At 68.8% G+C, this 57067-nt stretch carries 52 protein-coding genes (1 of these 52 cut by a window edge); 30 read left to right on the forward strand and 22 right to left on the reverse strand.

Features of this window, described 5'->3' with window-relative positions; all coding sequences use genetic code 11:
- Nucleotides 1–199: 199 nt before the first annotated feature.
- The 3 genes from AB0C35_RS23340 to AB0C35_RS23350 form a co-directional block, all read right to left on the reverse strand.
- Nucleotides 200–550: a DUF1801 domain-containing protein gene (locus AB0C35_RS23340; RefSeq protein ID WP_358459183.1), complete on the reverse strand. Its 351-nt coding sequence runs from the start codon at nucleotides 548–550 to the stop codon at nucleotides 200–202.
- A gap of 216 nt (nucleotides 551–766) precedes the next feature.
- Entirely contained in the window at nucleotides 767–946 is a 180-nt protein-coding gene (locus tag AB0C35_RS23345) for a DUF397 domain-containing protein (RefSeq protein ID WP_358459185.1), read from the reverse strand.
- Nucleotides 943–1722: a helix-turn-helix transcriptional regulator gene (locus AB0C35_RS23350; RefSeq protein WP_358459187.1), complete on the reverse strand. Its 780-nt coding sequence runs from the start codon at nucleotides 1720–1722 to the stop codon at nucleotides 943–945. Before AB0C35_RS23350 ends, AB0C35_RS23345 begins: the two co-directional genes overlap by 4 nt.
- 221 nt (nucleotides 1723–1943) lie before the next feature.
- On the opposite strand from AB0C35_RS23350, the gene AB0C35_RS23355 reads away from it, so the two are divergent.
- Nucleotides 1944–2660, forward strand: a complete 717-nt coding sequence (locus AB0C35_RS23355; RefSeq protein ID WP_358459189.1) for an ATP-binding protein — start codon at nucleotides 1944–1946, stop codon at nucleotides 2658–2660.
- Nucleotides 2661–3381: 721 nt separating this feature from the next.
- Here the strand turns inward: AB0C35_RS23355 and AB0C35_RS23360 are convergent.
- Both AB0C35_RS23360 and dcm read right to left on the reverse strand, forming a co-directional pair.
- Nucleotides 3382–3810 carry a very short patch repair endonuclease gene (locus tag AB0C35_RS23360; RefSeq protein ID WP_358459191.1) on the reverse strand — a complete coding sequence of 143 codons (429 nt, stop codon included), beginning with the start codon at nucleotides 3808–3810 and terminating at the stop codon, nucleotides 3382–3384.
- Between the two features lie 48 nt (nucleotides 3811–3858).
- Complete coding sequence (gene dcm, locus AB0C35_RS23365) at nucleotides 3859–4920, reverse strand: DNA (cytosine-5-)-methyltransferase (protein WP_358459193.1); 1062 nt, start codon at nucleotides 4918–4920, stop codon at nucleotides 3859–3861.
- 870 nt (nucleotides 4921–5790) lie between these two features.
- Between dcm and AB0C35_RS23370 the strand changes: the two genes are divergently transcribed.
- Genes AB0C35_RS23370 through AB0C35_RS23385 form a run of 4 tightly spaced genes read left to right on the forward strand, consistent with a single transcriptional unit; the run spans nucleotide 5791 to nucleotide 16748 of the window.
- Nucleotides 5791–10266 (forward strand): DEAD/DEAH box helicase, encoded by a 4476-nt coding sequence (locus AB0C35_RS23370; RefSeq protein ID WP_358459195.1) that lies wholly within the window; start codon nucleotides 5791–5793, stop codon nucleotides 10264–10266.
- A complete protein-coding gene (locus AB0C35_RS23375) occupies nucleotides 10263–11780 on the forward strand; it encodes an NERD domain-containing protein (RefSeq protein ID WP_358459197.1) in 1518 nt (505 codons plus the stop codon). Before AB0C35_RS23370 ends, AB0C35_RS23375 begins: the two co-directional genes overlap by 4 nt.
- Entirely contained in the window at nucleotides 11777–14956 is a 3180-nt protein-coding gene (locus AB0C35_RS23380; RefSeq protein ID WP_358459199.1) for a helicase-related protein, read from the forward strand. Before AB0C35_RS23375 ends, AB0C35_RS23380 begins: the two co-directional genes overlap by 4 nt.
- A complete protein-coding gene (locus AB0C35_RS23385; RefSeq protein ID WP_358459201.1) occupies nucleotides 14937–16748 on the forward strand; it encodes a DUF1998 domain-containing protein in 1812 nt (603 codons plus the stop codon). Before AB0C35_RS23380 ends, AB0C35_RS23385 begins: the two co-directional genes overlap by 20 nt.
- A gap of 307 nt (nucleotides 16749–17055) precedes the next feature.
- Here AB0C35_RS23385 and AB0C35_RS23390 read toward each other — a convergent pair whose 3' ends face one another.
- Complete coding sequence (locus AB0C35_RS23390; protein WP_358459203.1) at nucleotides 17056–17331, reverse strand: hypothetical protein; 276 nt, start codon at nucleotides 17329–17331, stop codon at nucleotides 17056–17058.
- A gap of 38 nt (nucleotides 17332–17369) precedes the next feature.
- Nucleotides 17370–18563: a helix-turn-helix transcriptional regulator gene (locus AB0C35_RS23395; protein ID WP_358459205.1), complete on the reverse strand. Its 1194-nt coding sequence runs from the start codon at nucleotides 18561–18563 to the stop codon at nucleotides 17370–17372.
- Nucleotides 18564–18656: 93 nt separating this feature from the next.
- Here AB0C35_RS23395 and AB0C35_RS23400 point away from each other — a divergent pair, with 93 nt between their 5' ends.
- The 5 genes from AB0C35_RS23400 (at nucleotide 18657) to AB0C35_RS23420 (ending at nucleotide 21198) form a co-directional block, all read left to right on the forward strand.
- On the forward strand, nucleotides 18657–18881 hold the full coding sequence (locus AB0C35_RS23400) for a hypothetical protein (RefSeq protein WP_358459207.1): 225 nt from the start codon (nucleotides 18657–18659) through the stop codon (nucleotides 18879–18881).
- Complete coding sequence (locus AB0C35_RS23405) at nucleotides 18878–19123, forward strand: hypothetical protein (RefSeq protein WP_358459209.1); 246 nt, start codon at nucleotides 18878–18880, stop codon at nucleotides 19121–19123. Before AB0C35_RS23400 ends, AB0C35_RS23405 begins: the two co-directional genes overlap by 4 nt.
- Nucleotides 19124–19426: 303 nt before the next feature.
- A complete protein-coding gene (locus AB0C35_RS23410; RefSeq protein ID WP_358459211.1) occupies nucleotides 19427–19900 on the forward strand; it encodes a hypothetical protein in 474 nt (157 codons plus the stop codon).
- Complete coding sequence (locus AB0C35_RS23415) at nucleotides 19900–20130, forward strand: hypothetical protein (protein WP_358459213.1); 231 nt, start codon at nucleotides 19900–19902, stop codon at nucleotides 20128–20130. The genes AB0C35_RS23410 and AB0C35_RS23415 overlap by 1 nt, the downstream gene beginning before the upstream one ends.
- A 501-nt stretch (nucleotides 20131–20631) precedes the next feature.
- A complete protein-coding gene (locus tag AB0C35_RS23420; protein ID WP_358459215.1) occupies nucleotides 20632–21198 on the forward strand; it encodes a hypothetical protein in 567 nt (188 codons plus the stop codon).
- Nucleotides 21199–21201: 3 nt separating this feature from the next.
- Here the strand turns inward: AB0C35_RS23420 and AB0C35_RS23425 are convergent, their stop codons facing one another.
- Nucleotides 21202–21804, reverse strand: a complete 603-nt coding sequence (locus AB0C35_RS23425; protein WP_358459217.1) for a TetR/AcrR family transcriptional regulator — start codon at nucleotides 21802–21804, stop codon at nucleotides 21202–21204.
- 80 nt (nucleotides 21805–21884) lie between these two features.
- Here AB0C35_RS23425 and AB0C35_RS23430 point away from each other — a divergent pair, with 80 nt between their 5' ends.
- Nucleotides 21885–22658, forward strand: coding sequence for an SDR family oxidoreductase (locus AB0C35_RS23430; RefSeq protein WP_358459219.1), 774 nt, complete (start codon nucleotides 21885–21887; stop codon nucleotides 22656–22658).
- A gap of 5 nt (nucleotides 22659–22663) precedes the next feature.
- Here AB0C35_RS23430 and AB0C35_RS23435 read toward each other — a convergent pair whose 3' ends face one another.
- A complete protein-coding gene (locus AB0C35_RS23435; RefSeq protein WP_358459221.1) occupies nucleotides 22664–23503 on the reverse strand; it encodes an SUKH-4 family immunity protein in 840 nt (279 codons plus the stop codon).
- Between the two features lie 73 nt (nucleotides 23504–23576).
- Between AB0C35_RS23435 and AB0C35_RS23440 the strand changes: the two genes are divergently transcribed.
- Nucleotides 23577–23999: a YbaB/EbfC family nucleoid-associated protein gene (locus AB0C35_RS23440; RefSeq protein ID WP_358459223.1), complete on the forward strand. Its 423-nt coding sequence runs from the start codon at nucleotides 23577–23579 to the stop codon at nucleotides 23997–23999.
- Here the strand turns inward: AB0C35_RS23440 and AB0C35_RS23445 are convergent.
- From AB0C35_RS23445 to AB0C35_RS23475, 7 genes are read right to left on the reverse strand one after another with little or no spacing between them, the layout of a single operon-like run.
- Nucleotides 23977–26058 (reverse strand): hypothetical protein, encoded by a 2082-nt coding sequence (locus AB0C35_RS23445; protein WP_358459225.1) that lies wholly within the window; start codon nucleotides 26056–26058, stop codon nucleotides 23977–23979. The two genes, AB0C35_RS23440 and AB0C35_RS23445, sit on opposite strands and share 23 nt — an antisense overlap.
- Before the next feature lie 32 nt (nucleotides 26059–26090).
- Nucleotides 26091–26936: a nucleic acid/nucleotide deaminase domain-containing protein gene (locus AB0C35_RS23450; protein WP_358459227.1), complete on the reverse strand. Its 846-nt coding sequence runs from the start codon at nucleotides 26934–26936 to the stop codon at nucleotides 26091–26093.
- The gene (locus AB0C35_RS23455) at nucleotides 26933–28855 is read right to left on the reverse strand and encodes a hypothetical protein (protein ID WP_358459229.1); all 1923 of its coding nucleotides are present in this window, start codon (nucleotides 28853–28855) and stop codon (nucleotides 26933–26935) included. The genes AB0C35_RS23450 and AB0C35_RS23455 overlap by 4 nt, the downstream gene beginning before the upstream one ends.
- Nucleotides 28856–28873: 18 nt before the next feature.
- Nucleotides 28874–29494: a nucleic acid/nucleotide deaminase domain-containing protein gene (locus tag AB0C35_RS23460; protein ID WP_358459231.1), complete on the reverse strand. Its 621-nt coding sequence runs from the start codon at nucleotides 29492–29494 to the stop codon at nucleotides 28874–28876.
- The gene (locus AB0C35_RS23465; RefSeq protein ID WP_358459233.1) at nucleotides 29487–29981 is read right to left on the reverse strand and encodes a hypothetical protein; all 495 of its coding nucleotides are present in this window, start codon (nucleotides 29979–29981) and stop codon (nucleotides 29487–29489) included. The genes AB0C35_RS23460 and AB0C35_RS23465 overlap by 8 nt, the downstream gene beginning before the upstream one ends.
- A gap of 3 nt (nucleotides 29982–29984) precedes the next feature.
- Entirely contained in the window at nucleotides 29985–30311 is a 327-nt protein-coding gene (locus AB0C35_RS23470) for a hypothetical protein (RefSeq protein ID WP_358459234.1), read from the reverse strand.
- A complete protein-coding gene (locus tag AB0C35_RS23475; RefSeq protein ID WP_358459237.1) occupies nucleotides 30308–30751 on the reverse strand; it encodes a YbaB/EbfC family nucleoid-associated protein in 444 nt (147 codons plus the stop codon). The genes AB0C35_RS23470 and AB0C35_RS23475 overlap by 4 nt, the downstream gene beginning before the upstream one ends.
- 336 nt (nucleotides 30752–31087) lie before the next feature.
- On the opposite strand from AB0C35_RS23475, the gene AB0C35_RS23480 reads away from it, so the two are divergent.
- From AB0C35_RS23480 to AB0C35_RS23510, 7 genes are all read left to right on the forward strand, one after another.
- Nucleotides 31088–31561, forward strand: coding sequence for a nuclear transport factor 2 family protein (locus tag AB0C35_RS23480; RefSeq protein ID WP_358459240.1), 474 nt, complete (start codon nucleotides 31088–31090; stop codon nucleotides 31559–31561).
- 138 nt (nucleotides 31562–31699) lie between these two features.
- Complete coding sequence (locus tag AB0C35_RS23485) at nucleotides 31700–32926, forward strand: hypothetical protein (RefSeq protein ID WP_358459243.1); 1227 nt, start codon at nucleotides 31700–31702, stop codon at nucleotides 32924–32926.
- Nucleotides 32926–33711, forward strand: a complete 786-nt coding sequence (locus tag AB0C35_RS23490; protein WP_358459246.1) for an SDR family oxidoreductase — start codon at nucleotides 32926–32928, stop codon at nucleotides 33709–33711. The genes AB0C35_RS23485 and AB0C35_RS23490 overlap by 1 nt, the downstream gene beginning before the upstream one ends.
- Before the next feature lie 22 nt (nucleotides 33712–33733).
- A complete protein-coding gene (locus AB0C35_RS23495) occupies nucleotides 33734–34879 on the forward strand; it encodes a sulfotransferase (RefSeq protein WP_358459249.1) in 1146 nt (381 codons plus the stop codon).
- A gap of 191 nt (nucleotides 34880–35070) precedes the next feature.
- Nucleotides 35071–35853, forward strand: a complete 783-nt coding sequence (locus AB0C35_RS23500) for a class I SAM-dependent methyltransferase (protein WP_358459252.1) — start codon at nucleotides 35071–35073, stop codon at nucleotides 35851–35853.
- 45 nt (nucleotides 35854–35898) lie between these two features.
- Nucleotides 35899–36774, forward strand: a complete 876-nt coding sequence (locus tag AB0C35_RS23505; RefSeq protein ID WP_358459255.1) for a hypothetical protein — start codon at nucleotides 35899–35901, stop codon at nucleotides 36772–36774.
- 131 nt (nucleotides 36775–36905) lie between these two features.
- Nucleotides 36906–38210, forward strand: coding sequence for an alpha/beta fold hydrolase (locus AB0C35_RS23510; protein ID WP_358459258.1), 1305 nt, complete (start codon nucleotides 36906–36908; stop codon nucleotides 38208–38210).
- Nucleotides 38211–38236: 26 nt separating this feature from the next.
- Here the strand turns inward: AB0C35_RS23510 and AB0C35_RS23515 are convergent, their stop codons facing one another.
- From AB0C35_RS23515 to AB0C35_RS23535, 5 genes are all read right to left on the reverse strand, one after another.
- Nucleotides 38237–39064 (reverse strand): hypothetical protein, encoded by an 828-nt coding sequence (locus AB0C35_RS23515; RefSeq protein ID WP_358459261.1) that lies wholly within the window; start codon nucleotides 39062–39064, stop codon nucleotides 38237–38239.
- Nucleotides 39061–39987: an ATP-binding cassette domain-containing protein gene (locus tag AB0C35_RS23520; RefSeq protein ID WP_358459264.1), complete on the reverse strand. Its 927-nt coding sequence runs from the start codon at nucleotides 39985–39987 to the stop codon at nucleotides 39061–39063. The genes AB0C35_RS23515 and AB0C35_RS23520 overlap by 4 nt, the downstream gene beginning before the upstream one ends.
- Before the next feature lie 117 nt (nucleotides 39988–40104).
- The gene (locus AB0C35_RS23525; protein WP_358459582.1) at nucleotides 40105–40461 is read right to left on the reverse strand and encodes a tetratricopeptide repeat protein; all 357 of its coding nucleotides are present in this window, start codon (nucleotides 40459–40461) and stop codon (nucleotides 40105–40107) included.
- A 91-nt stretch (nucleotides 40462–40552) separates the two neighbouring features.
- The gene (locus AB0C35_RS23530) at nucleotides 40553–41212 is read right to left on the reverse strand and encodes a response regulator transcription factor (RefSeq protein WP_358459266.1); all 660 of its coding nucleotides are present in this window, start codon (nucleotides 41210–41212) and stop codon (nucleotides 40553–40555) included.
- Nucleotides 41209–42375, reverse strand: coding sequence for a histidine kinase (locus AB0C35_RS23535; protein WP_358459268.1), 1167 nt, complete (start codon nucleotides 42373–42375; stop codon nucleotides 41209–41211). The genes AB0C35_RS23530 and AB0C35_RS23535 overlap by 4 nt, the downstream gene beginning before the upstream one ends.
- A 215-nt stretch (nucleotides 42376–42590) precedes the next feature.
- Here AB0C35_RS23535 and AB0C35_RS23540 point away from each other — a divergent pair, with 215 nt between their 5' ends.
- Both AB0C35_RS23540 and AB0C35_RS23545 read left to right on the forward strand, forming a co-directional pair.
- The gene (locus AB0C35_RS23540; RefSeq protein WP_358459269.1) at nucleotides 42591–45194 is read left to right on the forward strand and encodes an MFS transporter; all 2604 of its coding nucleotides are present in this window, start codon (nucleotides 42591–42593) and stop codon (nucleotides 45192–45194) included.
- Nucleotides 45195–45212: 18 nt separating this feature from the next.
- Nucleotides 45213–45443, forward strand: coding sequence for a hypothetical protein (locus tag AB0C35_RS23545; RefSeq protein WP_358459271.1), 231 nt, complete (start codon nucleotides 45213–45215; stop codon nucleotides 45441–45443).
- A 27-nt stretch (nucleotides 45444–45470) separates the two neighbouring features.
- On the opposite strand, the gene AB0C35_RS23550 is transcribed toward AB0C35_RS23545, so the two are convergent.
- Nucleotides 45471–46151: a helix-turn-helix domain-containing protein gene (locus tag AB0C35_RS23550; protein ID WP_358459273.1), complete on the reverse strand. Its 681-nt coding sequence runs from the start codon at nucleotides 46149–46151 to the stop codon at nucleotides 45471–45473.
- A 126-nt stretch (nucleotides 46152–46277) separates the two neighbouring features.
- On the opposite strand from AB0C35_RS23550, the gene AB0C35_RS23555 reads away from it, so the two are divergent.
- The 9 genes from AB0C35_RS23555 to AB0C35_RS23595 all read left to right on the forward strand — a co-directional run.
- The gene (locus AB0C35_RS23555) at nucleotides 46278–48101 is read left to right on the forward strand and encodes an ABC transporter ATP-binding protein (RefSeq protein ID WP_358459275.1); all 1824 of its coding nucleotides are present in this window, start codon (nucleotides 46278–46280) and stop codon (nucleotides 48099–48101) included.
- 2 nt (nucleotides 48102–48103) lie between these two features.
- Nucleotides 48104–49834: an ABC transporter ATP-binding protein gene (locus AB0C35_RS23560; protein ID WP_358459278.1), complete on the forward strand. Its 1731-nt coding sequence runs from the start codon at nucleotides 48104–48106 to the stop codon at nucleotides 49832–49834.
- A gap of 14 nt (nucleotides 49835–49848) precedes the next feature.
- Nucleotides 49849–50058 (forward strand): hypothetical protein, encoded by a 210-nt coding sequence (locus tag AB0C35_RS23565; protein ID WP_358459281.1) that lies wholly within the window; start codon nucleotides 49849–49851, stop codon nucleotides 50056–50058.
- Nucleotides 50059–50069: 11 nt separating this feature from the next.
- Nucleotides 50070–50729, forward strand: coding sequence for an MFS transporter (locus AB0C35_RS23570; protein WP_358459585.1), 660 nt, complete (start codon nucleotides 50070–50072; stop codon nucleotides 50727–50729).
- 69 nt (nucleotides 50730–50798) lie between these two features.
- On the forward strand, nucleotides 50799–52109 hold the full coding sequence (locus AB0C35_RS23575; protein WP_358459284.1) for a hypothetical protein: 1311 nt from the start codon (nucleotides 50799–50801) through the stop codon (nucleotides 52107–52109).
- The gene (locus AB0C35_RS23580) at nucleotides 52106–53290 is read left to right on the forward strand and encodes a hypothetical protein (protein ID WP_358459287.1); all 1185 of its coding nucleotides are present in this window, start codon (nucleotides 52106–52108) and stop codon (nucleotides 53288–53290) included. The genes AB0C35_RS23575 and AB0C35_RS23580 overlap by 4 nt, the downstream gene beginning before the upstream one ends.
- 82 nt (nucleotides 53291–53372) lie before the next feature.
- Nucleotides 53373–53753, forward strand: coding sequence for a DoxX family protein (locus AB0C35_RS23585; protein WP_358459290.1), 381 nt, complete (start codon nucleotides 53373–53375; stop codon nucleotides 53751–53753).
- A 221-nt stretch (nucleotides 53754–53974) separates the two neighbouring features.
- Nucleotides 53975–55396, forward strand: coding sequence for an amidase family protein (locus tag AB0C35_RS23590; protein ID WP_358459293.1), 1422 nt, complete (start codon nucleotides 53975–53977; stop codon nucleotides 55394–55396).
- A gap of 132 nt (nucleotides 55397–55528) precedes the next feature.
- Nucleotides 55529–57067 carry the 5' portion of a serine/threonine-protein kinase gene (locus AB0C35_RS23595; protein ID WP_358459296.1) on the forward strand. It continues 174 nt past the right edge of the window, so only the first 1539 of its 1713 coding nucleotides appear in the window; its start codon is at nucleotides 55529–55531; the stop codon falls past the right edge of the window.

Below are 57067 nucleotides of genomic sequence, written 5' to 3' on the forward strand. Positions count from 1 at the left end.
AGGACCGACTCGAAGGCGTTCGGGTCGCCGCGGGACTCACCGTGCAGCATCGCGATCCGCTCCGGCGGGGCGATCTCGGTCCAGGAGATCCACTCGGTGTAGTCGGTCGGCGCGCTGCATGTTCCCCAATGCCTGACGTAGCGGCCCCGGCACCCTCGGGCCGGCGGGACCCAGGGCGCGGCCGGAGGGTGCGGGGGCTTCAGGCGTGGAGGCTCACCAGCTGGCGGATGACGTCTTCCAGTGCCGTGCGGCCGGCCGTGACTTCACTCATGTCGGCGAAGTAGGTCATGCGCCTGCCGGGCATACTGCCCTCCAGAAGCGCGCTGCTGATGTTCACGACCTCGGGGTCGTGGAAGACGAGGTGGACGCGGTCGGTGGCGCGGAGGTTGAAGGTCACGAGGTAGCCGCCGTCGAAACTGAAGGTCGGCGCATTCCACTTGATCTGCTCGGTGATGCCCGGGTTAACGCCCTTGATGATGTCGCGGGTCTCCTGCACCTCGGACTTGAGCGGATGGTCCAGCTCGGCCATGAAGTCATCGACTGCCGTCATGAGCTGATCGTAAGGGGACGGTGCACACGTACGGCGGCCCTGGAGACGAGTCTTCGCGTCCGCCCCAGAACGGGGCATTCACCAGCGGAAGTTCGCTGTGGCGGACGTCGTCATGGTCGACTCGCTCCCGGCGTGGCAGCGCCCGCAGCTTGCCAGCGGGCAGCAGCGCGGACGGCTGTTCCGGGAGTCGACATCATCGCCACTCTGCGCTGCTTCTCAGGCCAGATTTCTGATCCGCTGGACGAGGGTCGCGAAGTTCTCGCGCGAGAGGGAGAGGTGGCCTCCCTGGGGGTTCTTGCTGTCCCTCACGCCGATGACGTTCGAGAGCGCGGCAACCTCGACACACTCGCCACCCTGGGTGGTGCTCTTTCTGCTCTTACGCCATACGGGGTTCATTGCATGGCCTCCATGATCTTCCTGATCAAGTCTCGGGATAGCATCTCGGGCAGCGCATGCTGTCCGATCTGGTCATAACGTAGTGCATATGATGCTACTTCGGCGGCACTCGAAGCCAGCCGACCTCCGCCCGGGGCTTCGACATATGCGACCTCCATGTGCGGTTCGGCCAGCGTCATCAGCATGAAGGGTCCATCCAGACCAGGATGAGCGCCGACAGATTTAGGGACCACTCGCACGCCCACATTTGGACGGTGTGAAAGCTCAAGAATATGGGCGAGTTGCGCCCTCATGACCTCCGGTCCACCACACGGCAGTTCAAGCAGAGTCTCCGAGATCAGGAACCACAGCATCGGGGCGTCTGCCTCGTCCAGAATCGCCTGACGGGATAGACGCTTGTCAAGCGCCTCCTCTACGTCCTTGACGTTGCCCGCAGTGAGGCAAGTCCTGGCGTAGTCCGGGGTCTGAAGCAGTCCGGGGACGAGGTCGACCTGCCAGGTCTTGATGACGGACGCCCGGCACTCGAGATCGACGTATTGCCTAAACCAGTCCGGATCGTGGCCAAGAGTGGCATACCAGACGAGAAAGCCGAAGATTCCGCCCGTGTCCCAAGCGCGATCAAGAATCGCGGCCTGCTCCGGGGTCAGCTGCAAGGCGCCGGTCTCCAGTCGGGAAACTGTGGACTTCGAGCACCCCAGGATCTCGCCCATCAGGTCACCCGTGAGCTTGCGCTGCAATCGGCAGAAGCGCAGGTAGTAGGCGATGAGCGCCCACATCGAAGACTTCGGGTCCGGTGATGGGCGATGCGACATCATGCACCTCCGAATTTCCCGCAGTTGCAGGAGTTGCGAACAACTCTGACAAGCCTAGGTCGAAAGGCGCACCCTGTGGCCGGAAGAAGGAACTTCTGTCCTGCAAGGAGGGTTTCGAAATGCCACAGAAAGTGCAGTCCGGACATATTTCCGTCGGTCATGCCCGCGACATAGCATTGGGAGGGATGTGCGCGTGGCGCCTCCCCACCGACGCAAGCTGCGCCTCGGTCGCCCGCTCCCTCCTGAGCATCGCCATGACGACCCTCGGTCTGGACCGTGACACAGCCGACGACGCGATCCTGGCGGCCAGCGAGTTGGCCACCAACGCCCTCCACCACGGCCTCAACGCTGGCCCCGAAACCCTGACCGCCCCACCCGAACTATGGGTGTGGGCCCGAGCGACTCCAACGCCGCAACTGGTGCTGACGGTCTTCGACACCTGCCGTACGTCCTGGCCGGACACCACGCCCCGCGACCTCCTGGACGACCACGGCAGGGGCATCGGAATCGTCGGCATGCTCGCCGAGGCATGGGGCGCTCACCCAACACGCTCGATATGCACCCAAGGCGTGCCAGGCAAAGCAGTCTGGAGCGCCTTCCCACTCTCCGGCCCATGGCCCAACGCCCGCACGACCGCCCCACCCATGCTCGCGGCCCGCCACCTGGCCGCAATACTCACCGCACGCGGAGTCACAAACGTCACCCACCGCCACGGCCGAGGCGTCTCCCTTGTCACCATCCCCCTGGGCCGCAACGAGGAGACGAACATCTGGATCGAGCCCGGCCACCTCAGCTACACCACCCCCACCGGCACCCGCCACCGCCGCCCCATGATCGACCTACACGACGCCACCGAAACCCTCATCCACCACCTCGAAGAGAGTCAGTGGGCTAATCGATAGCGACCCATCGCGAAGGCCATTGGAAAGTCCCCGTTCCGCGGCATGAAAGGAACTTCACCTGCTCCCGTGTGGCGGCAAGTGTGCTGTTCTTAAACGGCCACGACCACGTCATCTCGGTCGAGCTTCTCCACGAGGGACTACCTTGACGTCCCCGGCCGCTACGTCGAGCACGAAGAGACGTCCTACCAGGTCGCTGTACGGGGAGATCGCCGAGGATCTGGGCATCCAACCCAAGATGGGGCCCACTCTAGTCACGGGCCCCCAACGAAGCTGAAGACGACTGGGTTCTATTGTTCGATGGCGCCACTCGCCCTTCCGATCACGGCCATCCGCCTCGACACCGCGAGCTTGTGCGCTACCACATCCACAACATCGCCCAGATCCACGATCAGGCCATCGCCCGCCTGGCCCGCTGGCTCCTCCACGCTAACGCTGGCCAACGTGACGCCACCACCTACCTGGAACACGGTGAGCTGGTCCGCCTAGACGATTGATTACGTCCGGACCCACGAGTCGCACGAGCGTAGCCGGCGGCTTCGCGGCCTTCCCTCTGGCTCTTGGCCCTGACCCGACTGGGACATGCATAGCCAGACTCCGGCCGGGGCCCGACAGACGAGCTAATCCTGGGTATCGACGAACGCATCACCAGTTGGTCGACGAACCCGCCTGCCGAAGCGCTCCAACAGCCCGGAGGATCTTGCGCCCTTGAGCCGCCCGACGATCAGGGCCTACGAGCCCGTACGGTCTTCGCGATGTGCTCCGCAGCAAGGAGCGGGTCCTCGTGTTCCCACACACGGATGACGAGCCATCCCTCTTCAGCGAGACGGCGATCGGTCTCCCTGTCCCGTTCGCGGTTGCGCCGTACCTTCTCGGCCCAGTACTCCGCGTTGGTCACGGACTTGGTGTGATGGGCGGGGCAACCATGCCAGAAGCAGCCGTCGAGAAAGATCGCTACCTTCGAACGAGTGAAGACCATGTCCGCCGTTCTCCTGAACGACGGCAGTGGTCGAACTGACACTCGATAACGTAGCCCGAGCGCGTGTACAGCCCGGCGGAGCTTCAACTCGGGCTTCGTGTCGCGGCTCTTGTTGGACCGCATGCTTTGCCGTACGCCCGGGCTGGACGCTCGGCTCGGTCGCTCGACGGTCACATCCCTATGTTAGGGGAAAACGGATGCCTCCGGCGGGTTAAAGCATTCTCAGGTGCTCCGGAGACACGCAGCGATGTGCCGTGCCAGAGCTGCGGCTAGCTCGACGGGCACTGCATTGCCAATCTGACGCGCGATCTCAAGCTTGGTCCCACACCACTTGAAGTTATCTGGAAACCCTTGTAGGCGGGCGGCTTCCAGATGAGATAGGGCACGGTTTTCGTCGGGGTGCAGATAGCGCCCCTTCTCCGGCTTGAAGAACTCGGTCCGGATCGTCACGGAGGGCTTACTCCAGACCAGTCTGCCCATAACGTCCCCGGACCCGGTTGTGTGCTTTTTCCAGCACGGAGCCTTGAGTTGCTCGGGCAGGTCGAACCGATTTCCACCAGTTGGTATGGCGCTGAACCGTTGCTGGGACAACTCGGTATAGTTCCTGGTGATGTGCAGATCGGCGGCTGTGTACACGCCGGGAACGGTCCTGCCGAAGACGGAGTACTCGCGCTCCTTCGGAAGATCGACGCGGCCCTGTGGGATCCTGGGCTCGAGGTCGCCCAGGGCGTGTTTTACGGTTTTCCACGCTGCCACAGAGACCTCAGTCGACGGAATAGGGATCTTATCAAAATCTTTACGAGTGCCGATGACGATCGCTCGCCTACGTAGTTGAGGCGACCCCAAATCGGTGGCCTTGAGAACTTTTACGTCATAGTTATAGTCGGCCAGCTCGCCGTTATTCTCGAACTGTGAAACGAGCTCTCGGAACTGGCGAGTCCTCAGAAATCTGTCGACGTTCTCCAGTAGAAAGGCTTTTGGTCGCACCTTTACCAGAGTGTCGACGTATCGCTCCCAGAGTTCGTTGCGCTCATCGTCCTCGCGTTTGGCGCCGAGGTTCGAAAAGCCCTGGCAGGGCGGTCCGCCCACCACCACGTCAGCGTCGGGCAGATCCCCCTTCACCCAGTCCGCGATGTCTCCGTAGTGAACGTGGTCCTCCCCAAAATTCGCCGCGTAGGTCGCTGCGGCGAAGAGGTCCACCTCGACGGCAGCCATCGGTCGGTACAGGTTCGTTGAGCGAAATCCCTCGGAGAGGCCGCCGCACCCGGCGAACAGATCGATCACGCCCAAAGGGGAGGCCGTCGACTCATCAGGCTGATCGGACACCTTCTGCCTAACCCCCGCTCGTCACATCGAACCCACGTTCGCAGGCTACTGCTCGCATCAGTCAAGATCCACTCTGATGCCCGAGCGGGGTCAGATCATACCCATGACGCCTCGACAGCGTGGCCGTCTGGACTGAAGACGAGTTGTCGCGACGTTCACTGCACCACCAGCCTCGGAGGCTCTCCGAACCGAGTGAGGGATGACGGTGGTGAATCCGACGCTGGTGGCCGGTGGCGACTCGCTCGCCACCCTGTGCCCGTGCGTCCTGGGACTCTGGTCGGATTGAAGACAGGACGATGAACCCATGGCGCTGTGAACCGACTTGACCGACAATCGGTCGTACGTGGCGGATCCCAAATCGTTGGCGTGCGCAGGTAAACCTCAGGCGGCTCATCACCGTCCCGCCATGAGGGGCGTCGATGACCGACATGACGAGTCCGCCGTCCGAGGCGGATAGGGGAGGCAAGGTGGGACACGACACCGACCGCGAAGTCTGCGCGCGATGAGGCGTACTGCGGCTGTGATGTTGACCAGGGTCCCCGGATGTTGGCAAGCGGCGGCCTTCGGGACGAGACACGAAAGCATGGGGTCGTAATGGCGGCGCGGCAAGAATGGACACCGGATCACGGACTTACGCAAGAGGTCGAGGAACAGTTCCATCGAGCGATCGCGTCATACCAGGCGAATCCCAATCTCATCACCGAACATGCGAACCATGAAGAGTCGATCCGGGTAGGCGGGTACGCGAATCGGACGCTTCTGGAGTTGGTACAGAACGCGGCAGATGCACTGTCCGGCGGGGGTCCGGACCATCTTGGTACCGGCCAAGTGGAGATCGTTCTCGACATGCGGTCCGCGACTTTGTACTGCGCCAATGCCGGACGCCCGTTCTCGAAAAGCGGCTTGACGGCGATCACTCATGCTCACCTTAGCGGCAAGCGTGGCGACGAGATCGGACGCTTCGGCCTGGGCTTCAAGTCGGTTCTTGCGGTGACCGATACTCCCCAAGTATTCAGCCGTTCGGTCTCCTTCGAGTTCAATTCGGACCATTCGAAGACTGCGATCGCAGCTGTCGGAGCGCCCGTGAAGAGGCTTCCTGTACTGCGGACCGCCACGTTGATCGATGCCGAACCAGCTTTTGAAGAAGATCCGGTGCTGTCTGGTTTGGCCGAATGGGCGGTGACCGTCGTAAGGCTGCCTCGAGCCTCCAATCTGGCCCGCCTGAAACAGGAAATCCATGACTTTAGGTCGGAGTTGCTCCTGTTCGTCACCGACGTGCGTGAGGTTCGGCTCCGGGTGATCGATGCCGAGGAGGAGTTCAGCACGAGTCACATCTCACGGGACCTCGGCGGTGGTCGCTTCCGGATCGAGCGCCCGGACGGGACCGGCGACGAGTGGGCCGTGGAGAACCGGATGCATTCTCCGACCGACGAAGCTCGAGCCGAGGTTGGAGAAGCGGTCTCCCGTGACCAGGTTAAGGTCACCGTAGCGATGCCGGCTCGCAACACAAGGCTAAGAATCGGTGAATTCTGGTCCTACTTCCCGCTCCAGGACAAGACCTCTGCTTCGGCCCTGTTCAACGCTCCGTGGAGCGTCAATGACGACCGAACGACTCTGCTCGAGAACAATTACAACCGAGAGATTCTGACGACTCTCTCCGAGATGTTCGTAGGGATGCTGCCCCAGGTCGCATCAGCTGATGACCCTGGTGCTCATCTCGAGTACATGCCCGCCCGAGGCCGTGAGGTGCTCTCGTTCGGAGATGACATCCTCTGCTCACACGTGCCAAAGACCGCAGCGAAGCTCGAGATCGTTCCCGACGCGAGGGGCAGGCTCAAGACCGCAGGAGACCTTCGCCCGCTCGACTTCATGATCAGCGGCGTGTCGGAGGAGGACCACAAGGACTGGATCAGCTCCTCCAACACAGGGAACAACGTCCCGCACTGGCGCTGCTATGCGAACCAGCAGAGAGTTGCTCGCCTGCGGCAACTCTGTGTCTTCAGTGTCGAATCTGACAGCCTGGAGGTCAGTACCCGGGACGAGAAGCGAGCGCTTGAGATGATGCCCAGGCGCGGCCTCCTAACCTGGTTGCGCGAGTGGGCCGAGGGCACGGATCCTACGTCAGCTGCAAGGGCGTTCGTTTTCGTCCTCCAACACCGCGGGCTCAAAGACATCGAGACCGCGAGGGTAATCCCGACCATGCGTGGAATGCGCTCCCTGAAGGATTGGAGCGATGTCTTCCTGAGGCGGTTCGACGACGTCGACATCGAGGGTGCTAACTTCGTGGCCGCGGACTTCCTCGCAATCTCGGGAATCGAGAAGAATCTGCGCGCTCAGGGGTTCAGCGACATGAACCCTCTCGCCATCTTCCGCGCACGTCTGAACAAGCTCTCATCCGCCTCAGAAAACGAGGATCTTGCGAAGTTCTGGGATTCGGTCATCAAAGTCCCGATCCCAGAAGCAGTAAGGGAAGTGTCGAACGACAATGATAGATACGTAAAGGTCCCTACGCGTGATGGCGGATGGTCGTGGCCCAGGCAGGTCCTGGATATCGACGGACTCGGGGACGAGTTTGGTGGGCGACTCCTGGACCGGCAACGGTGTGTTCCACAAGTGGCTCACGCCGCCGGTGTGGTCCATGGCCCTGTGAAGGAATACTCGATCGAAGACGAGATCTTTTTCGACGACTATCGTCAGTGGGCGATGAGTTCTCTCAATGCCCTGCGACGAGGGCCGGTCGAGCGGATCGAGTTCGTCGAGAACACCGGTCCTGGCCCCTTCTCGGTACTTATTTTGCTGCAGAATGCGGGCGCGCCGGAACAGACACGGGAGATGTGGACGACGCAACTACTGGGCCTCGGCGATCGGTCCTGGACCGTGGAGGAACTCGATTCGGGTCAAACCTACGGGATCGACTCCCCGCTCCGATGGGCGGTAAAACGTGCGGGTGTGCTGAACTCCACTATGGGGCGCCGGTCGCCGCGTAAGGTCGTGTCGGCGACGCTCGTCAAGTTCGAAGACCTACTCCCTCTCTACAGAGGGCCCCGGCAAGTAGAGGACGCGCTGAACCTGCCCGCCGAGCTTGCCAAAGTGCCGCATGACGTGCTAAGGGAAGCCCTTGAGGCAGAGCTCTTCCCGTCTCGTGTCAAGGACCGCACTTTGACGGCGTTTGTTCATGAGGCAAGCAGAATCGCGTTCCCGCAGGGACGTCCGTCGCGGATCCCGGCTCGAGTAGGGCGGGGGGTCGAGTCAAGGTCGCCGGATTCGGTCTACCTCGCGACCACAGACGAAGAGCTGCGCTTCCTATCAGCCCGGCAGAAGCCCTACCTCTGGGCAGAAGGCGACGAAGTTTCCACCCTGGTCGAGACTGTCGGATGTCGCAGGTTCGAGGACAGCTTCTCCTTCTCAATGCTGATCGATGGACAGCAGCACGCTGAACCAATATCTGACCTGTACCCCGGGCTTCGCTCGACCTACGCCGTGCACAAGGTGGTGAACGCCACTGTCGCGAGAGCGGTGCATCTTGTTAAACGTGTGACGACCGAGGACGGTGTGGAGGATCAGTCGCTTGACTGGCACCTCAAAGGATTTGCGCTCGTCGTACGGGCGGATCTTGAAGAACGAAGAGCCCTGGAGATCGTCAACGAGGCGTTCGACCTGAACTTGTCCAACGCTGAGCTCAGTGACGTACTGAAGGCGGGGTTGGACCAGCGCCTTGAGGAGCTACGCCAGGCTGCTAGAGCAGCCATGACCGATGCGGATCGCCTGGAAGTGTTCTTCGGGCCGGACACGCTTCGGGAAGCGCTGCCCAAAGGCCTCTGGTCGGCACTCAAAGCACAGAAACTGGTAGACGGTACGACCTCTGTCGCAGAGCTCTTCCTCACCGTTTACGGGAGCGATTCCATTCGATGGCTCGCAGACCAGTTTCGTGATGAGGGGTATACGGACGTTCCCACGAACTGGGCTGGTGGGGAATCAACTATCACCTGGCTTCGAAAGATGGGCTTCGGCGCCAAATATGCTGGCCGACGTAATCAGCGTCAAGAAGATGAGTTCGTCGTCCCTGGAGCCATCAAGTTGAACCCTCTGCATGCCTTCCAAGAAGATATCAGAGGTCGACTAAAGGATGTTCTGACCCTTAAGGAGGCGAACGGCAACTCACTTAAGGCCATGGTCGAGCTCCCCACCGGGGCAGGAAAGACGCGGGTGGCCACAGAGACGATCCTGCGGCTGTTCATCAACGACACCCTGCGTGGACCAGTGCTGTGGATCGCGCAGTCCGCCGAGCTCTGCGAACAGGCGGTGCAGACCTGGAGCATGGTGTGGCGCGGACTCAGTGACGAGCGCCCGCTGACCATCGGGAGGCTTTGGGATACAAAGTCAGTCCATGAGCCAGACACCGAGTTCAGCGTTATCGTCGCGACGGACGCCAAGCTGGACATGATCGTCGACAAGGCGGAATACGAGTGGCTGAGCAACGCGTCCGCAGTGATCGTCGACGAAGCTCACCGGGCGGGAAGTTCTTCGAGGTACACACGAATTCTCAAGTGGCTCGGCGTGGACGGCCGTAGTTGGAAGAGGCCTCTTATCGGGCTCTCCGCAACGCCATTCAAGGGTTCAACCGGTGACGGGGCACAGACGAAAGATCTGGCCGCACGGTTCGGCCACCGCAAGATTCGGGCCTTCGACGGGAGTAACGCCTACCAGGAACTCTCTCGAATCGGTGTGCTGGCTAACGTCCAGCACGAGGTGCTTCCGGGAATCGAAGTTGCTCTGGATGCGGCCGAGCTGGCTCACGTCAGGAGGCAGCGAAAGCTTGAGCCGCAGGTGCTTGATCGCATCGGTCGAGACCAAGCGCGCATGAAGGTTCTCGTGAACCACATCATGGACCTGAACCCCGGATGGCCGATCCTCGTCTTCACCCCGAACGTACTCTCCGCACAGGTCCTTGCGGCGACCCTGCGTTACCGCAAGGTTGACGCCGCTGCCGTGAGTGGACAGACAGGTCGGCAGGAGCGCCGTGATGTTATCGAGCGTTTTAAGTCGGGGGACATTCGTGTCCTTGCAAACTGTGATCTGTTGATCCAGGGATTCGACGCTCCCGGTGTCCGGGCCCTCTACATCGCACGCCCAACGTTCAGCCCGAGCGCTTACATCCAAATGGCTGGTCGTGGTCTTCGCGGTCCTGAGAACGGCGGCGAGGAGGAGTGCCTGATCGTCGACATCGCCGACAACTTCGGTGCGGTCAACGACTTTCTCGGGTATCGCGAATACGAAGAACTCTGGCTGGAGCGGGGCGCATGATCCTCGTTCCAGACCTTGCCGACATCGAGACGATGGCCACGAGTGACGCTGAGCGCCGTGTCGCGCGTGTCCTAAGCGCGATCGACGCTCCAGGGGGAGCCGTAGCGTTCTTTTCGGTGGCGCTTCGAAGCCATGGGACCAAGCAGCAGGCGGAAGCGGATTTCGTCGTCTTATGGGAGGACGTCGTCGTCCTGGTGGAGGTGAAGGGCGGAGGGGTGCGCAAGCACGACGGCCGCTGGTACACCGTCGACCGACGCGGCGACTGGAAGAGGCTTCGCGAGTCACCGATGCAGCAGGCCAGGTCGGCAATGCACGCGTTGCAAGCGATTCTTCACGAGGAAGGCGTTGGCTGGTACGCGAGCGAGGCGGTCGTCATCACGCCCGACATCGACGCTCCCCCACCGGCGGTCGAGTGGAGGGGGAGCCACTGGTGGGCCAGGGAAGAGTTGAGCATCGCGGCTATGACCGCGGCCTTCAAGGCCGTCGCAGATGGAGCGAAGACCGCGCCGTACGGAGTTAGGATCGCGCGTTCCGACGTTCTGCGGGCGCGGCTGTTCGGTGAGTTCACGCGGATGCCCATGATCGACGCTCAGCGTGGAGCGGTTCTCGAGGAGCAGAACCGCGCGACGGATGACCAGGCGCGCGTACTCTCCGCGCTGTCGCGTAACCAGCGCATGATGGTGGTTGGAGGGGCTGGCACCGGGAAGTCCCTCGTCTTGGCCGAGGCTGCGAAACAAGAGGCAGGTGAGGGCCGGTCCGTTCTGATCACCTTTCACTCGCCGGCTCTGGTCGACTTCTTCGCCCCGCGCATCACTGGCCGACCGATCGACCTGCGACCCTTCGCAGAACTCGAAGGCGGGACGAAGTACGACGTCCTTCTCGTTGACGAGGCCCAGGACCTTATGAACGCTGACGGGATGGACGCACTGGACGCCGTCATCAGGGGCGGGCGGGCGGGTGGTCGGTGGCGGATGTTCCTCGACCCCAACAACCAGGCGCACATCGACGGATCTTTCGACCCGGACGTTTACGAGCTCGTGTCCGATGAGGCACTTCTCCTCGACCTCAGCCGCAACGTTCGCAACACCAGGGCGATCGTCCACGTTGTCCAGGAATACCTGGCTGCTGATATCGGGGATCCTGGGATCGTCAATGGGGAGCGGGTGCAGTGGAAGTGGGCCGATGCTAGAGCGGACGTCGCGGCTGCAGAGGGTTTGGCGCGTGAGCTCGTCGCTGACGGTGCCCGGCGCCAGGATATTTGGATCATCAGAGTCTCCTCTGAGGCAGCCCCAGTTCGAAGCGCTGCGGGTTTCACCGTGACAAGCCCGCGCTACGCGAAGGGGCTCGAGTCGGAGCATGTGATCGCCTGCGACTTGCCCGAGGTCTACGACGAGCACGGCCTCGCGGGGTTCTACGTCGCCGTCACCAGACCACGGGTCGCGCTCCATGTCGTCGCGTCCAAGGAGGACAAGCTGCGACTCCAGGGACTCCTCCGAAGGCAGGTTAGAGAGTGAACCTCACCGAGGCGCAGCGTGCTGCGCTGCAGCACCTCCGGGATGCCTACGTCGGGCCGGACGGGGGGCAGGAAGAGGTAACGAGCAACCTTCCGCACCGGCAGTACGCCGTCGGAATGTTGTTCCCCGCTGCTACAGCGGCTCACGGCGGAGATCAAGCCCGACCGGAGGACGAGGCCACAACGGATGTGCCCTTGGGAGATCTCGAAGAGGACGATGCCGCCGTCCCGTTGGCCGAGGACTGGCGGCCATCGTCAGTTGCGATCTCCTTTGTCACCGACGGTGATTCGGTTGAGGTGCACTTCTCGTGCGGCACGTACACCCAGGCGTCCGGTGACGGGCCGCCCGCGTGGCGTCGGAGTCCGTTCAGCCCCGGCGAGCTCACGCTCACGAAGGACCAGGGGCCACTTCCTCTAATGGTGGGTGAAGTGCCCGTCGAGATCGGGTCGCGTTGGCGCGACTTCGGGGAAAAGTCTTTGGTCACGGTCCACATCAGGGTGATGTCCGAGTCCACTGGAGACGATCGCCTTGACATCGCTCAGATGCTTTTCCAAGTGCACTTGTCGGTGAGGTCCGCCGCGGGTGCGCAGATCATGGAGTACGACACGACTCGATCGTTCGACGGTGATCCTGAAGCTGCGGAACTCCGCCTCCGGTACAGGAACCGGAAGGTCTATGCGGTCGGGCACGGAATGGCTGCCGACTGGGACTTCACGGGCGACCGCTGCACTGAGGTCTTCCTCGATCCGGTACCGGCGTTCGTCGTACCCGCTGTCGAGACCACGGCTTTTCCCGAAGGCGCCATCGAAGCGAAGGCGTTGGTGCTCGCTCACCTCCTGCAGATGGATTCGAATTCCGAGCCCGTGCTCCGATCCCTGGACGCGTTTGTCGATGCGTTCTCTGAATGGACGGACGACCAACGACGGCGAGCCGAAGAGTTCGCCGACGAAAGGGAGGTTGCTCGAAGAGTCGCCAGCCGGTCTCATGTTGCAGTCGAGCGGATGCGGGCGGGAGTGGCATTGCTCCGCGATCCGGCTCAGGGAAGCCTTCGTACCGCCTTCTCGCTTGGCATGGCGGCGATGCGTCTGCAGATGCGTCAGTCTTTGATCAACCGTAGCGTTCCTGGGGCCGATTTGGAGGAACCGCGTTGGAGGCCCTTCCAACTCGGTTTCCTGCTCGTCTCGCTCGCCTCCACGGTCGACGATGAGCACACCGACCGCGATCTTGTCGATCTCATTTGGTTCCCTACCGGTGGGGGTAAGACCGAGGCGTATCTCGGCCTCGCTGCGATTGAGATCTTCCGCCGCCGGCTGACCCATGGCACGGCTGGCGGCGGGACCGCTGTGATCACCAGGTACACCCTTCGGCTCCTGACCTCCCAGCAATTCCAGCGAGCGGCCGCGCTGGTCTGCGCCATGGAACTGTTGCGCGCCACCGACCCTCGGGCAAGGGGAATGACGCCCTTCACGATCGGTCTATGGGTGGGCAACGAGGTCACTCCCGGAACACGCGGAGAGGCGCGAGCGGCTCTCGAACGGTTGCGGAAGGCTGCACGGCCCGAAGAGGCCAACCAGTTTCAGGTGGAAAGCTGCCCCTGGTGCCTGACACCCATGGTTCCCAAGGCCAAGAGCGCGAAGCCACAGGATTATGGTATGCGCCAAGTCGGCAAGGACGTCGTCCTTCATTGCCTCGACGGCTCGTGCCGGTTCAACGATGAGTTGCCGCTCGCCGTAGTTGATGAGGTCCTGTACGACGAGCCACCCACGATTCTGCTGGCGACCGTAGACAAGTTCGCTCGCCTCCAGTTCAAGCCAGCGGCGGGGAAACTTCTGGGTCTGGAAACCATGTTTAAACAGCCCTCCATGGTCATCCAGGACGAACTGCATCTTCTGTCCGGACCGTTGGGTACCACCGTCGCGGTGTTCGACGCGGTGATCCAGCTCCTGCTGAGCCGGACCGGCACCAGCCCCAAGATCGTCGCCTCAACCGCGACCATCCGTGCCTCGGATGACCAGGTTCAAGGGCTTTACGGTCGCAAGGTCGCTCTCTACCCGCCATCCGGGCTGGACGACGACCGGACCTTCTTCTCGCGACCTGTCGAGAACGGTGAAGGGCGACTCTACGTCGGACTCATGCCACAGTCGGTGTCCCAGCCCTCGGCTGTCATCTCCGCGGTGACCCCGCTCGTTGAGATGCCCGAGGTCCTGTCCGCCGCCAGGCGCGAACCGGTCGCAGGCAGAGACGCCTACTGGACGCTGGTCATGTATCACAACTCCCTCCGGGAGCTCGGACGTACCGGCACGCTCGTCGTCGACGACGTTCAGGGCCGACTCGAGCCCCGCGCGGAACGTCTGGGACTGCCGTTGCGACCGGTCAGGGCAGGACGTGTGTTGGAGCTGACTAGCCGGAGGGGAGCGGAGGAGCTCCCGAACGACCTCCGGGCGCTCCGGATTCGGGTAGACGAATCCTCTGAAGCGATCGACGTCGTCCTTTCGTCGAACATGCTCTCCGTGGGCATCGACATCCCCAGGCTCGCCCTGATGCTCATGGTCGGGCAGCCGAAGACGACCGCTGAGTACATTCAGGCGACGAGCCGTGTCGGACGTGGCGATACGAAGGGCATTGTCGTGACGCTCTTCAGGTCGAGCCGTGCCCGGGATCGGTCGCACTTTGAGACCTTCCGCGGATACCACGAGGCGCTCTACCGCAGCGTCGAGCCAACGAGCGTAACGCCCTGGTCCCTGGCATCGCGGGAGCGCTCGCTGGCCGGAGCGCTCGTGGCACTGGTGCGGCAGTCCTTCGCCGAACTGGCCGACAACAACGCAGCGGGACGTTTCGACCTTGAGGACGCGAAGCTCAAGGATGCGGTCGCGAGCCTCGTTGATCGCTTCCTCGGATATGTGACTCGAGCCGACGACATCGAAGCGGACGAGACGCGGGAGTCGGCCTGGGTTCTGCTGCGTGACTGGGACCGCCGAGCGAGATTGGCCCGCGAAGCGGGCGAAGCGTTGTGCTACGAGCGGTTGCCAAAGGTTGACGCCGCGCTAGTCAAGAGATTCGGACAGTCCGGTGAAGGCTGGCTCGTCGGCGACTCGATGAGGTCGGTCGAACCGAACGTGGCCGTGGACGTCCAGGAACCTCAGGAGGAGGTGCACCGTGGAGAAGATCAGGCATGACCTGCGGCTGTCCGAAACGATCACGCCTTTCGGGGTCGGGGCTGTCGTGGACGTCCGGGGTGAGTCGCTCATTGCGCCGGACACTTCGTGGTGGGACACGAAGCACACTCCTGAGATCAGCTGCGAGCGACTCCTCGCCAGGCTAGGTGCCGGTGTCTTGAGGCAGCCGCCTGCCCACGCCGACCGGGCGGGCAAGAAGACACCGGCCCTGCTCTACTGGCGATTTCCCGCCTGGAGGTTCTGCGAGAGGTGTTCCAAGCTCTCCAAGCTGACCGGGAAGAAGAAGGGTAAGTGGAGTAACACTTGTGAGTGCGGCGGGCTCCTCGTCCCGATGCGCTACATCGCAATTTGTGAGAAGGGTAGTCACGCCCAGGACATCCCGTGGTTCAAGTGGACGCACCGGGGCCGTGAGGCGGCCATCGACGAGTCAGTCCGTTTCTGCCGTGCCTACAAGGAGCTCCGATTCGAGAGGCTGTCCAAGCGAGGTGAGGGTTTGGCCTCCCTCCGAGTCAAGTGCTACGGGTGCGGGCGTGCACGGTCATTGTCGGAACTTGTGACGAAGGACGCCCTGCACCGCGATGGCGTCCGTTGCGATGGCCGTCAGCCCTGGGAGCCGGAGGGCGCTACCAAGAAGCCATGCAACCACCATCTGGCGGCGGTCCAGCGAGGAGCGACGGGGAACTACATCGCCGAGCGGATTTCTGCGCTCGACATCCCTGAGGAACGCGCTCAGTCTGCGGAGGCCATCGACAAAATCCGCGGGCACGTCTACTTCGAGAAGCTCGTGGCGGACAACGGTGGGCCACAGGCGGAGATGGTCGCAGGATGGATCGCCGACGAACTCGGCGTGACTCCAGAAACCGTCCGCGATGTGGCGGCCGGGGGTGACGCCTCTGCTGACGAGGTGCTGCTCGACCTCAAGGATGGTGAGTGGGCCGCCTTCGTGAAGAAGCTCGAGGGTGGACGAGACCGTACTGGGGGAGATTTCGTCGTCGATGGGTGGAGTCTGGACGCGGCCTCAGGCCCGGAAAGTCTCGTCAGCCACATCGCCGGTGTCGGACAGGTGCGTCGGGTGCGCGAGGTGCGTGCATTGCAGGGATTCAGGCGCTACAGCGCAGAGTCTGACCTGATCTCCGCCGACCTTGGACCTGATCAGAGGAGGTTTCCCACCTACCCCGCGATCGAGCTGTTCGGTGAGGGCATCTTCCTGAAGTTCGACGAGGTCAAGCTCGCACAGTGGGAAGTACAACCTGGCGTCCAGGCGCGTGCAGGGATTCTCATGAAGCGGCGCGCTGAGGCGCAGTGGGCCAGCAGGCTCGACGTTCCCGAGCCGCGTTACATCGCTCTGCACACGTTGTCGCACCTGCTCATCCGCAGGCTGGCGTTCGCCAGCGGATACGCCTCAGCCTCGCTACAGGAAAGGATCTACGCGAACTCCGACCGGAAGGACAAGACCGCCGGGATCCTGATTTACACCGCGGCAGGGGACGCCCAGGGAACACTTGGCGGGCTGGTTCGGCTGGGCCAGCCGAAGAAGCTGATCCCGCTGCTTGTCTCTGCGCTGGACGACGCGGATTTCTGCTCGAACGACCCGGTGTGCATCGAGAGCGATAGGCAAGGTTCGTCTCACCTGAACCTGTCAGCTTGCCATGGCTGTTCCCTCGTAAGTGAGACCTCGTGCGAGACCGGCAACAGGCTGCTCGACCGTCAGTTGGTGCTCGGAGGAGGGAACGTCCACGGCTTCTTGGATGCGGTTCTGGCAGAGGTGCGCCATTCGACCGTTGCAGAGTGACCGGAGGGAGCGTTGCGCTCTCTTTCCGTGTCACCGAGTATGGGCGGGGGCTTCCCTGGGGATAACCGTTGAACGCACCTGCCGGGAGTATCCGTAGGCGTTCGCCGTCTTTTGAATGAGGGCCTCAGCATCGGCCGACGACCAAATTCACTGCACCATCCTCCGTGCTGATCGGCCACCACTGTTGTGTGCCGCCATACGCCTGGTCAACCCGTTCTGGGCATCGGCGGACGGGTTCAGTCCAGGCCGAGCCATAACGCGAAGGCTCGCAGCTACTCTTACTTCGGCGCTTAGCGGCGAGTGGGGCTTACTCCCGGTGCCGTCCGCAGGTGTCGCGGGCATGGTGCCGAGGGGTCACGTCACCGGCTGCAAGAACCTTGGCCAGCGCGTCGGCGAACTTCTCCAGCGCCTCACCACGACCCATGGGGGCGGCCGTGTCGCCCACGCCGTCGTCGCGGCGGCATAGCCACGTCTGCCCGCTCTCGTCGGTCAGGACGATGACCTTCGTGCTCGCGAGGTGGAACGTGGCGTCCTTGTGACCACCCGCGTTCAGTACGTCCTCCATGCTCGGTTCGCCGCTCACCTGGTGACCTTCCGCAACTCTCGTGCTCCCTGTACGGGTCAGTCCAGGCTGAGCCAGGCTGCGAATGCGCGCAGGTGCTCCGATGGCCGGGCCTCTGCGCTTGCGATCGTCTGGACAAGCTCTCGCACCATTGGGTGGATGCGCGCCTGCTGCGGCGCCACCCGACGGGCGCGGCGTAGGGCGTCGAAGGCTCGGCGCCGGTCGCCGTAGTAGAACCAGCCCCGCGCCACCTCGATCCAGAAATGCCCGGCCCGCACCGGCGGCACGTCGGCAGGGAACCGCTCGTACAGCGGCATCGCCCGCTCGATCGCCTTCGGTCCGTCCTCCAGTTCCACAGCCGCCGACAGTGCGTGCAGCGCGACATTGGACGGCCCGAACTCCAGCCCGTAGAGATTCGCGGACGGGTTGGGCAGCAGGTCCGCGGCACGGGCCGCCTCCGCCAGGTGCGTGTCGGCCAGGTCCGCGTTGCCGGCGCGAGCTGCCAGGACAGACGACCGCAGGTGCAGCGACCCGTACATCGACAGGGCCCCGGGCTCCATAGCCTCGGGGTTGTCGCCGATGTCGCGGCGGGTGCGTTCCATCAGCCGCAGGCCCTGCCCGTGGGCGCCGATGCCAAGGAGGGACGCGCCACGCGACCACTGGGTGCGGGCGACCCGGAGCGGATCTCGGCACAGGTGGCTTTCGCGTTCGATGCGGTCCAGGACGGTGGCGCGCATGTCCTGGTAGCCGAGCATGTGCGCCAGCGCCGACGCGCCCCCGTACGCCTCGGCCATCAACGCGTGCAGGTCTGGGTCGTCCTCGTTGTGGACGGCGACCGACAGCTCTTCCAGCAGCGGGGGGAGCATCTGGCCGAGCCGCAGGTACTTGGTCTGTCGGCTGAGCCGTGACGCCTCCTGCACGTCCCGGCGAAGGTCGTCGACCGGACGAGCCGGGGGAGCGTCGTCCGGCGGAAGGTCGTGGGTGAGCAGGGCCCGGCGGATCGACTCGACGGCGGCTTCCAGGCCCCGTACCTGGCTGGCCGGCGCTTGGTAGGGCTGGCCGGTGATGCGTGACACGTCGACTCGAAGGGCGCGGGCGACGGCGCCGATGAGCGCCGGTGACGCCGGGACTCGTCCCTGCTCGACCTTCGTGATCAGGCTGTAGGAGATGTGCGCGCGGGCCGCGAGGCCGCGTTGGGTGACGCCTCGGACTTTCCGCAGTTCCGCGATCCGCGCGCCGACCGTCTCGGCCATGGGCCCTCCGAGTGGCAACGGCTTTGATAGTTCGCGCTCGTCTTCAGTATGACGCTGTGTTGCATGACGCGCTGTGACAGTGGAGATACGGCAGTGGAGATCGATCCGGCCGCCGCTCTGGAAGAGCGTTTCCCCACCTGGTGGGTGTGGGTGAGCGACACCGGCGCATGGTGGGCGTCGCGCCGCGATCAGCTCACCTTCGCCGACGTGAACGCCGGGCTGGTGTCGTGGCTGCGGGCGGACACGTCCGACGACCTTGCGGTCTTGCTGTGCGAGCAGAACGGGCTGAGCGCGGCGAATCCACTGGACCCGTCGTGACCGGCGCCATCGACGTGACCAGCGTCGATCTGTATGCCGTCGGCCCGGCGCTGACCCGTGAGCAGCTCGCCCTTCGCGCGGCCGCTGTGATCGCTGACCGGTTCCCCGGCGTCAAGGCGTGGTACGGCACCAAGACCCGCCGGTGCTGGGCGTACGTGCCCACGTTCCCGGCGCTGCTGGAGGCGGCGACCTTCGGGCAGCTGGCGGTGGAGATCGCTCAGATCCGCTGGGAGCGGTACTGATGTGCCGGACGGAGAGGGGCGACGGCGACAGCGGCGCCACCGTCGATCGGCGTATGCCCTTGAGGAGCCGGGGTGGCGTGTCGGGCCGGACGGCGGGGTCTGTCGCCTGTGGGTCCCCTCCGGGCTTGGACGAGCCCGGCCTGGATGTTGCGCGGCGTCTCGTGGACGGGTAGAGCCAGGGCGGCGCCGCCGAGCCATCCCCCGCGTCGGCCGCGCCGCCCCTCCAGACCCGCGGACCTGGGCGGGAGGCGCGCATCCCCAGGCAGCGGCACCACCGATGAGGCGCGCAGATGGAGGTGTCAGATGACCATTACCAGCGAACGGGCGGCCCAGGCTGACAAGGACCCGCGCGATCTCGTCCCGCCCGAGGTGTTCGACCTCCTCGTCGAGGACGTCCGCCGCTATCACCACGTCACTCGTGGCTATGCCGAGCGGATGTTGGGTCAGGCCCTTGTCTTCCTGAAGGCGCAGGCGAACATCGTCAGGGCTCGGGCGGAGGGACGGCCCCGGGTGCGGATCGTCCCCACCGTGCCCGTCGACCCAGCGTGGCACGCGTTCATGCTCCGGTCCCAGGCATACATCGCGTTCTGCGACGAGCACGCCGGCCGGTACATCCACCATGTGCCGTTCCAGGACAAGGCGATCCTGTCGGGCGACACGCTCGAATCCACGATCCCGGCTCTGCAGGCGACCGGTTACCGCGTCGACCTGGAGTTCTGGCACGGCGAGCGCAAGCCGTGCTGCCCGCCGGAGTGCGCCACGCCGGAGAGCACCTGATGACAGGTCACCAGGTCGCCCCCGACACCACCAAGCGGCCGGACGTCGAGCCGACGCACTACCACTGCTACCGGTGGTCGGGCAGCGGGCAGGAGTGGGAGCGGCTCGGGCGTACCGACTCACTGGACCTCAACTCACCCGATCGCCCACCGGACCGCACGGCGGAATGGCTGGCCAAGTCGCCGGGGGCTCATCCAGGCCGTCTACGTCGAGGCGGAGGCCGCGCGTGACCGGCTGATCGGCGAATGGGAGCAGGCGTGTGAGCGCGCGTTGTACCCCGTCCCCGACTGGGTCTGGGGCGACGACCGTGCCGAGCGTGCCCTGGTGGCGATCCGGACGGGCTGCTGGCCGTCCTACAGCCGGTGGCTCATGGGTGGCGTAAAGGTATGTATGGCCGTCGTCGGGACGGCCGATCGCTGCCACTGAGCACAACGAGAACGCTCCTCGTCCTCCTGGAAAGTGGAGGACGAGGGGTGCTCGTGTTGGCCGATCCTCCCCATCCGTCGCTGACGTCAGGCTGCGGAATGTGGCGGCGGACGGCTGGTCGCGGGGAAGGTGGGCTGCTGGGGCGGGTGTGCATTGCCTTGGTGAGTTTGCCGACGGGGCGTGGTCTCGTGGCCGCGTTGTGTCAGGGTGATGTTGTGGTTGGTGCGGGTTTGGGTAGACGGCCTCGTTACGTCGTTCTTGCGGCTTTGCCTGCTTGTCTTGTGGTTCTGGGTGGGTGCGGTGCCGTGGTCGGGTGGCGGCTGGGGCTCTTCAACTCGGATGGGCGGTTCGAGGACGTCGACGCCTGCGAGATCATGCCCGACGCGGCGACGCTGGCGCCGTTGGTCTCCAATGGGGCGCGGGAGCCGGGTGACTCCACGCCCGAAGGGTTCCTCGGGCTTGCCGACGATGCCGCTACGTCAGGGTGCAAGTGGAGCAGCGTCCCGGCGGGAGTGGACCGCCCTTTCCGGACGGTGCGGATTCACGCCGCGACCAAGCAGGCGACCACGCGTCAGACCGGGCCGGAGCGTGCGGCGGAAGCGTTGAAGAAGTGGCATGGCAACCGCGTGCGGCGCGGCTCTCCGATCACGTCCGTCGGCATTGGTGAAGAGGGCTACCGGACCACGGACAAGGCTACGTACGTCATCGTTGTGGCCCGCGTTGAGGTCTTCGATATTCATGCCAAGTTCCGGATCTCGAACGTTGTCGTGGATGTGTCGGCTCGAACCCACGATGAGCCTGGTGAAGAGGAAAAGGCGCAGGTCGTTGCGCTCGCGAAGCGGGTTGCCGTTCGTCTTGATGCTCTTGGTTGACGGCTATGCGGCTGGAGGCGGCCAGGCTTTCAGGGCTAGGGCGGCGACCTTGAGTAGGGCGGGTTCGGTTGCGCCGTCGCGGGCCTGTTGGGACATGCCTTGGATGACCGCGCCGAAGTAGTGCGCCAGGGCGTTGGGGTCGGCGTCGGGCGGGAGTTCGCCTTGCTGCTGTGCCGCCTTCAAGCGGGTCTTGAACAGGCCGAGGTTGGTGTTGCGGAGGTCGCGTAGGTAGGTCGCCACTTCGGCGTCCTGTGGTGTGACGTTGGTGGCGGCGCTGATGATCAGGCAGCCGGCCGGGTGCGACGGATCGGGGTAGGCCGCCGCGGCCTCGCGAAGGATGCGGGTGAAGGCGGCGTGGGTGGTGGGTTCTTCGGCCAGGGCCTTGCCGATGAACGCGCCTACAGGGGAGCGTCCGTAGACCTCAACAACCTCCTTGAACAGGGATTTCTTGTCGCCGAAGGCGGCGTAGAGGCTGCCGGGCCTGATGTTCATCGCCTCGGTGAGTTCGCCGACGGACGTGGCTTCGTAGCCGCGCTCCCAGAACAGCCGTGTGGCCTGGGCCAGGGCCGTGTCGCGGTCGAAGGTGCGTGGGCGTCCTCGTGCCATGGCCTCATTGTAGAGCGCTCGCTCAAGAAATCGTGTTACCGTCTTTGTTGAGTGATCGCTCAAGAGATGAGGAGACCAGCATGGGCGCGGGTTCGTTGGACGGCAAGGTTGCGCTGGTCACCGGCGGGAGCAGGGGGATCGGGCGGGGGATCGCCGAGCGGCTCGGGCGGGACGGGGCCGTGGTGGCCGTCGGGTTCGCTCGCCAGAAGAACGCCGCCGACGAGGTTGTTGAGCGGATTCGTCAGGACGGTGGCCGGGCCTTCCCGGTTCAGGCCGAGCTGGGCAGGCATGGGGACGCGGCTGCGCTGTGGGCGGCTTTCGACGCGGAGGTCGAGCGGCACTCGGGGCGCGAAGGAGTTGACGTCATCGTCAACAACGCGGCGATCGGTCGTAGTTCTGACTTGGGCTCGCTAACGGAGGACGAGTTCGACGAGCTTTTCGCGGTGAACATCCGGGCGCCGTTCTTCATCGTCCAGGAGGGGGTGAAGCGGCTCCGGGACGGGGGACGGATCATCAACATTTCCAGTGGCGTGGCCCGGCTGGCAATGCCGGAGATCATCGCCTATGGGGCCACCAAGGGTGCTCTGGACAACTTCACCCTCAACCTGGCCAAGGAGCTCGGGCCGCGGGGGATCACGGTCAACTCGGTTGCGCCCGGGATCGTCGACACCGACACCAATGCGGGATGGTTGCGGGGAAACGCGGAGGCAGAGGCTTATGCCGCGTCGTTGGCCGCGCTGGGGCGGGTCGGACAGCCCGAGGACATTGCCGGGGTTGTGGCGTTCCTCGCCTCCGAGGATGCGCGGTGGGTCACCGGGAGGGTGATCGATGCGACCGGGGGTGCCGGGTTGTGACGCCGTCAGGGGGTGGCGGCGTGTTCGATCAGTTCCAGGAGGCCGGCTTCGCGTTCTTCGGCGGTGGCGCCGTAGTCGTGGCTGTAGGTGAATTCGGCGTTGGTGAACTGGTTGAGCCACATCGCGCAGTAGTTGCCCGGCATGAAGCAGGGCTCTAGTTCGGTGTAGACCCGGGTGACCTGTTCGGGGCGGACGCCTTGGGACGAGAGGCGTTCCCAGAGGAGGTGTTCGGGGTGCTCGACGCCTACTTGCGTCTCTTCGGTTTCGATGTGTTTGCGGCCGTCCGGTTCCTCGATCTCGAAGGCGACGGAGGCGGGGAAGCTCAGGGCGTGCCGGATGAGTTCCAGGACGCGCGACCACCAGGACTCGTCGTCCTCCAAAGCGGTGGCGTCCACCTCAAGGAGGCGGGCGCGGAGGTCCCGGAACACGTTCACTGGGTCTTGCCGACCGGGGTCGCGGAGGACGGGGATGGCCTTGTCCAAAGCCAAGAGAGACTCAAGAAAAGACGGGACGTCGGCGTTCACGTGCAAGGGCGCGATGTCGGCCACGACGAACACGGCCTGGACGGTGCCGGACGGGTCGACGCAGATCTCGGCGCCCTGGTCGGTTCCGAGACGGCACCAGGACACGGCGTCCGGCGGAATGTGCGGTGCGTCGATCGAGGCCGCGAAGTCGCCCAGGGGGAGCGGTTCGTCATCGGTGGCGGAGAAGTAGGGGGCCACCTGTGCCGGGAGGCCGGCCTGCAGGGCGGTGCGGGCCGTGTCGGGCAGCGGCAACCCGGTCGTGTCCAGGTGCCGCAGAGTGCCGAAGTGCCCCGTCAGGCGGGTTCCGAGGTCTTCCGTCATTACGCCAGTCTCTCAGCCGTCTGGGCGGGGCGGTTAGGCTCCTGTGGGACGTGTCGAACAGGGAAGGTGGGCCGTGGAGGCGGGCGAGTTCGAGCGCATGTTGGCCGAGGCGCGCAAGACGCTCGAGTCGATGCGCCGGGGTGGCGAAGCGGCGGAAAGCGCGGAGGCGGAGCCTGTCGAGGGGGTCGGGGAGGCCGCCGAGGGCAGGGTCAAGGTGACCGCGGCCTCCGGCGGGAGGCTCAAGGACGTGGAGATCAATCCGCGGGCCATGCGGATGTCTCCTGAGGAACTCGGCGCGCACCTGGTGACGGCCGCGAACGCGGCGCTCCGTGATCTGCGTGGCAAGGCCGCGGAGGCGGCGGGGGACGCGGTGGACATCGCGGCGCTGGGCAAGCAGGTCGACGAGATCCAGACCGAGGGTCTGCGTCAGATGGCCGTGTTCAACCAGGCTCTCAACGACGCCCTGTCGAAGATCAAGGGCGGTCCGGCTCGGTAGGACGGTGCAGGCGCAGCGTCGCCGTGCCGTGGGGGCCCGCTATGGCCAGCAAGCCCTCGGGGGTCAGGGCCAGGGCGTTGACGGTGAGGCCCAGGTTCATGACGCGTTCGTCGCCGGTCAGCAGGTCCCAGATGCGCATGTGGCCGTCGGTCCAGGCGACGACCGCGACCGGGCCGGACGGGAGCGGTGCGAAGGTCGCGGCGGTGACGCCCGTGTTGCGGCGGATGAGCGGTTCGTCCACCGGGGGTTCGCCGACCGTCCACAGCCGTACGGTGCCGTCGGCGCCGCCGCTGATGAGGCTGAGGCGGCCGCTGCGGCCGTGCACCCCGGTCACCGCCGTCACCGGACCTTCGTGCAACTGCTGGACGAGGGCCTGCTCAGGGGCGGTGGCCTCCCACACGTGCACCTGCCCTGACGTGTCGCCGGCGACGAGGTGGCCGGGGCCGGCGGTGCCCACGGCTGTCAGTCCCTGCCACGTTTTGAGGGTGTCGCGGACGGTGCTCGCCCCGACCTGCCCGGAGCCGTTGTCGACCGTCTGGTTGAGCAGGCCGCTGATGCGGTCGGCGCGGCTCTCGGACTTGGTGACGGCGCTCGCCCGGACGGTGCGGTGCGCGTCCAGGTGAAGGACGGTGCCGTCCGCGAACCACAGCAGCCCCCAGATCTCGGGTGTGCCGCCGGTGATGCGCCCGATCGGGGTTCCGGTCGCCGCGTCGAGGGTGTGCAGGGTGCCGTCGGCGGCGGCGACGAGGAGCGCGTCGTCGCGGTGGGCGAGTGCGGAGACGGGGCCCGTCCACCCTTCGCCGCGGACGTTGAACCAGCCGGGCTCCCAGGCGGTGGACGCGTGCGCGGCGAACCGGTCTGCGAGTGGGGCGTCGGCGCGGAGCAGGGCCGACAGTCTCAGCAAGGCGGCGCGTTCGGCGGGACCCGGGGTCGTCAGGAGGCCGGGGCCGACCGCTCGCCAGACGGGCCAGACGACGGGGTCGTCCAGCGATTCGAGGACCGCCGTAGCGGTTCGCGGGTCGGTGTGGACGAGTTGACCCGCGTCCGCCACCAGGCGTTCCGCCACGCCTGTGACGGCCGCGTGGCGTAGCAGGTGCGTGGTGACGTACGGGGTGGCCCCGGCCCACTGCGGGGTGCCGGAGGCGTCCTTCGGGACCTGCTCGTAGAGGGCGCGGCCGATCGTGTGCTCGATCTGCGCGTGGAGTTCCGGTGTCCGCTTGCCCAGGATCGCCTCCCGGAGCGGACGCAAGCCGATCTGGAAGGAGTCGTCGACGCGGGTGACGAGTGGTGCGGCGAGGCCGACGGATGCGCGGGCCCGTTCCGCGTCACCGGTCAGCGCCGCCGTGAGCCTTGTCCACAGCGCGCCGTCGATGAGCCCGTACGCGGACGCGAGCACCTGAAGCGCGGGTACGGCGTCGGGTGGGACGCGGTCCAGCCACCGTTCGGGGACGTCCTCCGACGCGCCCGCGGACACGGTGAGTTCGGCCATGCCCACGTTCGGGAACAGGGCCTCGGCATGAGGTGCGCCTCGCAGCCACGCCGAGAACGCGGCCCGGTCGGTCAGTTCCGGATCGTCCAGGTGGACGACCTCGGCCGGGACGGTGAACGCGGAGAGGAACTCGGCGCGCCCTTCGACGAGCAGCCGGACGTGCTGGAACTCCAGCAGCGGGTCCAGCAGCCCGGTGATGATCGCGGGGGCGGCGGAGCCGTCGCAGGACGGGCCCGACTCATCCAGTTCGGCGACCACGACGGTGGCGGGGCGGCGGTCCGCGGCGATGCCGGCGACGACGGCCTCGGGGGAGCCGCCCGCGACCGACAGTTGCTCCGCCAGCGCCCACGCCAGCGTGTGCGAGGTCATGCCCCGCGCGCTGATCATGGCGTGCACGGCGCGGACGGGGCCCGCGTCGGCGAGCGCCGCCCAGGCCGTCAGATGGCTCTTGCCGGTGCCGGGCGCGCCCGTCACGGCGCAGAGCCGGGGACGCAGGACGTCGGTGAGCCACGCCCGGACGGCCGCCGCGGCGGGGTCCCGGCCCGCGCCGATGGAGGGCGCCTGGTTCATCTCGACCGGTGTCGACACTGTGATCCGCTCCGTCAGGTTTCCTGTGCGGCCTGCTGCATGAGTTCGAGGATGCCGCGTTCACGCTCGTCCGCCGTCGCGCCGTAGTCGTGGCTATACGTGAACTCCGCGTTGCGGAAGCGGCTGAGCCGCATCCGGCAGTAGTTCCCGGGCAGGAAGCACGGCTCCAGTTCGGTGTAGACGCGCGTCACCTGCCCTGGTGCGATGCCCCGGGCGTCTAGGCGGTCCCAGATGAGACGCTCGGGATGCGGCAGGCCGACGCGGGCCTCTTCGGTCTCGACGTGCCTGCCCCCACCCGCGTCCTCGTACTCGATGGCGGCGGCGAACGGGAAGCTCAGGGCGTGCCGGATCTGCTCCAGGACGCGCGGCCACCACGCCTCGTCGTCCTCCAGCGCCGGTTCGTCGATGCGCAGAAGCGTCCCGCGCAACTCGCGGAAGATCTCGGCGGGGTTCCGGTCGCCGGGGGCCGCGAGCGTCGGCAGGTACCGGTCGAGTGCCAGGAGGGACGAGACGAAGGCCGGGACGCCGGCGTTGACCGTCATCGGCGGGGCGGTCGCGGTGACGAACACGGCCTGGACGTCCCCGGCGTCGCTCACGCAGATCTCGGCGCCGTGGTCGGTGCCGATGCGGCACCAGCCGGACGCGGCCGGTTCGGCGTCGGGGAAGCCGACGGTCGCCGCGTATTCGCCCAGGGCGAGCGGCTCACCCGTCGAGGCGGTGAAGTACGGGCCGACCTGGAGCGGGAGCCCTGGGTCCGCCAGCGCGCCGGCCGCCTCGTGCGGCAGCCCTCCCGGCATCTCCGCGGCCGGGATGCGCCGCAGACCTTGCGGGCCGAAACGCGCGATGATCTCAGCGGTCATCTGGAGGTCCCCTCGGCGCCGGTGATCCGGGCCAGGGCGGTCTCGGCCGTGGCCTGGTAGGCGCGGTCGGTGGCGATGACATCGGTGCTCCGGCCGCCCGCCAGGACGCGGGGGCTCGTCGCGATCTCCCGTATGCCGGGGAGCGCCGGTGCCGCGTCCGCGCCGATCTCGCCCAGGCATTGCACGGCGAGCATTCCGGTCGGGGTCGCGGACACGGCGTCCACCAGGAGCGGCAGCGTCCGCGCGGTGTCGCCCGTCACGTGCTGGATCACGGCCGCGGCCTCGGGCGTGGTGTCGTCCAGCAGCGGGAGCGCGGGTTCGGCTGCGGCGCCCAGGGCGAAGAGGCGTTCGGCGTCCTCGTCGTCCAGGCCGGAGCGGAGGGGCCCGCTGAGGAACCGCAGCGGCTCTTCGCCGTCGCCGGTGATCTGCCAGATCGCCCATGCGGCGTTCTGGCTGACCTGCGGGCCGTGCTTGCGTCCGAGGTGGCGGCGCAGGACGGGAACGGCGTCCGAGGCGGCCGGGCCCAGCGCGGCCAGGGCCTGCGCCACGGCCGGGACGGCCTTGCGGCGTTCCAGGAGGGAGATCATGTCCGGCAGCAGCGGCAGCGCCCGGTCGCCCCACGCGGCCAGGCCCGCCATGACGCGCGCGAGGTGGTTGCCCGCGAAACCCGTGCCCTTCTTCGGGTCGGCGAGGAACTCCCGGACCGGGCCGAGCAGCGCGTCGGCGTGCTCCTTCATGCCGTCCAGCGCCGCGGCCGGGTCGAACGACAGGCGCGGGTCGGCCAGGTCCGCCGCCAGCGCCGGGACGCAGCGCGCGTCGCCGGCCCGGGCCAGTGCCTCCAGCGCGCTGCCTGCGACCAGGTCGTCGGTGTCGTCGAGGAGCGGGACCAGACGGTCGGCGACGAGGGTTATGTCCGGGCCGCCCTGCTTGATCTCCCAGACGGTCTCCCGGACGACCTCGTTCTCATCGCTCGTGAGGAGTTCCGCTAGCGGAAGGAGCAGCTCGGCGGGACCCGCCCGCCAGGTGCGCATGACCTCGCCCGCGCGATGGACGGCGTCCAGCCGCTTCTCCGCGTCGGTGACGGCGAGCGCGTTCCGTGCCAGCCGGAGCTGCGGGGCCGGGTGCTCGCTCAGCGCGGCCGTCAGGAAACCGGTGCGGCCGCCGTCGCGGACCCACAGCTGACCGTCCAGCGCCGACTCGTCCGCCTGGATCTCGGCGGTGACGGCGTCCAGGAGGTCGTCGTCCAGGCCGTCCACGTGGCACCACACCAGCGCCACCGCGGCGGCCGCCCGCACCTCGCGTCGCGGGTCGGCGGCCCGTTCCCTCAACCAGCCGAGCGGCGGGTCGTCCCGGTCCGCGCAGATGTCGCCGACGCCGAGGACCATGCTCGCGGCGGCGCCCGCGTCCTCCTCCGCCTCCGCCTTCTCCCGGAGGGGACGGACGAGGTCGGGGTCGTGGTCGGGGAAGTCGGCGAGGGCGACCGGGGCCGCGGCGCGCACCGCCGGGTCGCCGTCGTCCAGCAGGCTCAGCAGCGTCGGGACGCCCGCCTCCACGGCGGCGCGTGCCTCGCGCGCCCACTCCAGGACGGTCGCGAGGTCGGGCTCGTCGTACTCGTCTTCGTCGTGTTCTTCCAGGTCCCACACGGCCCCGGCGATGTCCGACAGGAGCCCGATGATGCCGGGACGGTGATGGGTGCCGTGGCTGGAGACGAGGTCGAACAGGACGGCGACGGCCGGCACCGTCGCCGGATAGACCCAGCCCTGGTGGTAGATGGTGCCGGACAGGTCGTACAGGGCGCGTTCGGCCACCGCCGGGTCCGCCGACCCGGCCTTCTCCAGCGTGTCCGGCAGGGTGGTGGCGGCGCCGTAGGCGTGGGTGAGGCCGGCCCAGTCGGCCGCGTCCCGGAACCGGCCGCTCATCCCCGCCCCCCGGTGGGCTCAGAGCGAAGCGGCATGTCGCTTGACCGCCGAGTTCGCGCTGGACTTGGAACCAGGTATGTCATTGTCGTAAGGGTAGCTGTAGGTCACGTCGACCTTGTTGCGGAAGTATCTGGGTATCCATTCCTCACACCATGCGCCGGGCACGTCGCACGGCTGGCGCTCGGTATAGACCTCTTTGAGCTTGCCGCCCCGTTCGAGGATCTCCATGCCGGCGCGCTTCTCCGAGTGCCGCCCGTCGCTTCGCGCGACCATGATGCGTTCTTCGCCGTTTTTGTCGATGTAGCGGAACGCGGCGAAGTTGCGGCCCGACTTGTCACCGGAATGACGGCGGGCGTCGTCGACCGCGCGGGCCAGGTCGTTGCTGTCCCGGTCGACCTTGCGGGTTCTGACATTGGGACCGGTCTGGCCCTTCTCGCCGTCCTTCCGGTCCTTCATGTTGTACTTCTTGGAGAGCGGGCCCTCCCGCGACTTGTTCGGGTGGATCAGCTCGTACTCGCGGGTGCGGCCGCTGCGGCTGCGGAACGTCCGGGTCTCCGAGAGCACCTTCGAGATGACCTTCGCGCCGGCCGCGTTGCCCCTGCCGCCCCCGGGCCGGCTACCGCCGCGGTTCTTAGCCATTGAGCAGCGCCTCCACCGCCATGCCGAGCAGCTGGTCGATGATCGCGCCGGTGATCATCTTGAAGATCGGGATCTCCAGCAGGGACGCGCCGAAGGTGACCACCGCGGTGGCGATGGCCTGCGCGATCTGGATCGCGAGGATGATCAGCTGGATGATCACGTTGATCTTCAGGACCAGGATGATGATGCCCGCGATCAGCAGTCCGGCGCCGACCAGCATGCAGTCGGTCCCGGCGTCGCGGATGTTGGCGGACGCGGCCTCGTCGTCCGTCCACGCCTTCTGGAACGCCTCGAAGTCCTCGCCCTTGTTGGCCGTCCAGACGCCCTGCGCCACCGCGTCCGCGCCGGCCGACGCCGACTGGAGACCGCCGCCGAAGGAGATCCACGTGCCGCCCATCTCCATCAGCTTCGTCTCGTCGCCCTCCGGCCAGGTGTAGCCGAGCATGCCGAGCAGGCTGATGAGTTCACCGGGCAGTTGCATGCCCATGGGCTACCCCAATGCCTTGCTGATGGAATTGACCGTCTGGACGTTCGACTCCTCCATCGTGGAATAGTTCTTCGCGACCGCTTCGAGTGCCTTGGCGCGTTCGCTCAGCTCCTCGGCGTTCTCCTTGAAGCATTTCATCGCCGCTTCGAAGCAGGCGCTGTGCGCGATTCCGATGAGCATTCCGAGATCGTCGCCGCCCCATGGCTCGCCATAGCCGGTGATCTGCGACTCGAACTGCTGCACCTGCTGGCTGAACTGTTCCGCGGCCTGGGTGAGGCCGCCGGCGGACGAGGTGAGCTGCTCGGTCGATACCTGGTAGCCGTCGGTCATCGCCGTCCCCCGTGCAACTGGGCCATCAGGTCCGCGATCGACTGTGTCATCTGCTGCATCTGCCGCATGCTCATGTCCTGGACCGCGCGTGCGCGGGCCGTGAGCTGCTCGGTGTCCGCGCCGGCGGGCAACCTCGCCGGATCGGCGCGAAGCCCCTGGAACGCGGCGTTCACGGCCTCCGCGACATGCTCCCCGATCTCCTCGGCGGGCATCCGCATCGCGCGCGGGGCGAGGTCGATGCTCTCGATCTCCCCGCCCGCCGACACGGTCGCCCGGACCAGCCCGCCCGCCGCCTCGCCGTGCCCCTTGGCGGACGCCTCGGCGGACGCGCCGCCCGATCGTTCGCCGGATCCTTCGCCGCCGCTCGCACCCCGCGTCCCGAGCACGGCCCGCGTCTCGTCGAGCAGATGTTCCAGTTCGCTGCCAGGGATCCCTGCCATCGAGAACCCACCCCCTGATTCGGTCGCCTCAGAGATCATAATCAATCGGGACGAATGTTGGCTAACGCCCCAAATAGATCCGAGCGGAGCTCGTCGATTGATTGGTGGTGGTTGGGAGCTGGAGGACGGTGAACAGGGGACAATGGTGAGGGTGAGGTAAGTGAAGGGTGACAATGGTCACGAGGGCTATTGGTCTGAGGTAAGCCGCATTCGGCACATGATCGCCCAGTCCGCCCAGTCCGGCGCGGCCCTTCCGGCGCGTCAGCGGAGGGCGACGGTCGGTGAGAGTAGAACCTGTTCTTGTCTTCCGCGGCCGAGGCGAGCAGGCTGTGTCGCATGGACCTGGTCACTCTGGAAGAGATCCGGCAGCTGAAGTACCGCTACCTGCGCTGCGTCGACCTCAAGCTCTGGGACGAGTTCGCCGGCGTGTTCACCGAGGACGCCGTCGCGGAGTACGACACCCCGGTGCTCGGCAAGACCCTCAAGCTGGAGGGACGGGACGCGATCGTCGACTACATGCGCGGCAACCTCGGCGCCGACAAGATCTCCACGCACACGGCGGGCGCCCCCGAGATCGTCGTGGACGGCGACCACGCGACCGGCACGTGGTCGCTGGACGATACGATCATCCTCGTCGAGCATCGCCTGCTCATCCGGGGCGCCGCGTTCTACCACGACGCCTACCGGCGGGGCGCGGACGGGCAGTGGCGCGTCGAGCGCACCGGGCACGTGCGCACCTACGAGTACATGGTGTCGCTGGACGACATGCCCAGCCTCAAGTTCACCGCCGGAGTCCCCGACTCCCGATGACCGGGACCGGCGTTGACGGTTCTTAGAACGAGTTCTAGCGTCCGTCCAACGGTGAGTCCCCCGCATCCGCCGCGTCCGGCGCGGCCCGCGGGGGGCTCGTCCACCCGACGCGATGTCGCGATCCCAGGGGAGCCCGGCGTGACCATCGACTCAGCCGCAGGCAAGACCGACCGTCCCGGCGACGGTTCGGCCACGCGATCGTTCGCCGAGGCGATCGCCGAGGCCGAGCAGATCATCCGCGCGGCGCCGCATGTCAAGACCGACCAGGACCTGGCCGAAGGGCTGGACTACCTCGCCGGCAGCATCAAGGCGTCGCTGCACATGGTCCAGGCGTACCAGCACGAACACCCGTACTTCGCCTCGTCCACCGGGCCGTACACCAAGCTCGGCCTCGACAACCCGGACACGCTCTACTTCCACGCCTACATCCGGGACGACGCCGAGTACGTCGTCACCGGGCGGCGCGGCACCACCGCCGACCTCAGTTTCCAGATCATGAACGGCGACTACTCGCCGACGCAGTCGCCCGACAGCCTCACCGCCTTCGACGACCGCGAACTCGACATCGCCGAGGACGGCACGTTCCGGCTCCGGTTCGGCCCGCCGAAGCCGGACCCCGGCCCCGGGTACGTGGCGGTCGCCCCGGGGTCCGCGATGCTGATCGTCCGGGAGGTGTTCAGCGACTGGGAGAACGAGCGGCCCGGCGAGATCCGCATCCACCGCGCCGACACGCTCGGCGCCTCCCCGCCGCCCGTCCCGTCCGACCGGATGGCCCGCCGGTACGAGGTGGCGGGGAAGATGCTGCTGGCGCGGCTGCGCACGTTCCTGGCCTTCCCCGAGTGGCACTACCTGCAGCTGCCGGTCAACACGCTCACCGAGCCGCGCCCGACGCCCGGCGGGCTGGCCACGCAGTACTCGTCCGTCGGCCACTACGACCTGGACGACGACGAGGTCATGGTGATCACCGCGCCGGCGGCCGACCGCGAGGTGGCGCCGTACCAGGGCTTCCAGCTCGGCAGCATGTGGTACGTCTCGCTCGACTACATCAACCACCAGACGAGCCTCACCGCCGACCAGGCCCGCGTGGACGACGACGGCATGATCCGGTACGTGGTCAGCGAACGCGACCCAGGCCTCGCCAACTGGATCGAGCGGACCGGGCATCGCCGCGGCTACCTGCAGTTCCGCTGGCAGCGGCTCACCCGCGCGCTCGGCGCCGGAGACGGCCCGTCCTTCGAGGTGATGCCGTTCGGCGAACTGCCGGACCGGCTCCCCGGCTACGAGCGGCAGCGGGTCACCGAGCGGGAGTGGAAGGAACGGATCACCGCCCGCCAGGTCGCCGTCGCCCGAAGGATGCTCGGCTGATGGCGGCGGAACTCCTGGAAGGCCGGGTGGTCGTCGTCTCCGGCGTCGGCCCCGGCCTCGGACGCGGCCTCGCCCTCCAGTGCGCCAAGGCGGGAGCCGACGTGGTGCTCGCCGCGCGGAACGAGGAGCGGCTCGCCGAGGTCGCCAAGGAAGTCGGGGAAATCGGGCGCCGCGCGGTCACCGTCCCGACCGACATCAACGACGCGGCGGCCTGCGAACGGCTGGTCGAGACGGCGCGGGACTCGTTCGGACGCGTCGACGGCCTCGTCAACAACGCGTTCGCGACACCGCCGCTGAAGGACCTCACCAAGGTCGACCTCGACGCGGTGAGGCGCGGTTTCGAGACGAACGTGCTGGCCGCGCTGCACCTCACCCGCCTGTTCGTCCCGGCGCTCGAAGAGACCGGCGGGTCCGTCGTGATGATCAACTCGGCGGTGCTGCGGCACTCCAGGCGGACGTTCGGCGCCTACAAGATGGCCAAGGCGGCGCTTCTCGCGATGGCGCAGAACCTCGCGACCGAACTCGGCCCGCGCGGCGTCCGCGTCAACACGATCGCCCCCGGATACATCTGGGCCGAGAACCTCAAGTGGTACTTCGACCACCTCGCCAAGAAACGCGGCGTCACGGCGCAGCAGATCTACGACGAGAACGCCGCGACCACCGACCTGCGCAAGCTGCCCGACCCGGACGAGGTCGCCGACGCCGTGGTGTTCATGCTGTCGCCGCTGGCCCGCGCGGTCACCGGGCAGTGCCTGGACGTCAACTCCGGCGAATGGCACCACTAGCACCATCAGGAAGGGCGCACCGATGACCCCAGGTCGCGACAGCGTGGGCACGGTCGAGGACCTCCACGCCTCGGCCCGCAAGATCACCGGCATGGACGGCTTCGGCGAGGACGACTACCTGGACGGCCTGAAGGTGCTGCTGGAGTCGTGCGCCAGGGACGCCGGGTTCACCCCGCTCGGCAACAAGGCCCAGCGGGCGATGCTGCGCGGCGCGCTCGCCGCCCGCCAGTTCTCCGAGGCGGCGTGGGTGCGGCATCCCGAACACGCCGGCGTCCCCGTCGAACGGCCCATATTCGTCACCGGGCTGCCCCGCACCGGCACGACGGCGCTGCACCGGCTGCTCACCGCCGACCCCGCCCACCAGGGCCTCGAACTGTGGCTGGCCGAGGTGCCGCAGCCGCGCCCGCCCCGCGCGACGTGGGCGGACGACCCGGTCTTCCAGGCCATCGACGCCGGATACCGGCGGCACCACATCGAGAACCCCGAGTTCATGGGCCTGCACTACATCTCGGCGGACACGGTCGAGGAGTGCTGGCAGCTCCTGCGCCAGAGCATGCTGTCGATCTCCTTCGAATGCCTGGCGCACCTGCCGGCGTACTCGTCCTGGCTCGCCGCCCGGGACTGGACGCCCGCCTACCGCAGGCACCGCCGCAACCTGCAGCTCATCGGCCTGAACGACACCGGGCGGCGCTGGGTCCTGAAGAACCCCAGCCACCTGTTCGCCCTGGACGCCCTGCTCGACGTCTACCCCGACGCGCTGATCGTCCAGACGCACCGGGACCCGCGCACCGCGATGGCGTCCATGTGCAGCCTCGCCGCGCACGCCACCGCCGGATGGTCGGACGTCTTCACCGGCGCGACGATCGGCCGTGACCAGCTGGACCTGTGGAGCCGCGGCCTCGAACTGTTCCGCGCCGAACGCGCCCGGCACGACCCCGCGCAGTTCCTGGACGTCCACTACGACGACTTCGTCCGCGACCCCGTCGGCACGGCCGGGGGCGTCTACGAGCACTTCGGCCTGCCGTTCGGCGACGACGCCCGGACGGCGATGACGAACCTGCACCACGAGAGCGCCACCGGCGCCGCCAGACCGGCCCACCGCTACGCACTCGAAGACTTCGGCCTGACCCCCGAACAGGTGGACGAGCGTTTCAGCGGCCTCGTTTAGCGGTGAAGCGGCCTCGTTCAGCGGTGAACAGGTAGGCGACAACCGTGTTCGTCAACGCGAGCGGCCGGCCCGGTGACCGGGCCGAGAACCTGAGTGAGCATCCGATGGCGGGGTAAGGCCACCCGTGCCATCATGACCGCCCAGGTACTGGACGCTGCCTTCCCGAAGTTCACTTTTGGGGGACGAGCCCGATGACCGAACCGCTTCCGCCGACGCGCAGGAATCGCGCGAGCCTGGCCTACAAACTGCGGTACGCCGCCCAGAACCCCGACAAGATCCGGACTTACGCGGCCAGGTTGGCCCGCGATCTGAAATTCCGCGTCTCCAGCCGCGGCCATGTCGCCTACTACCGGGCCGTCATGAAGTCCGACACGGCCAAGAACCCCGAGGCGGCCGTCGGCAGCCGGTCCCATGAACGCTGGCTCAAACTCGGCCAGATGCAGTTCGACTACCTGCGCGGACACGGCCTCAAGCCCGATGACCGGATGCTGGAGATCGGCTGCGGCAACCTCCGGGCCGGGTGGCGCTTCATCGACTACCTCGACTCCGGCAACTACTACGGCATCGACATCTCGCCCGACATCCTGCTCGCCGCGCAGAACACCCTCGTCCGGCAGGATCTGCGCGACAAACTTCCGCATCTGACGCTCGTCAACGACCTGAAGCTGCAGTTCCTGCCGTCCGAGCACTTCTCGGTCGTCCACGCGCACAGCGTGTTCAGCCATTCGCCCCTCGACGTCATCGACGAATGCCTCGCCAACGTCGGCCGCGTCATGGCACCGGGCGGCTTCTTCGACTTCACCTTCGACCGCACCGAAGGGAGCGAGCACCACGTCCTCCGCGAGGACTTCTACTACCGCACCGAAACGCTTACCGCGCTCGCGGAGAAGCACGGTTTCACCGCCCGCTTCATGGACGACTGGGAAGAACTCCCGCACGGCCAATCCAAAATCCGCGTCACGCGCCCCGGCTGACGGCTGCGTGGAACCACGGGCCGCGTCCGGGCCGTCCAACTCGGTATGAGAGGCCGAAGGCTCGTCGTCGGGGTCATCGGCCTGCTGGTCGTTGCAGGCCTCGCGGTGGTGTTCCGCTCGGGTTTGCCCGGCGACCCGCACGTGCCGCTGGGCAAGCCCGGCAAGACCGTGGATGCGGAACTGCTGGAGTTCTACCAGTACGGCGGCGCCGGTCTCCCGCCGCTGGCGACCGTGCTGCGCAGCCGCACCGACGCGATGGCTGTGCGCGGTTGGTTCGCGGCTTCATCGACCAACGACGCCCTTCGGTTTCAGGAACTCGTCCTTCGGCGCGACTACGGCCGGGAGGTCGTGCTGGTGTTCTCCTTCGGCAGCGGCTGCACCAGCGCGTCGGGTGTGCGCCTCAACAGCAGCGGTACAGGTCTGCTGGGGGTGGAGCTCACAGGGACGGACACGTGGGAGGAGTGTGCCGCGCCGTTCGACAACCTGGCCGTTTTCGCGGTGGACAAGGCGAAGGTGCCGGACGACGCCGCCTTGGGCGGCTCGCGGCTGGGACGGGTCGATCCGGTGAGCCCGGCGGAACTGCTGGAGTTCGAGAAACTCGCGGACCGGCCGCCGGGCTCCGCGCGGGCCGCCGAGGTGAGCCAGCCCGACCAGTTCGAAGCCTTCGTGAAGCCGTTGCCCGCGGGGATCGCGACTCTGCTCGGCCTTGACGGCGATCCCCGGAACGAGTCCGCCGACCGCCGCTTCGCGTTCGTCGTCTCCGGCTGCCGCGAGAAGACCGCGATCATGACGATCAGCCCGGAGCGCCTGGCCGCCGAGCCGGTCGGCGGTGACGGCGCCCGATGCGAAGACCCCGAATACTACGTCGCGGTCTTCGAGATCGACGGCCGGTACGTGCCCGGGACCGCCGAGATCGGGTGAGGACCGGGCGCGGCTCCTGCCTCCGGTGCCGCTGATTGGGTGCGGGCACAGTGTGGGGGCGGAAGCCTTGACGGTGGCCCCCCATGATCGGACGCTTTGGGCCCGGATGGTCACTAGAGGGGTCCGTTCCGATGCTCCGAAGGCTTATCGCCCTGTTCTGCGTCCTGCTGATGTCCGTGTCGGTCATGTCGCCCGCCCACGCGGACAGACGTCTGGACGTCCCGCGTCCCGTCGTGTTCGTGCACGGGTTCAGCGGCTCCGCCGGCCAGTTCGAGACCCAGGCGCGGCGCCTGGCCTCCAACGGGTACCCGGACCGGTACGTCGAAGGCCACGAATACGACTCGACGTTCAGCACGAACACCGTGGAGCAGGTCTTCGCGTCGCTGGACGAACGCATCGCGCGGCTCCTCGACGAGACCGGCGCCGACAAGGTCGACCTGCTCGCCCACTCGCTCGGCACCGCCCTAATGCAGAGCTACCTGCGGAGCTCACCCGCGCGGGCGGCGACCGTCGCGCATTACGTCAACCTCGACGGCGCGACGGCGGAGAGCCCGCCGGGCGGCGTCCCCACCCTGGCCGTGTGGGGTGAGGGATCCACCGAACGCCGCATCGGCGGCGCCGCCAACGTGTACTTCTCCGGGCAGTCCCACACCCAGGTCGTGACGTCGCCCGAGACGTTCGCGCGGTTCTACGAGTTCGTCAACGGCCGGGCGCCGCACACGACGTGGATCATCCCGCAGGCGCGCATCTCCCTGTCGGGACGCGCCGTCCTGTTCCCGTCCAACGCGGGCGCGGACGGCGCGCGGCTGGAGATCTACCGGGTGAACCCGGGCACCGGCGAACGCCTGGGGCACACCCCGCTCGCCGCCTACCCGCTCACCGGCGACGGATCGTGGGGCCCGTTCGAGGGGTGGGGCGACGCGTACTACGAGTTCGCGGTCGTGTGGAGCGAGACGTCCGTCCACCACCTGTACTTCCAGCCGTTCCTCCGCACCGACCGGCTCGTCCGGCTGCTGACCAGCCGCCCCGGCGAGGGCCTGTCGGGGCTCGTGGAGACCGGCGACCACCACTCCGCCCTCACCATCAGCCGGCAGAAGGAATGGTGGGGCGACCAGGGACAGGCCGGCGACTCCCTGTACGTCAACGGACGGCAGGTGCTGAACGTCGCGAACGCCCCGCGCACCAAGCGCGTCATCGGGATCTTCGCCTACGACGCAGGGCGCGACCGCGTCACCGACCTGACCGAACCCATCCCGGCGTTCTTCGCCACGCCGTTCATCACCGGCATGGACGTCTACCTCCCGGCCGGCCGGCGGCCGACCACGATCGTCTCCCTGCCCCGCGGCGGCCACGGCCGCGCTGACGCCCTGGCCGTCCCCAGCTGGCCGTCCAGCGAGCACCGCATCTCCGTCCAGCTCAACGACCATCCGAACTGACGGCGAACTGACGGCGGCCGTGCCCGTCAGGCGTCGCGGCGGTTCAGCGCGACGTGTCCGGCGGCGAGCGCGGCCGCCGCCCAGGCGGCGAGGATCAGCAGGCCGAGCACGGGCGGGTACGCGTCGGACTCCCCGCGCATGAAGGCCGCGCCGGCGACGGCGGGCAGGAAGTCCGCGACGCGTTCCATCGCGGTGATGCCGCTCGCCTGCAGGCTGGCGGGCACCACCAGGACGATCAGGAAGATCACGATCAGCGTGCCCACCGCGCTGCGCAGCAGGGCGCCGACCCCCAGGGAGAACACGCCGATGACGGACATGTAGACGCCGACGGCGAGGACGTCGCCGAGCCAGGCCGGGAACTCGAACTCTCCCCAGTGGCCGAGCAGCGGCAGGGCGGCCAGCGACCCGGCCGCCGCGAGGACGATCCCGGCCAGGCCGCCGATGACGGCCACGACCAGGGTCTTGGCCGCCAGCACCTCGCCTCGCCGCGGGATCCACTGGAGCGTCGCGCGGATCGTCCCCGTGGAGTACTCGCTGGTGATCAGCAGCATGGCCAGCCCGATCAGCACGAACTGGACCAGGTCCACCGCGCCGATCGCGATCGTCCCGGCCCCGACGACGCCCTTGTCGTCCGCGGGGTCGTCGTTCTCGTTGGCGTTGACGGTGAAGATGGCGAGCTGGAGGCAGGCCAGCCCCATCAAGACGGCCGCGCCGAGCAGGTTCCACCAGGTGCTGCGGACCGTCCACGCCTTCGTCCACTCGGCGGCCACGGCGCCGGGCAGGCGCCCCCCGCTCGCGGCGCCCGCCGCGTCCGTGGCGGCGCCCCGCGGGCGGCCTTCGGTGGTGACGGTCATCGGGTCTCCTCCTGGGACGCGGCGAACTCGACGCTTCCCGCGGTCAGCTCCATGTAGGCCTGTTCGAGCGTGGCCTCCTGCGGGCTCAGCTCGTGCAGGAGGAGGCCGAGGCGGTGGGCGAGCTCACCGACGGGTTCGACGGTGGTGCCCGAGAGCAGCAACTCCCTGGGCGAGACCATCTCCGCGGTGACGCCCTGCCGGGTCAGGTGGCCGGCCAGTTGCCGCAGGCCCTCCGGGTGCGGCCCGCGGACCTTGACGCGGTGCCGGGAGCTGCCCGCGAGGATCTCCGCGATCGGCGCGTCCGCGATGAGCCTGCCCTTCCCGATCACCACGAGGCGGTCGGCGGTCAGCTCCATCTCGCTCATCAGATGACTGGACACGAAGACCGTGCGCCCGCCCGCGGCGAGAGAGCGCATCAGCTCCCGCACCCAGCGGACGCCGTCGGGGTCCAGCCCGTTCACGGGCTCGTCGAACATCAGGACCGGCGGGTCGCCGAGCAGCGCCCCGGCGATGCCGAGCCGCTGGCTCATCCCCAGCGAGTACGCCCCGGCGCGCTTGCCCGCGACGTCGGTCAGCCCCACCTTGGCCAGCACCTCGTCGACGCGCCGCCGGGGAATCCCGTTGCTGCGCGCCATCGCCAGCAGATGGTTTCGGGCACCGCGGCCGGGATGGACGGACTCGGCCTCCAGCAGCGCCCCCACCTCGCGCAGCGGATGCCGGAACTCCGCGTACCGGCGGCCGGAGACCAGCGCCGTCCCGGCCGTCGGCTCGTCCAAGCCCATGATCATTCGCATGGTGGTGGACTTCCCGGCGCCGTTCGGCCCGAGGAAACCGGTCACCAGACCCGGTTCGATCTTCAAGGACAGGTCCGCCACGGCGGTCGTCCCGCCGTAGCGTTTGGTCAACCCGGAAAGGGTGATCACGCGTTCCCCCGCTCGTCGTCTACCGGAACGGTAGGAAGCGGCGTGAGGTGCGCACAGTGCCCGATCGTCGCCGGGCGCACCCGACTTTCGTCAGGTGCGCCCGGCACGCGGGAACGATCAGGCGAGGTCGGCGGCCGTGAGCGAGACGTCCACCTTCGACGCCGGCTCGACGCCCATGGCGGTGGCCAGCTTGCGGAAGACGCGCGCCTCGTCCGGGCGGCTGCGCCGCTCCAGGGTGCGGGCCAGCGCCTCGTAGGCCCAGCCGTTGGACGGGTCCAGCTCGACGAGCCGGCGGAACGTCTCCTCGGCCCGCCCGAGCTGGGCGCTGTGGAAGTACGCCCGGCCCAGCAGCTCGACGGCCGACCGGTTCTCGCCGTGCTCCGCCACGATCGGGGCCAGGATGCGGGCGGCCCCGGCGTAGTCCTTGGCGTCGAAGAACAGCGTCGCCCGCTGGAACTCCTCGTACGCGGTCATCATGGCCCCCTCTCCACGGATTCACCCCCAGGAACCGGGACGGCGCCCCCGTTGTTCCCGCGCGCAGGCGGCCGCACCCGGCGCGGGGGGCTCAGGTCACCAGGCCCCTGCGGTAGGCGTAGACCACGGCCTGCACGCGGTCGCGCAGGTCGAGCTTGGTGAGGATGCGCGACACGTACGTCTTGACGGTCTCCTGGCTGATCACCAGCGTCGCGGCGATCTCGCTGTTGGACCGGCCGTCGGCGATGAGGCGCAGCACCTCCAGCTCGCGCGGGGTCAGCGCGGTGTCGCCCGGCGTGTGCTCGGCGGGACGGATCCGCGCCGCGTACCGGCCGACGAGCTGCCGCGTCACCTCGGGGGCCAGCAGCGCGGCACCCGCCGCGACGGTGCGGATGCCGTGCAGGAGCTGCGCCGGCGGGGCGTCCTTGAGCAGGAACCCGCTCGCCCCCGCACGCAGCGCCTCGTACACGTACTCGTCCAGGTTGAACGTCGTCACCACGAGCACTTTGACGGGCTCCGCCACCCCGGCGCCGGCCAGCCGGCGGGTCGCCTCGATGCCGTCGAGGACCGGCATCCGCACGTCCATCACGACCATGTCCGGGTTCAGCCGGCGGGCGAGGTCGACCGCCGCGCGCCCGTCCCCGCACTCGCCCACCACCTCCAGGTCGGGCTGAGCGTCGATGATCGTCGCGAACCCCGTGCGGATCAGCGCCTGGTCGTCGCAGACCAGGACCCGGACCGGCGCGTTCACGACGGGCTCCCCGCGGGGATGCGCGCCCGCACGACGAAGCCGCCGCCCGCCCGCCGGTCCGCGCTGAACTCGCCGCCCAGGGCGTCGACCCGTTCGCGGAGCCCGGCGAGGCCCCGCCCGCTCCCGCCGGGAGACCCGCCGGGAGACGCCGTCCGTGAGCCGGAACCGTCGGTGCTGACCTCCACGGCGATCTCCTTCGCGCCATAGCGCACATGGGCCACGGTGCGGCTCCCGTGTGCGTACTTGAGGGCGTTCGTCAGGGCCTCCTGCACGACCCGGTAGGCCACGGACTCGGCACTGCCGGTGGACGCCGCCGGCGTGCCCTCCTCGGTGAACTCCACCGGCTGCCCTGCCCGGCGCGTCTGTTCCACGAGCGTGCGGAGCTCACCGGCGGACGCCGTCCCGGCGCCGGTGCCATGGTCGGGGTTGAGCAGGTCGAGCAGGTGCCGCAGGTCGGCGATGGCCCGCCGGCCGGTGTCGGTGACGGCGCTCAGCGTCGCGTCGAGCCGGTCGGGTGCGGCGGTCAGGTACCGTGCCGCCTCGGCCTGCACGACCATCGCCGTCACATGGTGTGTCACGACGTCGTGGAGTTCGCGGGCGATGCGGGTGCGTTCGGCGGCGCGGGTGGCCTCGGCGACGTGGCGGCGGCGTTCGGCCTCGGCGGCCCGGGTGGAGCGCAGCCAGGCCCCGATGCCCCACGCGAGGACCAGCGCCAGGTAGAAGACCGCGAACTCCTCCGGCTTCTCGGTCGAGCCGAGCCGGTGGAGCGCGACCGCCAGCGGCACGTACGCCGCGGACACGACGACCATGGTGACGCGCCGGTGACGTTCCAGATGGGCGCCCGCGCTCACGAGCGCGATGGGCAGCGCGGTGCCCGCCATCGCGTGGTAGGCGTAGAGCTGGTCGAGGGCGAAACCGAGCGATACCAGGACGAGGCAGACGGCCGGCCACCGCCGCCGCACGGCGAGCGGGAGGCATTCGAGGGCGACCACCGCGACGGCCGTCACGTCGAAGGGACGGCTCGGCAGGCCGTCGAACTGCGTCCCGTTGCCGTGGAAGGCCGGGAGGAGCGACACGGCGGCCAGCAGCAGCGCCAGGGGGAGGTCCCGGACCGTGACGTCACTCCGCCGCCACAGGTCCGGGACCCGCCGAAGCCCGATCACTGGGCGAGCGTAGCGGTCGCGGCGGCCCGTGCGGCGCGGCTTCGCGGGACCGGCCCGGCCGCGCCGGTGCGCCGGGCCGCCCGTCCGGACGGACGCGCCGCGGCCGATCTTTGATCTTGGCCGGGCGGGGAGGTGTGAGCTCCGGGAGGCGGGTAGCCACCTATCGGTGAACCACCTGGGGGTACGACCACTGCCTGCATTGGGGGCTGACCGTCATGGCGGATGATGCACGCCTGGGCACGTTGACCACGCGGATCCCGGCGCGCATGGACCGGCTGCCCTGGTCGCGCTTCCACTGGATGATCGTCATCGGGCTCGGGACGGTCTGGATCCTCGACGGGCTCGAGGTGACCATCGTCGGGTCCGTCGCGGCGCGGCTCACCGAAGAGGGCAGCGGCATCGAGCTGTCCGCGGCCCACATCGGGTACGCGGCGGCGATCTACGTGGCGGGCGCGTGCAGCGGCGCGCTGTTCTTCGGGCAGCTCACCGACCGGTTCGGCCGCAAGAAGCTGTTCATCCTCACGCTGGCCGTCTACGTCGTCGCGACGGTGGCGACCGCGTTCGCCTTCGCGCCCTGGTACTTCTTCGTGTGCCGGTTCGTCACCGGGATGGGGATCGGCGGCGAGTACGCGGCGATCAACTCGGCGATCGACGAGCTGATCCCGGCCCGCGCCCGCGGCCGGGTGGACATCATCATCAACGGCAGCTACTGGGTGGGGGCGGCGCTCGGAGCCCTGGCCGCGGTGGTCTTCCTGAACACGTCGATCTTCGCGATCGACCTCGGGTGGCGGGTCGCGTTCGGCGTGGGCGGCGTCCTCGGCCTGGTCATCATGTTCGTCCGGCGGCACGTCCCGGAGAGTCCGCGCTGGCTGTTCATCCACGGACGCGAGGACGAGGCCGAGCGGATCGTCGACCGGATCGAGCGCGAGGTCCGCGAGGAGACGCGGCAGGACCTGGAGGAGCCGGAGCAGAGCATCACGGTGCGGCAGCGCAAGGCCATCCCCTTCCGGGAGATCGCCAAGGTGGCGTTCAAGGTGTACCCGCAGCGGGCGGTGCTCGGGTTCGCCCTGTTCGTGGGCCAGGCGTTCCTCTACAACGCGGTGACGTTCGACCTCGGGACCATCCTGAGCACGTTCTTCGACGTGGCGTCCGGGACGGTGCCGTACTTCTTCGCCCTGTTCGCGGTCGGCAACTTCCTGGGCCCGCTCCTGCTCGGGCGGCTGTTCGACACGGTGGGCCGCAAGCCGATGATCTCCGGGACGTACTTCGTCTCGTCGGCCCTCACCGTCCTGCTCGCCGTCTTCATGGTGACCGGGGGACTGACGACGTGGACGTTCATGGCGCTGGTCGGCGTGACGTTCTTCTTCGCCTCGGCGGGCGCCAGCTCCGCCTACCTGACGGTCAGCGAGATCTTCCCCATGGAGACCCGGGCGCTGGCCATCGCGTTCTTCTACGCGATCGGCACGGCCGCCGGCGGCATCACCGGCCCGCTCATCTTCGGCCGGCTGATCGACACCGGGGACGCGAGCCTGGTCGCCATCGGGTTCTTCGTCGGCGCCGGGATCATGGCGCTGGGCGGCCTCGCCGAGCTGATCTTCGGCGTCCGGGCCGAACGGGCCTCGCTGGAGAACATCGCCAAGCCCCTCACCGCCGAGGAGGCCGAGGAGGCGCCGGCGGCCGAGCCCGGGGCCGGGCCGGCGCCGGACGTGCGGCCGGAGCGCCGCGCCGCGCTGGAGGCCCGCCGGCATGCCGAGGAGCAGCGGGCGCGGGCGGCCGAGCACCGCGCCGCCATCCACGAGGTGAGACCCCGCGCGGACGAGGGGGACCGCGGCGCCGCCGAACGGCTGCGGGTGGAGGAGGCCCTCGCGCAGACCGCCGAGTGGGAGGCCGAGCGGCTGACGGAGGAGGCGGCCGCCCATGACGGGCGGGTCGACGCCGAGGACGCCGGCACCGACACCGAGCGCCGCAGCGCACTGGAACGCGCCGCCGCCGCGGAGGAGCGTGCGCGTGCACTGCATCAGCGGATCGAGGCGCTGGCCGCCGCGAACCAGCGGGACGCGCAGACCCACGCGGCTTTGGCGGAGGCCGCGGCGGAGCGCGCGCGGGCCCGCGAACAGCATGCGATGGCCGTGGAGGCCCACGCCAGGGCGGCGGACCTTGAAGGGGCCGAGGCGGAGATCGCCCGCGGCCAGGCCGAGACCTTCGACCAGTGGGAGAAGATGCACGCCGAGACGGCGCGCGCGCACGTGGCGCGGGCCGAGCGGGACGAGGACGAGGCCGCCCGGCATGACCGGCAGGCCGACGTCCACCGGCTGCGCGCCGAATCGGCCGCCGACCGGATGGAGGCGGCGCAGCACCGCTCCGCCGCCGCGTCCCTCGCGGCCGAGTCGGGCACGGCCGGGCCGGCGCAGCGGGAGCACGAGGCGGCGGCGGAGCGGCAGCGCGCGGCCCGAGAACGCGACGAACGGATCCGCCGGCGCATCCTGCGCCGCGAGCGTCAGCGGCGCACGGGCCTGCGCCGGCTGCTTCCGGGGCCCGGCGAGACCTTCTACTCACCGGGGATGCTCGGGACGGCGAGCCGCTGGTCGTCCGACGCGGACATCGCCCTGGACCGCGAGGTCAACGCCATCGCGCAGGCGCTCAGCGAGCACGGGCCGACTAGCCGCCACCGGCTCGCCGAAGTGGTCGGCGCACGCTACTGGGGGCCGGGCCGGTTCCGCGCCGCACTGCGGGAGGCCGTCCACGAGGGCCTGGCCCAGCCGCAGGCGCGCAACAGGTACGCGCCGCCGCCCCGTCCCACCGACACGGACACGGACTGACCAATGATGCGCTGCCGATTGCTCGGACATGATTTCCGCTTCTCCGCCGAAGGCGAGACGATGCGCTGGCGCTGCGTGCGGGAGTGCGGAGCCGGGGGCGCGAAGGAGTACCCCACCGCGTCCGATGCGCGACGTTACGCCCGCGCCTTCGACCGGAAGGACCGCGAGGACTTGGGACGGCGCGCCCCCCTCATCGGCCTGTTCCCTCTGCGCCTGATCCGCGCCATGCGCAGGCAGCGGGACGCGTAGGCGCGGCCGCGGAGAGGCTGCGCCGGGTCAGGAAACCGCGGGGCCGGCCTGTGCGAGCAGGCCGTCGACCAGTGCGCGGAGTCCCTGCGGGTAGGTGTCGCCCTGGGAGACCGTGGCCCAGTGGTCGCCGATGGCGGCCAGGCGCGGTAGCCGGGACGCGTCGAGGCGGCTCAGCGACGCGGGACGCAGGTCGCCGGCCCGGCTGCGGGCGGTGTTGGCGCGGACGAGGATCTCGCCGGCGGTGTAGTACCAGATGCTCCGGAAGACGACGATGGCCTGTGCGGGTGTGCATCCGTAGTCCTCGGCGGCGGCCACGATGTCCTCGACCATCCACAGGGCCGACTCGTCGAGGAGGCCGAGGAAGCCGTCGGTGGTGACGATCTCCACGGCCCACGGCCAGGCCGCGGCGGCGTCGTGCATCGCGACGGCGGCCGCGATGATGCGGTCGCGCGGGTCACTGGGCAGCCGGGGGCGCTCGATCGTGCCGAGGTAGTGGTTGAGCACCAGGACCAGCAGGTCCTCCTTGCTCCGGACGTGGTGGTACAGGGTCGTCGCTCCGACGCCGATCTCGGCGGCCAGCCGCCGGACGGTCAGCCTCTCCCAGCCGTCCCGCTCGATGATCTCGCGGGCCGCCGCCACGATCTGCGCACGTGAGGTCAGCGGCGGCCGGCCGGTGCGGCCGTGCGGCGATGCGGTCGGTGAAGCCATCGTTCCATCATGCCCGGCCTGCGGAGCCGGTGCGGGTCCCGCCCTTCGCGCTCGACAGCGGACCGCCCCGATGTTACTTTCGGAACACGTTCGAAAAGTCCGGGAGGACAGGGGGCAGGGGGCACGATGAAGCCGGAACAGGCGGAACCTTCGGATGCCGCATCGGCCGTAACGGGTCTCGGGGAGTTGCTGCGGCCCGTCCGGCCGCGGCTGGGCACGGCGATGGTCCTGCAGGCCATGGCGGCGGCCGCCGCCGTCGTGCCGTTCGTCGCGGTGGCCGAACTGGCCCGGGTGCTGCCGGCGGCCGGGCCCGTCGACCGGGACCGGGCCTGGACGGTCGCCGCCGTCGCGGGGGGCGCGCTCGCGGTGTGGCTGCTGCTGACCAGCGCGGCGGGAGCGCTCGCCCACCGGGCGGACCTGGCCTTCCAGCTGTCGGTGCGGCGGCGTCTGGTCGACCGGCTGGGCCGCGTCCCGCTCGGGTCGTTCACCGACCGGGGCGCGGGCGGCGTCGGGAAGGCGGTCCAGCACGATGTGGACGCGATGCACCACCTGGTGGCGCACTCGCTGCTGAGCTTCACCGCCGTCGTGGTCACGTCGCTGGTGACCCTCGTCTACCTGTTCTGGGTGGACTGGCGGATGACGCTGATCCTGCTGGTCCCGATCGTGGTCGGAGTCGCGCTGTTCGCCCGCCGGATCGTGAGCATGACCTCGGGGATGGCGGCCTACGAGGAGGCCCTGCAGCGCATCGTCGGCAGCGTCGTCGAGTTCGTCGAGGGCATCGCGGTCGTGAAGATGTTCGGGCAGGCCAGGCGTGCGCACCGGCAGTACGCGCAGGCCGCCGACGACTTCGCGGAGTTCCTCGACGCCTGGCTCTCGCGCAACAACCGGGCGGCCGCGGCCTCCGCCTTGGCGCTGAGCCCGATCACCGTCCTGCTGACCGCTTTGGCCGCCGGCACGGCCCTGATCTCCGCGGGTCACCTGGACCCGGTCGATCTGCTGCCGTTCGTGATCGTCGGGCTGGGGCTGGCCGCGCCGCTGCAGGCCCTGGACTTCCACGGCGAGGACATCGAGATGGCGAGCGCGGCGGCCAAGCGCGTCGGCGCCCTGCTCGCGGCGCCCGAGCTGGCGGTGCCCGCCGAACCGCGGACACCGGAGGACGACGGGGGCCTCCGGGTGGAGCTGACCGGGGTGGAGTTCGCCTACGACGCGGATCGGCCGGTGCTGAGCGGCATCGACCTGGCGTTCGAGCCGGGCACCGTGACCGCCTTGGTCGGGACGTCGGGTTCGGGCAAGACGACCCTGGCGAAGCTGCTGCCGCGGTTCTTCGACCCGACCGCGGGCACCGTCTCGATCGGCGGTGTCGACCTGCGCGACATAGCGCCCGACCAGTTGTACCGGCTGGTGTCGTTCGTCCTCCAGGACGTTCAGCTGCTGGACGCCAGCGTGCGCGACAACATCCGCCTCGCCCGTCCCGACGCGGACGAGGAAACGGTACGGCGGGCCGCGCGGGCCGCCGCCATCGATGAGCGCATCTGCGCTCTGCCGCACGGATACGACTCGGTGGTCGGCCGGGACGTTCGCCTCTCCGGAGGTGAGGCGCAGCGGGTGTCCATCGCCAGGGCGATCCTCGCCGACACCCCGATCGTGGTGCTCGACGAAGCGACCGCGCACGCCGATCCGGAATCGGAGGCGCTGATCCAGGACGCGCTGTCGGAACTGGCCGCCGGACGGACCGTCCTCGTCGTCGCGCACCGGCTGGCCTCGGTGGCCGGCGCCGACCGGATCGTGGTCCTCGAACAGGGCCGGATGGCCGAACAGGGCGAGCATGGGGAACTGCTCGCCGCCGGCGGCCGGTACGCGCGGATGTGGCGGCTGCAGGAGCAGGCCGGGCCCGGGAACGCCGGCGATCGCGACGCCTACGCCGGGACCGGCGCGGCGAAGGGGGAATGACGATGATCCGCCGACTCTTCACCGCGCTCGGCCCGGAGCACGCGGGCGCCCTGCGCCGGCTCCTGGCCCTGCTGACCGGCGCGGCGCTGCTCCAGGGGGCGGCGTTCGTCCTGCTGGTCCCCGTCCTGCGCGAACTCCTCGGCGATGAACCGGAACGGGCCTGGCCGTGGGTGATCGCGCTCGCGGTGCTGTGGACCGGCTACGCGGCGGTGAGCTACCCGGCGACGCTGGCCGGTCACCGCAGCGGCACGGCCCTGAGCCGCGACCTGCACCACCGGATCGGCGACAAGGTCGCGCAGCTGCCGCCGGCCTGGTTCACCGCCGACCGCGTCGGCCGGCTCGGGCGCCTGGCCACGCAGCGCGTGGTCGACATCATGAGCGTGCCCGCGCACCTGCTGCGGCCGCTGGTCGACACCGTCGTCACGCCGCTGGTCGTGGTGCTGGCCATGTTCCTGTTCGACTGGCGGCTGGCCGTCTCGATGGCCGTCGCCGCGGTCGCGGTGGCGGTGGCGTACCGGCTGGCGAGCCGCGGCATGCAGGTCGCCGACCGCCACGCGGACGCCGTCCACGCCGACGCCGCCGGGCGGATCGTGGAGTTCGCCCGCGCCCAGCCGGTGCTGCGGGCCTTCGGCCGCACGGCGGAAGGGCACGCCGCGCTCGACGACGCGCTCACCGCGCAGCACGCCGCCGGCCGCCGGATGCTGCGCGCCGGCACCCCCGGCATCGTTGGGCTCGGCTTCATCGCGCAGGCGTCGTTCATCACGCTGCTGGCCCTGGGCACCCACCTGGCGCTCGGCGGCTCGCTCGGGACGGCCGAGCTGATCGCGCTGCTGGTCCTGGCGGCCAGGTTCGTCGAGCCGGTCATGTTCATCGCGGAGATCGGCGGCGCGATCCGGGTCGCCGAGAACGCCCTGACCGACATCAACGCGCTGCTCGCCACCGAGACGCTGCCCGAACCGGAGGTGTCGCAGCGGGCGGACGGCGCCGACGTCGAACTCGACGGCGTCAGCTTCGGCTACGACGGCACAACCGTGCTGGACGGACTGTCGATGCGCGTGCCGCAGGGCCGGATGACCGCGCTGGTCGGCCCGTCCGGCGCGGGCAAGACGACCGTGATCAAGCTGATCGCGCGGTTCTTCGACCCCGGTGCCGGAACGGTGCGGGTGGGCGGCGTGGACGTCCGAGAGATGCGGACCGAGGACCTGACGTCGCTCATCTCGGTGGTCTTCCAGGACGTCTACCTGTTCAACGGAACCATTCTCGACAATGTGCGCATCGGCAGGCCCGACGCGACCGACGAGGAGGTCTACGCCGCCGCCCGCACCGCGCGGGTCGACGGCATCGCCGAACGCCTCCCGGGCGGCTGGGACGCGCCGGTCGGGGAGGGCGGCGGCCGGTTGTCCGGCGGCGAGCGGCAACGCATCTCGATCGCGCGGGCCCTGCTGAAGAACACCCCGATCGTGCTGTTCGACGAGGCGACCGCCGCGCTGGACGCCGAGAACGAGCACGCTCTGCACGAGGCGATGGCGGCCCTGGCACGCGACCGCACCGTCCTGGTGATCGCGCACCGGCTGCACACGTTGCACGGGGCCGACCACATCGTCGTCGTCGACGGGGGACGTGTCGCGGAAGAGGGCGCCCATGACGAACTACTCGCCCGCGACGGCCGGTACGCCCGCTACTGGCGCGAACGCCGCCGCGCCCACGGCTGGCGCCTGACCGGGGCCCGCTGAGGACGGAGTCCGTGATGACGAACGGTTCAGGCGCCCGGCCAGGGCTCACGCTCGCCGCGGTGGCCGTCGTCCAGTTCATGGTGTCGCTGGACCTGTCGGTCGTGAACGTCGGGCTCCCGCAGATCGCCGCCGGCCTCGGCTTCGGCGCGGTGGGCCTGACCTGGGTGATCCACGCCTACGCCCTCACCTTCGGCGGTCTGCTCCTCCTGGGCGGGAACCGCTGATCCGGCTCGGCCTGTTCGCCAACCGCTCGGTGGCCGGCGCGAACGCCTACAACCTCCTGGTCGGCGCCGCCATGGCCTCGGCGTTCTACTTCATGTCCCTCTACCTCCAGCGCGTCCTCGGGACGGGGCCGGCGATGACGGGGATCATGTTCCTGCCGTTCGCCCTCGCCGTGGTCGCCGGCTCCGTGCTCGCCGTCCGGCTCGGCTACCGTCTCGCTCCGCGGACCCTGCTGGTCATCGGCGGTCTCCTGACCGCCGCCGGGTTCGCCTGGTTCGGCCTGATCAGCCCCGGCGGCGCCTTCGCCACCGACGTCCTCGGGCCCTCGATCGCCGCCGGCGCCGGCTTCGGGCTCTGCCTCGGACCGGTCGTCGCCACCGCCACCGCCGGCGTCGCGTCCCACGAGACGGGCGCCGCCTCGGGCCTGCTCAACAGCTCGCGCCAGATCGGCGCCTCGCTCGGGCTCGCCGCCCTCGGCACCGCGGCCCACCACCGCACCGGGCGGATCGAAACGCCCGAGACCCTCAACGACGGATACGCGCTCGGCCTGACCCTCAGTGCCGCGCTCCTGGCCGCCGCCGCCCTCATCGCGCTGACCGTGCTCCGCCGTACCGGCCCGTCGGTCCGGGCCGCGCCGCTCGATGACCGCGAACCGCTCCCCGTTCGGGACTGACATTTCCGGAACTTTTGGTCGACCGGCGGAGTCCAACGAGATCAACTGCCCCCGACCGCTGGAGCCCGAGTGTCCGATTCCGAACCCGCCGGGTTGGTGCAGCGACTCCGGACCGACCGCAGGTGGCGGATCGCGGCGGTGGCCGGAGCGCTCGCCGTCGTGCTCGCCGCCGCGGTCGCCGTGGCCGTCGCGCGCGGGACGTCGTCCGGCGGCGGGATCGCCGACGGGCCCCTGCTGCCGGCGCCCGCGAGCGCCGACCGCGTTCCCGCCGGCCGGATCATCGAGAAGCTGCCCCGCAACTGCGGGGTGTCGGACGGCACCGCCGCCAGGCTCGCGCCCGGGTCCGACCGCGACGCCGAGAAGGGCAACGTCTTCCGCCACGGCGGCCCCGGAAGCTGCATGTGGTACTCGCTGGACGACGGGAAGGCCAAGTGCGACTTCTGCGTGGGCGACTTCGCGAACGAGCGCGTCCTCGACGTCACCATCACCCTCGCGTCCGGCCGCACGCAGTCGCCGATCAGCGAGGCGATGGAACTGGTGGGCAGGGACGGGCCGGGCCGGGTGGGGACCGCCCCGCCCGAGATCGTGGAGGGCCTCGGCGAGGAGGCCGCCGCCCGCTACTCGGCGGACACCGAGACCGAAGGCGCCATCGTGACCTTCCGCGAGGGCAACGCCGTCGCGACGATCCGCTACCGCGGATGGGACGCCGAAGGAGACCGGCGCACGACCATCCCGGAGAAGACCGCGATGGACGGCGCCCTGGCCGCCGCGGCGGAAACGGCGAAAGGCCTGGAAGCGGCGGCCGACCCCGTGCTGAGCACCGTGAAGCGTCCGGTCACGCCGCCGCTGAGCCGCGTCCCCAAGCCCTGTGACACGGTTCCCGCCGGCACCGTCGACATGGTCGCCCGCGACGCGTACCGGCGGCGAGGAGGCGCCACCCTGCTCCCCGCGATGTACCGGATGTCCGTTGACTCCTGCAGATGGAGGGCCCGGACGTCCCAGTACTCGAACGAGGGCCAGTCGCGCACGCTCACGGTGTCGCTCGCGGTCGCGGACGAGCGGGTGCCGGGCCTGGGAGTCCACGCCGCCACGCGCGACTTCCTGGGCGTCTACCGGAACCTGCGCAGCGGCAAGGTCCCCGGCATCGAGGACTTCACCGGCTTCACACCGCTGGCCGGGCCCGGCGACCGGGCGTTCGCGGTCACCAAGACCGGAAGCAGGTCGACGGGCGACGTGGGCCTGGTGGTCTTCCAGAAACGCAACGTCCTGGTCGAGGTGGCCTATGAGGGCGCCGACGAGGAGACGAACCTGAGCGGACGCCTGTTGATCGACAGCGCCTACACGGTCGCCGTCGCGGTGGAGAGGTCGTTGCGATCATGACCGAGGCCGCACCGCGACCGCGTCCGGACTCCGGCGAGACGGGCGCCATCGTCTTCGCGTTCGTCACCGTGCTCGTGATCGCCATCGTCCTGGTGGGGATGTCGCCGCCGCCCGGAAGCCTCGACCGGCTGCCGGATCCGCCCGCCGGGCCCGACCGGGTCCGGACGGGGCCGGTCGTCACGTCGATCCCGGAGGGCTGCGCGGTCTCGCCCGCCACCGTCGGCCGCCTGGTGACCGAACCCCGGATGATGAAGGACGGCCACGCGGGAGAATGCATGTGGTCGTCGAGGAGCGACGACGGACCGCGCCGTCTCCTCTCCATCGGCGTCACCCTGGCCCAGGGCACCGCCGGCCGCGCCCTGACGGGCCCGGCGGCCGGGCAGTCACCCGTCGCCGCCGCCATGAGGTCGTTCGGTCCGAAATGGTCTGACATGACCAACCGGGCGGTGACGGGACTCGGCGATGAGGCGCTCGCGCAGTTCTCACCGTCCAACGGCTCGACGGTCGTGGCGCGCGTCGGGAACGCGAAGGTCGTCGTCCAGTACCGCGACCTCCGCGCGTCGATCCCGGAGCAGACCGCGCGGGACGGCGCGCTCGCCGCCGCGGCGGAGGCCGTGGACGGCCTGGGCGCACGCACCCCGTCCCGTCCCGCGATCGCCCCCGCCGCGTCCCCGTCGCCGCCCCGCAAGGTCCCCGACCTGTGCGGCTCGGTGTCCGAACGGACCCTGAACCGCCTGCTGGGAGACGAACCGTCCAGCAGCGCCACCGGGGCGGGCAGCGGCGGAATCGTCATCAAGGACGCCGACCGCCACGGCTGCTCCTGGACGTCGATGGACCACGAACTCAAGATCTCGGCGGCGGTCGTGCCGGGCACGGAACTGTTCGACGGAACCCGGCTCGCCACCCGCGAGTACACGATGCGGCACGACGACGCCCGCGCCGAGGAAACGCTCAGCGTCCACGACCGGAAGTACTTCCGCGCCGTGACCGGTCTCGGCGACCAGGCGTTCGCCGCGCACGTCCCGGGCGTCGTCCCCGGTGTGGTCGTCTTCCGGGACGGCGCCCTCCTGGTCCAGGTGACCTACGAGGAGGCGGACGCGCGCCATCCCCTCAGCGGCGAACACGCGGTGCGCGGCGCGTACGCGGCGGCACAGGAGGTCGCGCAGGCGCTCGGGGTGTGAGGCCGGCCTGACATTCCGCAGGGCTGCGTCGTCGGAGGACTGAGAGGGACACACCGTCCTCCACACGTGGCAAGGAAGACCTATGAACATCGCACTGTGGACCATCGCGGCACTGCTGGCCGTCATCTTCCTGGCGAGCGGAGCCGTGAAGCTCGCCCGATCCAAGGAGCAGTTGGTCGCTTCCGGCATGGGGGCCGTCGAGGACTTCAGCCCCGGCGCCGTCAGGACGATCGGCGTCCTGGAGACCCTCGCCGCGATCGGCCTGATCGTGCCCGCGGCAGTCGACGTCGCGCCGGTCATGGTGCCGGTCGCGGCCGTCGGCGTGGCGCTGCTGATGGTCGGCGCGGCCGTCGTGCACTTCCGTCGCAGCGAGGTGCAGGGCGTCGCGGCGACCACGCTGTTCCTGGCGCTGGCGGCCTTCGTCGCCTGGGGCCGCTTCGGCCCCGAGTCGTTCACCGGCTGACGTAAGGTTGATCCCGATGTCCCGAGCGTAGAAGTACGTCGATCACCAGCAGGAGATGGTCCCGGGAGCAGAAGACCCGGTTGAGACCACGCCCTGCCACTGCCGCCTGTCGTGCAGCGGCTCGCCGAGCGCTGCCGACCCCTGTGAGCGACGAGGGTTCCGGCAAAGCGGAGCCCCCTGTGATCGATGCAGGCGTCCAGGACGCCGAAGAAGGACTTCTCATGCAACTCCACGAGTATGCGCGGTACGACGCGGTCGGGCTCCGGAATCTGATCAAGGCGGGTGAGGTCACCGCCGACGAGGTGGAAGCCGTCGCGCGCGAGGCCCTGACCACGGCGAACGCCGTGGTGAACGGCCTCGCGCTGCCCCTGTTCACCCCGGCGCTCGACCATGCCGGCAACGGACCGTTCACCGGGGTCCCGTTCCTCATCAAGGACCACGGGCCGGTGGCGCGGGGGATCCCGTTCTCTCTCGGAAGCCGGGCCCTGCAGGGCGTCGCCGCCCGGCATGACAGCGATCTGATGGCCCGCTTCCGGGCCGCCGGCCTGGTCACCCTGGGCCTCACCACCGTGCCGGAGATGGCGATCAGCTTCTCCACCGAATCGGTCAGGTACGGGCCGACGCTCAATCCATGGGACCTGGAACGGGGAGTGGGCGGGTCGAGCGGCGGCGCCGCCGCCCTGGTCGCGGCCGGCGCCGTTCCCGTCGCCCACGGCAGCGACGGAGCCGGGTCCATCCGGATCCCGGCCGCCTGCTGCGGCCTCGTCGGCCTCAAACCCAGCCGCGGCCGCGTCCCGTGCGGGCCCGACATGGGAGAGCCGATGCTCGGGATGGCCTACGAGTTCGCGCTGACGCGCACCGTCCGCGATGCCGCCCACCTGCTGGACGCCGTCCAGGGGCCGGGCGTCGGCGACAAGTACACCGCACCGCCTCCACGCCGCGGATACGCCGACGAGACGGGAACCGAACCCGGACCGCTGCGGGTGGCGGTGAACACGGCGGCGTGGTCGGGGGCGTGGGTGGATCCCCAGATCGCGGAAGCGACCGTCCGGGTCGGCCGGACATTGGAGCAGCTGGGGCACGCCGTCACCGAGGCGCGCCCGGTCATCGACTGGGACGCCGTCATGCAATGCACCACGGCGACGGCGGTGGCGATCGCCTCGACACTGCTCTTGAGCCCCGCCCGACCCGACCCGGCCAAGCTGGAAGCGGTCTCAAGGCGCCTTCTGGAAGTGGCGAAGGAGTACAGCGCGCTGGACCTGATGGCCGCCTTCGGCGCTCAGAACCGCGTGACCCGCTCGGTGGGCGCGTTCTTCACCGACCACGACCTGCTCGTCACCCCGACACTGGGCCGGCTCCCGGCGCCCCACGGCACGCTGCGCTACGACGACCCCGGCCACACGCTGGCGAGCTGGCTGGAGTCGATCTTCGACTACGGCCCGTTCACGATGGTCTTCAACATCTCCGGCCAGCCCGCGATCAGCCTGCCGCTCGGCCAGAGCGACGGCGGCCTGCCGATCGGCGTGCAGATCATCGCCCCTTACGGCCGCGAAGACCTGCTGTTCCAGACCGCGGCCCAACTGGAACACACGATGCCCTGGAACCACCGAACCCCCCGTTCCTCCATCAGAAGCCCTGAATAACGCCACCGCCCAGGCCGCCGCGCACCGGCGGCCTGGGCGCGGGTGCGTCCGAAGACGCAGAGCGAAACGATCATCCCCGTTAGGCTCGCCGTCCAATAGACGACGTTGTCCGGCAAGCTGCAGGCAGGTGATATGTCCGGTGCAGGACTGAAGGCGCTCAGGGACGGCGATCCGGAGCAGGTCGGGCCGTACCGTCTGCTGGCACGGTTGGGGGCCGGCGGGATGGGCCAGGTCTACCTGGGCCGCTCGCAAGGCAGGCGACTCGTCGCCGTCAAGGTCGTCCACCCGCACTTCGCCGACAACGCGACGTTCCGGCGCCGGTTCACCAAGGAGGTCGCGGCGGCGCGCCGCATCGGGGGCTTCTACACGGCGCAGGTGATCGACGCCGACACCGACGCCGACCCGCCATGGCTGGTGACGGAGTACATCGCCGGGCCGTCGTTGCAGGACGCCATCGACGAGAACGGCCCGCTGCCCGAGGTCTCGGTGGCGGCGCTCGGTGCCGGGCTGGCCGAGGGGCTGGCGGTGGTCCACGACCAGAATGTGATCCACCGGGACCTCAAGCCGGGGAACGTGCTCCTGGCCCAGGACGGCCCGCGGATCATCGACTTCGGCATCGCCCGCGCCATGGACGCCCCCTCCCAGAGCCTGTCCCTGGTGGGCACACCCGGGTACATGTCGCCCGAGCAGTACCTCGGCGGCGACATCGCACCGGCCAGTGACGTGTTCTGCCTGGCCGCCGTCCTGGCCTTCGCGGCCACCGGCCGCCATCCCTTCGGCGAGGGGCCGCCCGACGCCCTCGGCTACCGTGTCCGCCACGAGGACCCGGACCTGACGGGCGTCCCGGCGTCACTGCGCCCCCTGATCGCGGCCGGCCTGGAGAAAGACCCCGGCGACCGCCCCGCGACCGGGGAGTTCCTGGACCGCTGTTCCGCGCTGGCCGCCGACGAGGGCATGTCCCTGCCGGAATCGTTCACCACGATGATCGCCACGCGGGTGGCCGAGACCGAGGTCTTCGCGGGAAAGCCCGACAACGCGCGGGAGCCCCGCCCTCCCCAGGCCGAGCGGGAGCCCCGCCCTCCCCAGGGCGAGCGGGAGCGACCCCGGGCCCAACGTCCACAGCAGCCTCCACAGCGGCAGCGCCCTCCCGCCAAACCCCCCGTCAAACCACCGGCCGGTGCCGGGATCGTGGCCGGGGTGGGAGTGCTCCTGGTGGCCCTGATCATCGCCGTCGCCAACGGCGTCGGGTCCGGCGGGTCGACGAACGCCAACGCCACCTCGACCCCGTCCGAGACCCCGAGTTCGACCCGGACGACCGGTTCCGCGAGCGAAAGGGGGAGTACCCGGCGGCCGAGCCCAACGCCCGACCCCACCTTCGAGGCGTTCGACGACATCTCGGTCGGTGATTGCCTGGACGCGCACAAGGACCCCTACGACTCCAGCGACTGGAGCGAGACCATGCCGAACGCGGTCTCCTGCGGCCGGAGCGACGCCTACGTGAAGGTGTTCGGAATAGAGGAGCGGAGCAGCTCCTGCGATGCCGAGGCGCTCGACGGAGAATCCTGGTGGAGGTCCCCCACGCACGACGGGGACAGGATCTACCTCTGCCTACGGCGGCAGTTCAGGAAGGGCGAATGCTTCCTGGGCAAGAGGGGCAGCGAGAAGGGCAGG

Source organism: Spirillospora sp. NPDC048819, assembly GCF_040650055.1.
In the GTDB taxonomy this organism is placed as follows: domain Bacteria; phylum Actinomycetota; class Actinomycetes; order Streptosporangiales; family Streptosporangiaceae; genus Spirillospora.

Excerpts from the sequence above, each read along its gene's own strand:
- AB0C35_RS23460 (WP_358459231.1), bottom strand. The coding sequence starts at position 29,494 with ATGGCTAAGAACCGCGGCGGTAGCCGGCCCGGGGGCGGCAGGGGCAAC.
- AB0C35_RS23345 (WP_358459185.1), bottom strand. The coding sequence starts at position 946 with ATGAACCCCGTATGGCGTAAGAGCAGAAAGAGCACCACCCAGGGTGGC.
- AB0C35_RS23505 (WP_358459255.1), top strand. The coding sequence starts at position 35,899 with ATGAGAGGCCGAAGGCTCGTCGTCGGGGTCATCGGCCTGCTGGTCGTT.
- AB0C35_RS23475 (WP_358459237.1), bottom strand. The coding sequence starts at position 30,751 with ATGGCAGGGATCCCTGGCAGCGAACTGGAACATCTGCTCGACGAGACG.
- AB0C35_RS23555 (WP_358459275.1), top strand. The coding sequence starts at position 46,278 with ATGAAGCCGGAACAGGCGGAACCTTCGGATGCCGCATCGGCCGTAACG.
- AB0C35_RS23350 (WP_358459187.1), bottom strand. The coding sequence starts at position 1,722 with ATGTGGGCGCTCATCGCCTACTACCTGCGCTTCTGCCGATTGCAGCGC.
- AB0C35_RS23515 (WP_358459261.1), bottom strand. The coding sequence starts at position 39,064 with ATGACCGTCACCACCGAAGGCCGCCCGCGGGGCGCCGCCACGGACGCG.
- AB0C35_RS23445 (WP_358459225.1), bottom strand. The coding sequence starts at position 26,058 with ATGAACCAGGCGCCCTCCATCGGCGCGGGCCGGGACCCCGCCGCGGCG.
- AB0C35_RS23430 (WP_358459219.1), top strand. The coding sequence starts at position 21,885 with ATGGGCGCGGGTTCGTTGGACGGCAAGGTTGCGCTGGTCACCGGCGGG.
- AB0C35_RS23550 (WP_358459273.1), bottom strand. The coding sequence starts at position 46,151 with ATGGCTTCACCGACCGCATCGCCGCACGGCCGCACCGGCCGGCCGCCG.
- AB0C35_RS23395 (WP_358459205.1), bottom strand. The coding sequence starts at position 18,563 with ATGGCCGAGACGGTCGGCGCGCGGATCGCGGAACTGCGGAAAGTCCGA.
- AB0C35_RS23500 (WP_358459252.1), top strand. The coding sequence starts at position 35,071 with ATGACCGAACCGCTTCCGCCGACGCGCAGGAATCGCGCGAGCCTGGCC.
- AB0C35_RS23340 (WP_358459183.1), bottom strand. The coding sequence starts at position 550 with ATGACGGCAGTCGATGACTTCATGGCCGAGCTGGACCATCCGCTCAAG.
- AB0C35_RS23495 (WP_358459249.1), top strand. The coding sequence starts at position 33,734 with ATGACCCCAGGTCGCGACAGCGTGGGCACGGTCGAGGACCTCCACGCC.
- AB0C35_RS23410 (WP_358459211.1), top strand. The coding sequence starts at position 19,427 with ATGACCATTACCAGCGAACGGGCGGCCCAGGCTGACAAGGACCCGCGC.
- AB0C35_RS23540 (WP_358459269.1), top strand. The coding sequence starts at position 42,591 with ATGGCGGATGATGCACGCCTGGGCACGTTGACCACGCGGATCCCGGCG.
- AB0C35_RS23560 (WP_358459278.1), top strand. The coding sequence starts at position 48,104 with ATGATCCGCCGACTCTTCACCGCGCTCGGCCCGGAGCACGCGGGCGCC.
- AB0C35_RS23510 (WP_358459258.1), top strand. The coding sequence starts at position 36,906 with ATGCTCCGAAGGCTTATCGCCCTGTTCTGCGTCCTGCTGATGTCCGTG.
- AB0C35_RS23585 (WP_358459290.1), top strand. The coding sequence starts at position 53,373 with ATGAACATCGCACTGTGGACCATCGCGGCACTGCTGGCCGTCATCTTC.
- AB0C35_RS23565 (WP_358459281.1), top strand. The coding sequence starts at position 49,849 with ATGACGAACGGTTCAGGCGCCCGGCCAGGGCTCACGCTCGCCGCGGTG.
- AB0C35_RS23455 (WP_358459229.1), bottom strand. The coding sequence starts at position 28,855 with ATGAGCGGCCGGTTCCGGGACGCGGCCGACTGGGCCGGCCTCACCCAC.
- AB0C35_RS23415 (WP_358459213.1), top strand. The coding sequence starts at position 19,900 with ATGACAGGTCACCAGGTCGCCCCCGACACCACCAAGCGGCCGGACGTC.
- AB0C35_RS23525 (WP_358459582.1), bottom strand. The coding sequence starts at position 40,461 with ATGACCGCGTACGAGGAGTTCCAGCGGGCGACGCTGTTCTTCGACGCC.
- AB0C35_RS23580 (WP_358459287.1), top strand. The coding sequence starts at position 52,106 with ATGACCGAGGCCGCACCGCGACCGCGTCCGGACTCCGGCGAGACGGGC.
- AB0C35_RS23435 (WP_358459221.1), bottom strand. The coding sequence starts at position 23,503 with ATGACGGAAGACCTCGGAACCCGCCTGACGGGGCACTTCGGCACTCTG.
- AB0C35_RS23470 (WP_358459234.1), bottom strand. The coding sequence starts at position 30,311 with ATGACCGACGGCTACCAGGTATCGACCGAGCAGCTCACCTCGTCCGCC.
- AB0C35_RS23425 (WP_358459217.1), bottom strand. The coding sequence starts at position 21,804 with ATGGCACGAGGACGCCCACGCACCTTCGACCGCGACACGGCCCTGGCC.
- AB0C35_RS23480 (WP_358459240.1), top strand. The coding sequence starts at position 31,088 with ATGGACCTGGTCACTCTGGAAGAGATCCGGCAGCTGAAGTACCGCTAC.
- AB0C35_RS23450 (WP_358459227.1), bottom strand. The coding sequence starts at position 26,936 with ATGACCGCTGAGATCATCGCGCGTTTCGGCCCGCAAGGTCTGCGGCGC.
- AB0C35_RS23465 (WP_358459233.1), bottom strand. The coding sequence starts at position 29,981 with ATGGGCATGCAACTGCCCGGTGAACTCATCAGCCTGCTCGGCATGCTC.
- AB0C35_RS23590 (WP_358459293.1), top strand. The coding sequence starts at position 53,975 with ATGCAACTCCACGAGTATGCGCGGTACGACGCGGTCGGGCTCCGGAAT.
- AB0C35_RS23375 (WP_358459197.1), top strand. The coding sequence starts at position 10,263 with ATGATCCTCGTTCCAGACCTTGCCGACATCGAGACGATGGCCACGAGT.
- AB0C35_RS23355 (WP_358459189.1), top strand. The coding sequence starts at position 1,944 with ATGTGCGCGTGGCGCCTCCCCACCGACGCAAGCTGCGCCTCGGTCGCC.
- AB0C35_RS23490 (WP_358459246.1), top strand. The coding sequence starts at position 32,926 with ATGGCGGCGGAACTCCTGGAAGGCCGGGTGGTCGTCGTCTCCGGCGTC.